This window comes from Moraxella sp. CTOTU47616 (genome assembly GCF_032017465.1).
Lineage (GTDB): Bacteria > Pseudomonadota > Gammaproteobacteria > Pseudomonadales > Moraxellaceae > Faucicola > Faucicola tetraodonis.
The window spans coordinates 1-57,671 of sequence record NZ_DALZPU010000002.1 but is presented as its reverse complement, the minus strand read 5'-3'; the positions used below and the strand labels follow the sequence as shown (position 1 = coordinate 57,671).

The following is a 57,671-nucleotide window of genomic DNA, read 5'->3' as shown; positions in this document are numbered from 1 at the left end:
ATATGCCTTCACGTCAGACAGTGATAAAACGGAGCTTGCCAAAATTGCCCACATAGGCGCTATTCCTACCCATTATAAACTCAGCCGAGGCGGTCTTAATCCTTATAAAGATTTATCTAACACGATAAGTCTTTATCAAAAAATCAAAAAAATCCAGCCCGATATTGTCCTTAGTTATTTTATCAAACCTGTTATCTATGGCACACTCGCTGCCAAACTTGCTAGAGTATCCAAAAAAATTGCCATGATAGAAGGCTTGGGTTTTGCCTTTACCGAGCAGCCAGAAGGCTACTCAAAAAAAGCCAAAATCGTACAACGAGTGCAAGTCGCTCTATTTAAACTGGCATTGCCATTGGCAGATAAAGTAATCTTTCTTAACCCAGATGACCCGATTGATTTATTAAAATCACACCACATTGGTGTTAAAAAAATTGAAGTTTTGGGTGGCATTGGCTTGAATCTAAAAGACTATCCATATCAGCCGATTAGTTTGGAATCTCAAACAAGATTTTTATTTATTGCTCGATTGATACGAGAAAAAGGAATTTTTGATTTTGTCGAAGCTGCTAAACTTGTGAAAAAAATCTATCCAAATGTGATTTTCACAGTGTTAGGTGGTATTGATGAGCACGCACACGGGGCAATGACAAAATTTCAATTAGATGAATTAGTCCAATCGAATATTATAGAATATCCGGGGCAGGTGAATAATGTGTCTGAATGGATAGCTAATAGCCATGTTTTTGTATTGCCGTCATACTACCGCGAAGGTGTGCCACGCAGTACCCAAGAGGCCATGGCAGTCGGACGTGCCATCATCACCACAGATGTGCCCGGTTGTCGTGAAACTGTGATAGATGGCAAAAATGGCTTTATTGTACCCAAGTGGAATCCGCAGGCTTTAGCCGAGAAAATGATTTATTTCATCGAAAATCCAGAACAAATTCAAGTAATGGGTGAAGAAAGTTATAAAATAGCCCAAGAAAAATTTGATGCTCGAAAAGTCAATGAGCGACTACTAAAAATTTTAGGAGTATAAATGCTAAAACGTGCCTTTGATATTGCCGCTTCTGCGTCTGCCCTTGTGGTGATATCGCCTGTACTTGCGATTACTGCTCATAAAGTTAAAAAGGAACTAGGTTCACCTGTGCTATTTCGTCAGGTACGCCCAGGTTTACATGGTAGGCCATTTGAGATGATTAAATTTCGCACCATGAAAGATGCGACGGATAAAGCGGGTAATGCGCTGCCAGATAGTGAACGCTTGACAGAATTTGGTAAAAAACTGCGTGCCAGTAGCCTTGATGAGTTGCCCGAACTTTGGAATGTGCTCAAAGGGGATATGAGTTTGGTTGGTCCTAGGCCTTTACTTATGGAGTATTTACCTTTATATAACGCCGAACAAGCCAAACGTCATAACGTGCGTCCAGGGGTAACAGGTTACGCACAAGTCAATGGTCGCAATAGCTTGAGTTGGGAAGATAAGTTCAAGCTTGATACATGGTATGTTGAGCATCAATCATTTTGGTTAGATATGAAAATCTTGCTAAAAACCGTCAAAAAAGTCATTATTAAAGACGGTATCAGTGCCGATGGTGAAGCAACGATGACAAAGTTTACAGGGACAAAATTTACAGGAACTGTGCATGAATAAAATCTATGCCGTGTATGGTGCATCAGGTTGTGGCAGAAGCTTGATGCCAGTTGCTAGAGATTGTGTGCCAGATGACCAAACGATTTACTTTATCGATGACGAGGTGACCACTGAGCAGCAAATCAATGGTCATACAACCATTAACTATGAGATGTTCAAGGCGATGAAGGCGCAAGAAAAGTATGTGTTGATTGCCATTGCTAATAGCAATATCCGCCAAAAATTGGCCGAAAAACTCACCAAAGATGGCATCAACATTTGGACTGTCAAATCCCAATCAGCTGTTATAATGGATAATGTCATAATTGGCAATGGGGCGGCATTGAGTCCATTTGTTACTATTGGTGCCAATGTCAAAATCGGTAAGTGTTTTCATGCTAACTTATATAGCTATGTTGAACATGACTGTGTGATTGGTGATTTTGTTACTTTTGCGCCACGGGTTAGTTGCAATGGCAATGTGCATATCGAAGACCATGCTTATATTGGAACAGGCGCGGTGCTACGACAAGGTACACCAGATAAGCCATTAATAATTGGTAAAGGCGCTATCGTTGGCATGGGGGCAGTCGTCACTAAAGATGTACCCGCTGGCGTAACTGTTGTCGGCAACCCTGCAAGACCTTTGATCAAAAACTAAAAAAATCGTTAACTTCATTTTCAAAAATATGAGAATATAAAACATGTTAAACACCCAATTTTCCCCTTGGCCTAGCTTTACCCAAGAAGAAGCCGATGCCGTGTCACAGGTGCTATTGTCCAATAAAGTCAACTACTGGACGGGCACAGAATGTCGAGAGTTTGAAAAAGAATTTGCCGCATGGGCAGGGACAGACTATGCAGTGGCACTGGCAAATGGCACATTGGCACTCGATGTTGCGTTACAAGCCATGGGTATTGGTGAGGGTGATGAAGTGATTGTCACGCCACGTAGTTTTATCGCCAGTGTTTCAACCGTCGTCAATGCTGGCGCAATACCGGTGTTCGCAGATGTAGATAACAATACGGGTAATATTTCTGCGACCACAATTGCACCAAAAATTACGGATAAAACCAAAGCCATCATTTGCGTGCATCTAGCTGGCTGGCCTTGCGATATGGATGAGATTATGGCACTTGCCAAGCAGCATAACCTATGGGTTATCGAAGACTGTGCCCAAGCGCATGGCGCCAAGTATAAAGGTAAACCAGTGGGTAGTATTGGTCACGTTGGTGCTTGGAGTTTTTGTCAAGATAAAATCATGACCACAGGCGGCGAAGGTGGTATGGTCACCACCAATGACAGAGCATTATGGCAAAAAATGTGGGAGTATAAAGACCACGGTAAAAACTACGATAGTATTTATCATAAACAACACCCACCGGGTTTTCGCTGGTTACATGACAGCTTTGGCACCAATTGGCGTATGATGGAAATGCAAGCGGTGATTGGTCGTATTCAGCTTAAAAAAATGGCAGAGTGGACCAAGATTCGTACACAAAATGCCAAGATTTTGCGTGATGCTCTAACACAGTTTGCAGGTGAGCAACAATTTTTACGCATACCAGATATAGAATTTCACCAAGTCATGGGTGGCGATTCTGTCCATGCGTATTATAAATACTATGTGTATGTGAGACCTGAAAACTTGCCAGAAAATATCAATCGAGATAGTATTTTAAATGCGCTTAATGAGAAAAAAATTCCTTGTTTCTCTGGCTCTTGTTCGGAAATTTATTTAGAAAAAGCATTTGACAATCATCCATCGCGTCCCAAAGCGCGATTGACAGTTGCTAAAGAATTAGGGGAAACAAGCTTGATGTTTTTAATCCACCCGACATTGACAACAAATGAAATGCAAACGATTGCTACTACCACTGTTGATGTGCTAACCACTCTATTCACTGCCAATACATAAATTGTGAGCCTCGTATGACAAATAAAACGGTTAAATATCTCTCATTGGGTGTACTACTTGGACTCTCACAATTTAGTCAGGCAGGTCAATTAGTTCAAATTGATAGTGATCTACGTCAAACACTTGAGATTTTAAAAATCAACGGCGTTGTAAATGTTGATATATCAACTTGGCCGATTAGTTCAGATGCTATAGAGACAGCTTTGAGTCAAGCGCAGCCCAAATCAGACAATGATAAACTGTTAATTAGTCAAGTTAAGCAAAAGCTTGAAGCCAACGATGTATCCAAGCTACAAATAGTGAGCAACGTGAATGGTGACGAGCGCGCTGTGTTTAGCGGATTTAATACAGAAGGCAATACGGTGACGCCTTTGGGTGTTAGTATTTCTCATAGTCATGCAGGTGAGAACATTGATTATAAAATTCAAGGAACCTTAAATGTCGATGATGATGAGCCTAGCAAGTCGTCTAATCTTGATGGCAGCTACATCGGTACCAAATTAGGCAATCATCGCATTGCCTTTGGTAGTATTCCGGTATGGTGGGGCAACGGGGTTGATGGCAGTTTAATTCGCAGTGATGCGGCTAGACCTGTCACGGGCTTTTTAATGCAGCGCGCCAATAATACCCCCATTAATTTTCCTATATTATCAAAACTGGGTAATTTTAATTACCAAATTACTGCCGGCCAATTACAAGACTATAAGGCAGAGCCTCACACTAAATTGATTGGCATGCGAGCGAGTTTTCAACCGCATGAAGCCTTTCAAATCGGCGCATCGCGTTCCTTAATGTGGGGTGGCGATAATAAGTCTGAAAGCCTAAAGTCTTTAGGTAAGGCTTTAATCGGTAAATATGATAATGGCGGCGAAGATGAAGATCCTTCAAATCAAATCGCAGGAATTGATGCACAGCTGAATTTAAAATCCTTGATGAATTTGCCGGTGAGTGTGTATGGTGAATTTATTGGGGAAGATGAAGCAGGTGGTTTGCCTAGTAAAAAGGCGTATTTGGCAGGGTTAAAAGGTGCTATTCCACTGTTTCAACAGCCTTGGTTATGGCATGCAGAATGGGCGAATACTTATTATGATTTAGACAAAACTAATATTATTTATGGTCACTCAATATATACAGATGGTTATTATCAAAAGGGCTTGCCGCTAGGTCATCCGATTGGTGGGGATGGTGAAATCATTAGTGTGGGGTTATCAGGTAATATTAACGCTAATAATCAGCTTGGGTTAAAATACGCCAATGCCAAAGTCAATCAATCTAATCAAGTGATTAATTCAGCCTTTGCCACCAAGCAAGATTTGGATATTGTCGAAGCCGATTGGAAACATAGATACAATGACAAAACCTCGGTTAAACTGGGTATTTGGGGTAAAAAAGACAGCATCAGCGATGATAAAGATGCGGGTGGTAATTTGGTGTTAGAGTATAGCTACTAATTTTGAGTTATAAAAAAAGAGCCGTAAGGCTCTTTTTATGATTTTACTGTTTAACTTTTACTGTTCGACAAAGGCGCGTTCAACCACATAATCACCCGTGCCACCCATACGAGGTGATGGTTTAAGACCAAATTCATCGAGTAGTGACGCCACGTCTTTATTCATAGATGGGCTACCGCAAATCATCGCGCGGTCATCGCTTGGATTGATGGGTGGTAATCCGATGTCTTGGAATAACTTGCCAGACTTCATTAAATCGGTCATACGCCCTTCATTGCGAAACGGCTCACGCGTGACCGTGGGATAATAGATAAGTTTATCTTTAACGTATTCACCCAGTAACTCATCTTCAAACAAGGCTTTTTCAAACATCTCACGGTAGCCTAGCTCACTCACATAGCGTACGCCATGCACCACGATAACTTTCTCAAAACGCTCATACACTTCTGGGTCACGGGCAAGTGACAAAAATGGTGCCAAGCCTGTACCCGTTGCTAACATATACAAATGCTTGCCAGGGTTTAGGTCATCAAGCACGAGGGTGCCAGTGGGTTTTTTGCTCACCAATAATTTATCACCCACTTTGATATGCTGTAAAATCGACGTCAAAGGACCATCTTGGACTTTGATAGAATAAAATTCGAGCTCTTCATCATAGTTGGTGCTGGCAATTGAATAGGCACGCATCAAAGGTTTTCCATTGACTTCCAGACCAATCATGGCAAATTCACCATTCCTAAAACGTAAACCTGCATTACGGGTAGTTTTTAGGGTAAATAATGTGTCATTCCAATGATGCACATAGGTAACGGTTTCTTCATAAAATTTTGACATAGCGCCCAACCTTGTATTGGTCATAGAGAAAAATAAAAGTGAATAAAGGATAAAAAAAGCGGGTTAATATTGACATTCTGGGGCGATATGATAGCAAATTTTTGATGATTTAGTCGAATTTGGGCGTAAAAAAATGGCATAATAATAGTTTAAAATATCATATTTTAATGACCCATTATGTTACCACAACAAATTACCCTGCCGATTATCGGCATTGTGAACTCTCCACTTAAACAAAAGTTTGGCACGCCTCGCCAGCCCAATCTTGTCGATATCAACGCTACTATCAGCATGTTGCCGCCCTACAATGTGCTCAGTGCTTTTGAAGGCATTGGGCAATTTAGTCATCTTTGGATTATATGGCAGTTTCATCAAAATCGAATCAATGCAAATCAGTCAAATTTTCAGCCAACAGTCCGTCCACCGAGACTTGGTGGCAATCAAAAGATTGGGGTCTTTGCCAGTCGAAGTATGTATCGACCGGCAAATATTGGATTGTCAGTGGTCAAATTTTCACATATTAAAAACAGCGAGGCGGGTTTGAGGCTGCATATCATCGGCGGTGATATGATAGATGGCACACCAGTTATTGATATCAAACCGTATTTGCCTTATAGCGATAGTATCGATGATGCGATTGCTGGGTATGCCAGCCAAAAACCCATCATTAAGTCGGTGCATTGGCATCCCGATTTATTGCAGGATTTATCCAATATTGCAATAAAAAGTCAGCTGAATCAAACAGATTGGCAAACCATCGAGCAACTCATTGCCCAAGACCCCAGACCTGCGTATCGACAGCAAGCGCTTAATACCCCATTTGTCATGCGTTATCAAAATGTCGATGTTCATTTTAGCCAGATAGCAGAGAGTGTTTTGCAAATTCAAGCGATTGAACTATTAAACTAAGCCGTGAGATGGATGGTATAAAAGTTTTTACCTAGCGGTATATTGCTAAACTGTTTCAAAAAAATTTACTCGTTCACAAAATACTGACTATATAGCGTGATTATTCGCTATATTTTTTTTGATTATTTAGTATGATATGGGCTGTATTTTACTTAGATAACGTTAGGACACCGTATGATTAAACTGGGCAAAATCAGTCAAGCTATGATAGGCATGCTGTTAATGGGCGTCACCGTGAGTGGTATCGCTGAAGATAAAAATAACGATACTATCGCAATCGATATGTCAGAATTGTCGACCACCAAAGAAGAAGTGGCGGTATTACAAGTGTTATCAGAAATCTGCCCACCAATGCTGAATAAATCGCAACAAACAGCGTTTAACACTGCTTATAATGTCGAGCTAAAAAAATTAATGCCGACCATCAGCGATCCTCGTTTAGCGGTGCAGTACTTATCCTCTCAGCAAGATTACAAGCAAATTTTGAATGAAACCCGCCAATGGACACTCAGTTATCCAAAAGCGGAGAATCTTGAACTATGCAAAGACCTTGCCAACAGTAAATAATAATTATAAGTCAACCTATCCTATACACCCCCTAACTGATTTAGGGGGTTTTATCCTCTGTTGCCGTAAAACCACCGACTTCAGGCGGTGGATATAAGGCAACTCCGCAATCATGCTTACACACAGATGGTATTTAGTGCGGTGTATTTTGCTGTTCAATGTACTGGCGTATAATTTCAATTGGAGCACCGCCACAACTACCTGCAAAATAACTAGGCGACCACAACGCTTCTCCCCATAACTGCTCTTTAATAGAAGGATATTCTTTTTTACGCAATAACCGACTAGACACGCCTTTCAAGCTATTCACCAAACTAGAAATAGCCACTTTGGGCGGATAAACCACCAGTAAATGCACATGGTCACTTTCACCGTCAAACTCTACTAGTTGCGCCTCAAACTTTGAACAAACTTTCTCAAAGATAACCTGCATGTCTTCTAAAATCTCTTTAGTGAATACTTTTTTGCGGTATTTAGCCACAAAGACCAAATGCACATGAAGATTGTAAACAACGTGCCTACCAATTCTTAAATCGTTTGACATATATTTAGACCAACTATAGAATATAAAAATCTAATTATACTTAAACCTATGAAAACACTCAAGCTACGCATACGAGATAAACACGCAGACCAATTAAACCGCCTAAGCGGTTCGGTCAATTTCGTGTGGAATTATGTCAATGATTTGAGTTACAGACACCTACAAAAAACTGGCAAATTCTTTAGTGCTTATGACCTAAACGACTACACCAAAGGTAGCGGTGAGTTACTTGGTTTACATTCTCAAACTATTCAAGCCATCAATGAAACCCACACCAAATCGCGTCGCCAATCCAAAAAAGCTAAATTGTCATGGCGAACCAACAACCCAAAATCAAAGCGTAAAAACTTAGGTTGGCTACCATTCAAACAATCCGCCATTAAGCACATTGCCACACACCAAACTGGTAAAAAGGGCTTAAAATCTACCTTACAACTATCTTTAGCCAAAGGGCAAAAGCTAGTCATTGATCTATGGGACAGCTACAACCTTAGCCTATATCAAATCAACACGCTGGAAATTGTCCAAGACAGCCGTAACCGTTGGTATGCCTGTATTACCGTCAAACAATACCCTAAAACTACTTGCGGAATGGGTAGCGTTGGGATTGATTTAGGCTTAAAAGACAGTGCCACCGCCTCAAATGGCGATAAACTACAAATCAAGCAAACGCTCAAATATGCCAAAGCGTTAGCCATTGCTCAAAGAGCCAAAAACAAACAGCGTGTCAAGGCTATCCATGCCAAAATCAAACATACACGGCAAGACCTAATCCACAAATTCACCACCCAATTAGTTAAAGACAATGCCCTAATCGTGGTGGGTGATGTTAAAACCACCCAATTTAACAGCAAAAAAGGCAAACTAGCCAAATCGGTTTACGATGCAGGTTGGTTTGAACTCAAGCGACAACTGACCTATAAATGCGAGAACGCAGGTTGCCGTTTTGAAATCGTAAATGAGAAATACACTACCCAAACTTGCTCGTGCTGTGGCGATATGTCCAGTAGTCCGAAAGGTAGAGCAGGTTTGCGAATAAGAGAATGGACTTGTGCAACGTGTGGCACACGGCATGATAGAGATATTAACGCCAGTAAGAACATTCTTGCGGTTGGGCTTAACCGTCTTGTAGAAGGAATCCCCTCACTTTAGGGAGAGGAGGAAGTCAATTATGATAAATCGTTGATTTTTAGACCGAATACAGTGTTGAATTACGATTTTTTTTGCTAATATAGGCAATTTGTTTTACCAAGCGGCCAAGCAAACAGGTCGCATTTGATTTGAGCTAAGAGTGAGTGAGATGAAAGCAATCGCAATACCGCAATATACCCAACGTCTGATGGTCGGCACTTTTGTCGCCGCCAGTTTTTTTGCCACAACTGTACAGGCAAATGCCGCCATACAACAGCCTGAACTAGACAATTCTGCTTTTATCTTAATTGACTATGATACGGGTACGGTATTGGCTCAAAAAAATGCCGCTCAGCCATTCCCACCTGCGTCATTGACCAAAATGATGACCAGTTACATCATTGAGCAGCGGCTGCTATCAGGGGCATTAAAAGAAAATGAACCCATCCTCATGACCCCAGAGGCTTGGTGTAAAGGCTCAAGTAAAGAGTCTTGTATGTATGTCCCTGTCAATACAACCGCCCCTGTGATTGATATGTTAAAAGGTATTATTATCCAATCGGGTAATGATGCATCAAAAGCGATGGCACAGCACATTGGCGGTAGCGAAACCACGTTTGCCGATTTGATGAATGAAGAAGCCAAAAAAATTGGCATGACCCATACGCATTTTATGAATGCGACCGGTATGCCACAAGAAGGCCATCAAGCGTCTGCCGAAGATTTGGCGAAACTTGCCCAAGCCATTATTAAGAACAGCAAAAAGTATTATCCCATCTATAGCCAAAAACAATTTACTTATAACGGCATCACCCAAGGCAACCGCAATGCGTTATTGTTCACCGATCCAACGGTAGACGGTCTAAAGACAGGGCATACCGACGAAGCAGGTTACTGTCTAGTAGCGTCGAGTAAACGCGGTGATATGCGCCTGATTTCAGTGATTATGGGTACTAAAAGCGTGCAAGAGCGCGCAGACCAATCGCGTAACTTACTCAACTGGGGGTTTAGTAATTTTGCCACTAAAATTGCCGCCCCGGCACAAAAAAACTACGGCAGCGTGCCAGTCAACTTCGGTGCTGTCGATAAAGTCAACGTCGTCAGCAAAGGCAATTTACAAGTCCTAGTGCCAAAGCTAGATCAAGAAAAAATCAGTACCGTGGTCAATTTGCCAGCCGATGTCAAAGCGCCGTTAGCGCAGGGGCAAGAAGTGGGTAAGCTGGTTGCTATGCTCAATGGTAAACCTGTGGCGTCTGTCCCACTGGTCGCTGAGACCCAAGTTCAAGAAGCAGGAATTTTTAAACGTATGTGGCAACATATCGTGGTGTTTTTTAAAGGTTTATTTTAATTTACAAAAAAAATTACAAAGAAAAAACCCTTCACATGAAACGAAGGGTTTTTTTTAACTCAAATTTTAACTCAAAATATGGGACAGCTCTTTAATATATTGATCGGGTGTATCGTCTATTACTTCTTTTTTGACAAAATAATCAACCCCCGCTATTTTTAGCAGTTCGATGGTATGCGGATTTAACGCTTTGGTGTCATAAACACAAATAATGGTGACCCTGCCGTTTTGTTCAAGCTCACGAAATTTGCTGACGAAGTCTAACATCGCTTGATAATCGATATTTCGCGAGATAAATAACGCATCCACCGTATGAAATAACAAATAATCTTCAAGAAGTTCGCTACTGGTAAACGTCTCAACTTTAGCACCCGCATTTTCCATGCGTTTGGCTTTTTCGAATAAATCTTCATAGTGATACCAAACAACAATATGTTTATTTATCAATAAATTGCGCTCATAATTGTGTTTCCAATCTTTTAGCAGTAACGATACCTGAAAATTGGTACCCACATCAGGTTCGCTGGTAACTGTGATGCTGCCTTTCATCAGTTCTAGTAGTTTTTTCACTAGAAATAATCCCGCAGAATTATTTGAGGAGGTATGCTTTATTTCAGGATTAATTTGGAAAAAAGGTTCAAAAATCTGCTCTAAATGTTCCTTGGCAATGCCTATACCGGTATCTTCAATCTGCAACATCCACCGTACTTGCGTTTGTAAATGTTGCAACTGCGAGGTGATGGTTATGCTGCCTTTATCAGTAAATTTAATCGCATTTTCTACCAATGAGCTAATAATCAAAGTGATTTTTTGAATATCGCCTTCTAGGACATAATCGGCGTGATAGGGCTTTGCCTTTAACGTGATATTTTTCTCGGCAGCCAAAGGCTGATAGTCATTGACAATTTGGGTGATTAACGCCGTTGGACTAAATTGGTAGGCGCTGACGCCTGTTTGACCTTTATCGATACGGTTAATTTGGATGATTTGATCCAGCTTAGCATTTAAATCATCTTTACCCAAAGTAATAATTTCAACGGCATCTTTTTGCTCAGCGCTGATATATTGATTATGTAATAGCTGTAAACCCGATTCGATACGACTCACCGAGGATTTGAACTCATGAATCAAAATATTTTCAAATTTTGAGCTATGCTCAAGCTGCTTAAATTGGCTGTCTTCAAGGGCATTTTTTTCTTGGCGAAGGGTGTTGATTTGGTCAATTTGCGCCTTGCGCTTGTTGAGCAAATACACCAAGGCTTTTTCAAATACCCAAGCCTCATTACTTTTTGGCAGCTTATACGCCTCTGCCTGTGAAAACTCATCTTGCAAAATTTGATGGCTTAAATTTTCAAGTTTCGGCAAACGATTGGTTAAATTTTGCACCTTCTGCACCACAAACCACAAATTTAGCAGCGCAATAAATGATAGCACAAGCATTAACGGTAAATGTTGCCAAAACCATTGCTGGCGAATGGTTTGTAGGTCAAGGGTAAGATTACTATAGCCAATTAGCTGGTCTACTTTAGTATTTTTTTGATTGGGCGTTAATTTTAACAAATTGATTTTAACAGGTTCGCTCAATCCGTAATAGCGCTCAAAAAGCACTTCAGTAACTTTAATTGGACGGGTGGTCGGATGCTGCTGCTGATCAAATGGAAAAAACACAATGCTTTCGTACTGCGGCATTTCGCTTAACAGTTTGTCAATGCTAGCGGTTGTCACACTGTTAGGACTGCTGGCAATAGACTGGGCAAGTAGATAATTTATCTTACTCGCCTGTTTGATTTCAGATTGCACGGTTTGGGTCAAGTCGACTAAGGTATAAATCGCAAGGCAAATAAATAAAACCAATAAAAAGGGTATTGCAACGATACGCTTTACCCCAATTTGATAACCTAAAGTCTTCTGTACCATTCACTCATCCCTTAAAACGCCAACTAACATCGCCTTAACGTTTTTTGCCGCGCTTTTTGAATTTTTGTACCTCTCGACGTTTACGTTCTTTTTGCGCATCCGTCATGGTATTAGTGCGACCTGCGTAAGGGTTGGCGTTTTGTTTAAACTCAACCCGAATCGGGGTACCTTCAAGCTTGAATACCTTGCGAAATTCGTTTTCTAGATAGCGACGATAACTGTTTGGCACTTGGCTGGTCTGATTGCCATGAATCACAATAATCGGTGGATTATGACCGCCCAAATGCGCAAAGCGAAGTTTAATACGTCGCCCGCCTACCATAGGGGGCTGGTGTGCAGTAACCGCATCTTGCAGAATTTGGGTTAATCGACTGGTGGAAATATCAAACATCGCAGCATCATAGGCACGGTGAATCGATGGGTAAAGATTGCCAACGCCCGTCCCATGAAGCGCCGAGATTAAATGAACCTTTACATAAGGGATAAAGTTAAAACGTCGATCCATTTCAATTTTGACAAAATTCTTTTGGTCTTGGTCAAGCCCATCCCATTTATTAATGGCAAGTACCATCGCGCGACCTGCTTCTAAGGCGTAGCCCAACAAGTTCAAATCCTGATCGGTAATGCCTTCTTGCGCATCAATGACCACGATGACCACATGGGCATCTTTGATGGCTTGCAAGGTTTTTACCACAGAAAATTTTTCAACTTTTTCGTCAATACGTCCACGGCGACGCACGCCCGCGGTATCAATCAACACATAATGTCTGTTGTCACGCTCGTAAGGAATATAGATACTATCGCGCGTGGTACCTGGCATATCAAAAACCACCACACGTTCTTCACCAAGCAAGCGATTGACAAGCGTTGATTTGCCCACATTGGGTCTACCAATGATGGCGATACGTAAACCATCAGGTGCTTGTTCTTCTTGGTCATCGGTGGGCATATTAGCAGTGACGGCTTCTAATAAATTACCGACCCCACGTCCGTGACTGGCTGCCATGGAAAATGGCTCGCCAAAACCTAACGCATAAAATTCATGAATCGCCGCTTCATGGACACCATCCATTTTATTGGCGGCTAAAAACACCGGCTTGCCAAGGGTGTGAAGTTGTTTGGCAATGACTTCATCGGCGCCTGTGATACCTGCGCGGCTATCAACCACAAACACAATGATATCTGCTTCATGGATAGCGGTATGCGATTGGTGCGACATATAGTCATCAATGGTGCCGTCACCTTCATCCACTTCACCAATACCACCGGTATCGATGACGATAAAGGATTTTTCTTCAAAGGTTGCATCGCCATATTGACGGTCGCGGGTAAGACCTGCCAAATCAGCAACCAAGGCTTGACGACTGCGGGTCAACTGATTAAATAGGGTGGACTTGCCAACGTTCGGACGGCCAATCAAGGCAACAACTGGTTTCATAAATTTAATTTCCAAAATTTTCAAAAAGCAAGATTTTCAACAAGCAAGATTTTCAACAAGCTTGAAAAATTCATTATTTCTATAACTTAACAAACCCAACATCGCGCTGCAATGCTGGGTTGTCATTTAAACTCACACTTTTATCAGTCTGGGCTGCTCATCCACTCGCCAAAACTGCCAAATGCGTGAACAGTTTAACAATTAACGATTTACTTGCCAAACACTAAGTGCGCCATTTGCGCTTTGGGCAATCAAACGGTTATTGATAAACTGTAATACCGCCACGTCGGATTTGGCTTGTTTTCTGTCAACCAGTGCCCCTGAGGTGCGGTCATACACATGCAAATAACCCATAGCATCACCAACCACCACGTAGTTGCCGATACTCACCGCGTTACTCAAACCACGATAAGACAAATTATCGGTTTGCCAATTAACCGTGCCTGTCATTTTATCCATCGCTACCAATTCGCCATCAAGCGAAGTGGCGTAAACTTGACTAGCATCTGTGCCGACTGATTTTAGGCTCGCCAACTCTTTGACAAAACTTAGCTGCTGTGAAGCCATATCGGCAGCGACTAACTGACCGCTATAAGACACAACGTACAGCATATTGCCATCTAGTACGGGGGTGGCATCCACATCAGAAATTTTTTCGATATCGCTACTGCCTTTGCTGATACCAAAACGTTTTGACCAAATAGGTACGCCATTATCGATGTTTAAAGCATGGATACGACCATCGGCTGTCGAAACCAGCACTGTATTGCGATTGAATAAAATCGGCGTGGCACTACCGCGAATGCTTAAATTTGGATTTTGGGTGTTAAAAGTCCAAATAGGCGCGCCAGACTCTAGCGACAGCGCACTAATTTTACCATCATTGCCAAGGGTAATGACACGGTTTTGGCTGATTAAGGCAGGGGATAGGGTTACGGTGTCTAAAGGCGTTTGCCAAATAACTTTGCCAGTCATTCTGTCTAACGCAATGATGACCCCTTTGCTGTCACTAACCACGGCTACGCGAGATTGTTCATCTAGCGCCACCCCTGACATTAGGCCTTGTTTGAGCTTGATACTCCACAGCACTTTGCCTTGCCCATCAAACGCTTGCACGCTACCGTCTGCTAACGCATTCACATAGCCATTGTTGTCATATGCCACGCGAAAGGCGGTAGGTTGTTGGCTGATGGTGGTTTTATTGCGCAAATTGCCAAAGCGTTGGCTAACTTTTGCATTGCTGCCTTGACTAAACAGCGGAGAAATCACATTTTGACTGCTAGCGAGTTTCACAAGTGCGGCAGGTTTATGGATATTGTCAGATTTTTTAAATTTGTCACAACCTGTCAGGGTCATCGCTACCACCAAGGCGGTTACAAATACGGCAGGTTTCATTAAGTTTGTCGATAAGGGTGTCGATTTTATTGTTGTTATGGTAGTAGTCATTGTTTATCTCGCAACGTATGGTGAAGTCTAAATGTTGTCAGTTAAAAGTTTTGTCAGATTAAGATTTTGCACCTATTTTATGCTTGAGGCAATAGCAGGCGCAGAGGCGATTGCTGCAGCAGGGGCAGTATTTTCAGCTTGGGTAGGGGCTTGGATAGGTTTAGCGAGTACCCCGCCTGTTAAATCAGGTTGTTTGACGCTTAAGCCTAGGCTTTCCATTTTGATACGCAGCAAGGCACGGTCTTGTGGGTTTGGGTTGTTTTGATTACGTTGTTCAATCAATTGCCAAGCCTTTTGGTAATGAGTAGCCGCCGCTTTTTTATCACCTTGTTGGTTGGCAATGTCCCCCAAAATCTCAAGTTTACTGGCTTCAAAGGCAGCAGGTAAGGGGCTTTGTAAGCGTTTTTGTGCCGCATCCGCTTGATTGTCTGACAATAGCACTTGTGCTTGGCGCAAAATGGCAATGGCTTTTAGCCCCTCATCCTTCAGCGTTAACTGAGATGCTTTTTGTAGCGTTGCCGCCGCCGCTTTTAGATCATTTTTATCGGTTTGCTGTTTGGCTTGCAGCATCAAGGCTTGCCATGTATAAACCGAATTATCATGTTTAGCCACAAATTCATCCAAGTCTTTGTCCAAATTGGTTTGCGCCGTAGTCAGTTGCGCTTGTGCTTTGGTATCGCTGGCAGCTTGGGTGGTTAGGGTCTCAATGTTGTTTTGGTCGCTTTGAATTTTGGCAAAATCGTTCGCCGCTGCGGTATCTATATTGCCGCCATGCTTTTGCCAGTAACTCCAGCCAAAATAGCCCGCTAATACCAACATAATGGCGGACAAAATATAGCCACCATATTGTTTAAGCGCGCCTAAGGATTGCTGTTCATCATTCACTAGCTTAGGTTGTACGTCTTTAACCATTACATAAAGCCTTTCAAAAAATTACTGATATAAGTTAACCATCAAATTTGGCTCAATCAGATAGATTAGATAAAATCTGGATTTTCGCTAAAGAGTGTGTCACTCGCGACCGTAATTTGGTCACCGGTTGCCATTTTTTTGATGGTAATTTGCTGGTTAGCGACTTCATCTTGCGCGATAATCACTGACAAGTGCGCACCTGATTTGTCGGCTTTTTTCATTTGCGCTTTTAAACTCGTGGCACTTGCCATTTTCACGCGAAGATTTGAGCGTCGTGTACGTAGCTCATGGGCAAATTTGATGGCATCGGTGTAAACATCAGGATGGGCGACCACAAATACATCACAGGCAGGTGTTGCCTCAAACGGATGCACCTTTTGCATGAGTAACAACAAACGCTCAAGCCCCATGGCAAAACCTACTGCCGGCTCGGAAGCGGCTGGTTTATCACTGCCAATGGCTTTGATTTGTCCAATAAGCCCATCATAACGCCCCCCAGCACATACCGTGGCTTGGCTACCTAGCTGGTCAGTCGTCCATTCAAATACGGTTTTATTGTAATAATCTAAACCGCGTACCAGTTTTGGATTAATCACAAAATTGATGCCGACTGCTTTAAGATAATGTTGCAAGGCTTCAAAATGCTGCTGGCTTGCTGCCCCCAAAAAGTCAGCAAGCTTTGGGGCGTTCTCTAAAATTTGTTGGGTATTTTTATCTTTACTATCTAAAATGCGTAGTGGGTTGGTGGTTAAGCGGCGCTGACTATCTTCATCCAATTGAGATTTTTTATCGGTTAAAAAGTCCACCAAGGCTTGGCGATACGCCAGTCGTTCGTCTATCTCACCCAAGCTATTAATCTCAAGTTGAACCACATCTAAAATACCCAATTTTTGCCACATTTGGTAGGTCATGATAATGAGCTCGGCATCAGCATCCGCTAATTCACTGCCAAAACTCTCAACCCCTAATTGGTGAAACTGACGATAACGACCTTTTTGCGGTTGTTCATAGCGAAACATAGGCCCGATGTACCAAAGTTTTGGATTGTCACCCCGCAATAAGTTATGCTCCACCACGGCACGTACCGCGCCTGCCGTGCCTTCAGGGCGTAGCGTCAATGCCGTGGGTGGGTTGGATTTGTCATAAAAACTATACATTTCCTTTTCGACAATGTCAGTGGCATCGCCAATCGCACGGGCAAATAGCTGGGTTTCTTCAACGATTGGGAGGCGAATTTGCTCAAAGCCAAATTGATTGAGCACATCGATAAGGCTGCTTTCAAGTTGGCGCCACTCACTCGATGGGCGCGTAGATTCTGTCTCAATATGTAAGATATCATTAAAACCTTTAATGGATTTTAACATGGTCAATTTCCCAAAAATGCAAACTAAAAAATAAACGATACAAAAATTATTTAACCCGTAAAATCTCATTGGCGCGCTGCGCTTCACGTTCAGCCACTTTCTGACGGACCATGGCTTCAATCTCGTCAGCAAGCTTGGTGGTATCAATCAAATGTGATTTTTCCCCATTTTTATATACTAGGCTATTTGGACTAGCACCCACCACGCCGATATCCGATTCTTTGGCTTCCCCTGGACCATTGACTTTACAGCCAATCACCGATACATCCATTGGCTCACGGATATCTTCTAGGCGTTTTTCTAAGTCCATCATCACCCGAATCACATCAAACTCTTGGCGTGAGCAGCTGGGGCAGGCGATAAAATTCACCCCATTACTACGGATACTGAGTGATTTTAAGATATCAAAACCGATTTTAATTTCTTCTTCTGGCTCAGCGGCTAGCGAAATACGCATGGTATCGCCAATACCTTCTAGCAGTAGTCCGCCTAACGCAATCGCAGACTTAACGGTACCTGTGCGATATACCCCCGCTTCTGTCACACCTAGATGCAAGGGATTATCAACTTGTGCAGAAATCAGCCGATACGCATCCATGGTCAAAAACACATTACTGGCTTTGACTGAGATTTTAAATTGGTCAAAGTTATTACGATCTAAAATATCAATATGGCGCATCGCCGACTCAAGCATCGCTTCACCCGTGGGTTCACCATATTTTTTTTGGATGTCTTTTTCTAGTGACCCCGCGTTTACGCCAATACGCATACTGATGCCATGATGTTTGGCAGCGGCAATCACTTCACGCACTTTTTGTTCATTACCGATATTACCTGGGTTGATACGTAAGCAGTCTGCACCTGCATCAGCCACCGCCAGCGCAATTTTATAATCAAAATGAACGTCTGCCACCAGGGGTACAGAAACTTGTTTTTTGATTTCGGCAAAGGCTTTTACGCTTTCCATCGTTGGCGTAGAGACGCGCATAAAATCCGCACCAGCATCCACACAGCGATTGATTTGCGCAACCGTCGCTGCCACATCACAAGTATCTGTATTGGTCATACTTTGCACACTAATCGGCGCATCTGCGCCTATTGCGACATTACCGACGTAGATTTTTTTGGTGAGTTTACGTTTGATGGGGTTATGCGCTGACATAGGCGTTCCTATTATTATAACGAATGATTTAGCGTATTTTTAAAGTTATAAGCGGTTAAGGTTTTAACGTAAAATTGGCTTTATCGTTTTGGGCATAATTGCTTAATTTAATCGGTTGTTTGTTCAAATCCAAGCTCACATTGCTGGCTTTATCGATATTGACTTGAAACGGCGCTTGACCTGTCAATTGGTAACTACCGCGTGCTTGATCTCCATCTAAAATCGTATTGCCTGTCGCATCGACAATGGTGATTTTGGTGGTATCTTTCACAAAAATGTCAATCGAAGCTTTGGCGCCAGCTTGTCCTGTCGCTGCTGTACCACTGGCATTATCAGCACTCACCGCGACACCAGTAATGGCAGATCCGGTTGCGGGTAACCCACTGGCAGTCACCGTGTTTGTCACAATCGCTGAGCCTGCATTGTTAAGCGACGCACCGCTGACTTGGTCTTGGGTTGGCATACTGGCAACAGCACTAGCGGGCGCTTGTTCAACTGAGTCATTATGTGCTTTGCTAACTTTATTAAAAATAAAAATCGCAAGCCCCAATACCAATAAAATCCCACCAATGACAAAAGGGTTAATACGCACACTAGGACGCGCTTCACGATTAAGCGTGCCCATCGGCTGCATCGGGGCATTGATGACCGTGGCATATTTTTGTTTGAGGGTGGCGGGGTATTGGGCATCAAAACTTTGCGCAACCAGATTTTTATCCAAACCCAAAAAACGCCCATAGGTAGTGGCAAAACCGCGCGCAAAGGTAGGCTGTGGTAAGGCGTCAAAATCATTGGCTTCAAGCGCCCGAAGATGGCTTTTTAAAATGAAAGTTTTGGCAGCCACATCGTCAATCGATAAGCCTTTTTTCTCACGGGCTTGTTTAAAACGCTGACCCAAAAGCTGGGTTGTGTCATGAACAGGGGTAGAGTTTTGTTGATTGTCGGTGTTATTGCTGTTTTCCATCTTATTTCCAAGTTGACGTTGGGGTTAAAAGTCCAGAACGAATCTGCTTTGCTTCATCGCTAAGTGGATAGCGATCCAAAAGCTGCTGCGCTAATTTTTGCACTTCTATGGGATTGTTCGCAAGTTTGGCAAGCCTAATCCCTTGCGATAAAGTGCGCGGGTCAAGGTTGGATTGACCAATAATTTTAACCAAATCATTATACAGCGCCTGCGCCTCCAAAAATTTGCCATCAGCCAATAAAATATCAATAAGCTCTGTACGTGCGACGATGCTTTGGCGATTGGCATCGAGCGCTTTGATAAATGACTGTACCGCCAGCGGTTTGTTTTTTACCTTTAATGCCGTACGCCCTAAATTCTCTAACGCACTGGCACGACCGTCATACCCTAACGCAGAACCCGCAATTTGAAACTGCGCAATCGCTTCTTGGTTACGACTGAGTTGGGCGAGATAGACGCCATAATTGTTGTTTGCTTGACTAAAGTCAGGATTGAGTGCAATGGCATTTTTAAAATAAGCTTCGGCTTTTTGCATATTGCGCGGGCTGCCTTCTTGCTGCAGCAACACACCCATCATATCATTGGCTTCTGCTGACTTTGGATAAGACTTTAATGCACTTTCTAACTGCCGTTTGGCATCGTCTAATTTTCCACCACGAATATACTCAGCGGCAATCGCGGTGCGAATCCTAGCGATTTCTTCTGGGTTTTTTTCCCAACGACTTGGGTCACTGGCAGTAACTGTCTGCGTGGTGACTTGTCGGGTAGTGGTACAACCGGTTAGGCAAAGGCTGAAGCTTGAAAGGCCAATCATGCCTGCGGCAAAAACCTTCGATAAAAAATTTGATTTGCCCGGCATTTTATCGTCGTCTATATGGTTGTCGTGTAATTGACACAAAATAGCAGGTTGGCTGTGGTATAAATGAGTTTGACGTGAGTGACATGGTGGCATAACAAACTTACTCATAATCAAATGAACTAAATTAAATAATTAAAAATTTTGACAGTAGATAACGATTTTTAATTGTCGATAAAACCCAATAGCAAAACAACCCTATTACTAAAAATGGCTATTACTATAGCAAAAAAACCTTGATAACACCAACCGATAAGGCTAACTTGTGCCTTTACCACGCCAAACTATTATAATGATAAAAGATTTAATGAGACGCTTTAGATTGTAATGTTTTAGACACTTTTTCTTGCCATTGTTTTGCACGGCGGGTCTTATCGGTGACTTGTCCGACCAGTTGTCCACATGCCGCATCAATGTCATCGCCACGGGTTTGGCGAATGGTACAGACAAAGCCTGCTTGGTTCAAGATATTGCTAAACGCATGAATACGATTGTTACTAGAGCGTCCGTAAGGCGCATGCGGGAACGGATTAAACGGAATCAAATTAATTTTGCAAGGCAAATCTTTGAGCAGATTGACCAGCTGGCGGGCGTGTTCATCAGTATCATTGACGTCTTTTAACATCACATATTCAATGGTGACGTGCTTTTTATGACGGGGGTTTTCGTCATATACATAAGATTTAGCGGCGGCTATCAGCTCTTTGAGTGGATATTTTTTATTGATGGGTACCAGTTCGTTACGCAGTTCGTCATTGGGTGCATGTAGGCTGATGGCAAGTGCCACATCAATGTCTTTGGCGAGCTCATACATCTTTGGCACGATGCCCGATGTTGATAGGGTGACGCGGCGTTTGGATAATCCAAAACCAAAATCATCGAGCATCAATGACATACTGGCTACCACAGGCTCATAATTTAACAGCGGTTCACCCATGCCCATCATCACCACATTGGTAACCCGATTTTCACGTTCAGTGACAGGCACATTTTCCATATAAGACTGGTTGGCCACCCACAGCTGTCCGATAATTTCGCTAGGGGATAAGTCCCGCTCAAAGCCTTGTTTACCGGTGCTACAAAACGAGCAGTCAAGCGCACAGCCGACTTGTGAGGAAATACACAAGGTTTTACGTCCAAACTGTTTGTTATCGTCAGCAGGGATGAGTACAGTTTCCACCAGCGAGCCACCTGCTACTTCAAACACCCATTTGCGGGTGCCATCTTCGCTAAATTGTTTAAACTTTACCGTTGGGGGCGAAACAGTTGCCACTTCATCCAATGTTTCTTGTAGTTTTTTGGACAAATTCGTCATTTGATAAAAATCGGTCACGCCAAACTGATAAATCCACTTCATGACTTGGGTGGCGCGAAACGGTTTTTCGCCGAGCTTGGCAAAAAATTGTCCAAGTTCAGCCTTACTCATGCCAAGTAAATTGGTTTTTGCGGTAAGGTCTTGGGGATTGACCATTTCTGGGTTTTGAATGACAGGAATTTGGGTCATAGCGGTCGTATAAGCGTGTCAAATAAACAAGATAGTATACTAAAATCTCAACTATTTGTCATGGTAAAACATAGTGAACCTTTTTAGCGGCTTTATATACAATATCTTTACCTCACATATGTTGCCCAAATTGGCATGGCGAAATGGGTAAAATATCGACAAATCAAATAGCGGCGAATCAAATAGCGATAATAAGAATTATCATGATTAGGCATAAAAATGCCAATAACCACTTCCATTCAAGCGAAACAAAATCAACCATACGGCGAGCCACCCTAGCAGACCAATGGGGCATCTGATAAATCACTTCGCCATTGACATGCTTACCGCCTCGATACCAAAGTTTAAGCTGTTTTAACATATGTTTATGCTCATATCTATGTCTAAATCTATGTCTAGCAAATTGATGAGTATGACACTATTAAACTTCTATTGGGTTAAGTCTATATGACAAATAGATAAAAAATCGTAAAAAATTGATATAAAAACTCACCCAATTGCTTAAAAGAGGGGGAAATGCAGATTTGCACTAAATACGTGATATTTTTAGCCAAAGCACGAGTGATAAAAGTTATAATGTTCCCCCATTTTTGAGCCCATTATTCTTTTTTATTTATGTCCAACCATCCATTACTTACCCCTCTCAATATCGGCGACGAGACCATCGCCAACCGCATCATCGTTGCGCCGATGGCAGGCGTTACTGATAAGCCTTTTCGCATGCTGGCTAAGTCCTTTGGTGCAGGGCATGCGGTGTCAGAGATGATGACGTCTGATGCCACGTTATTTGCTCATCACAAAACGCTGTATCGTGCCAATTTTGAGGGTGAAATCGCACCTATTTCTGCGCAAATCGCGGGCTCAGACCCAGAAAAAATCGCCGAAGCGGCTCGCTATCAAGTTGCCAATGGGGCGCAAATTGTCGATATCAATATGGGTTGCCCAGCAAAAAAAGTTTGCAAAAAGCTTGCCGGTTCAGCGCTACTCAAAGATGAAGACTTGGTCAAGCGACTATTGGATGCCACGGTCAATGCAGTGGATGTGCCAGTCACGCTAAAAACCCGTCTAGGCTATGCCAATGGTGAAGAAAATATTTTGCGTGTCGCACAAATGGCAGAAGAGGCAGGTATCGCCATGATTGTGATACATGGACGCACCCGCGAAGATAAATATCTGGGCAGCGCTCGCTATGAGTTAATTAAAGAGGTCAAAAATCTTCTCACCATTCCTGTTATCGTCAATGGGGATATCGACAGCCCGCAAAAAGCCAAACAAGTATATGAGCAAACAGGCGCTGATGGTATTATGATTGGGCGAGCAGGGCAAGGGCAGCCTTGGATTTTTCGCGACATTGCGCATTACCTTAAGACTGGTGAAATCCTGCCTAGTCCAACGATGGAGGCGCTAAAAGAGATTGTATTAAGCCATTTGCAAGAGATTTATGCGTTTTATGGTGAATACTCGGGGTGTCGTATCGCTCGTAAACATATTGCTTGGTATACCTCAGGCATTGCCAATTCCAATGCGTTTCGCCAAGCGATGTATGAAGAAGATACCACCGCTGGGCAGTTTAACGTGGTCGCGCGGTTTTTAAAGACGGCGGAATTTGATTAAAACCTTTACTATAAAACAGCCTATCGTAGAGTGCTTATGCCTTTTTAGAAACAAAGATTTGCAAAAAGTCATGATTAATGAATTTAGAATCTGTTAAAATTTTGCTGAGTCTGTGTAAAAGACCGATATCAAACAATAACCACATATTATTAATCAAATCAGATCAAATCAAATCATAAGGAGTCAGCGATGGCACAATTACGAATTGGCGACACGGCACCAAATTTTGACGCACAAACCACCGAAGGCAACATCAATTTTTACGATTGGCAAGGTGATAACTGGGTGGTTTTATTCTCACATCCGGCAGACTTTACCCCAGTTTGCACCACGGAGTTAGGACGCACGGCATCATTGGGTGACGAATTCAAAAAACGCCATGTCAAACCGATCGCATTATCAGTCGATAGCGTCGAAGATCACAAAGCTTGGGCAGGCGATATCTCAGAAACCCAAGGCTGCGCGGTGAATTTCCCTATCATTGCAGACGCCGATAAAAAAGTATCGGAAGCTTACGACATGATTCACCCAAATGCGTCAACCACGCACACGGTTCGCAGCGTATTTATTATCGATCCACAGCATAAACTGCGGCTAACTTTCACTTACCCAGCCGCCGTAGGTCGTAACTTCAATGAAATTTTACGGGTGATTGATGCCTTGCAATTGTCAGATAATTATGGCATTGCAACGCCAGTTGAGTGGCAAGACGGAGACGATGTGATTATCCCACCAAGCGTCAAAAATGAAGAAATCGCCGCGAAATTCCCAAAAGGTCATAAAGAAATCAAGCCTTATCTGCGCACCACGCCACAACCGAATAAATAACTGTTTATGTTAAGACTGTTTATGTTAAGTTTAAAATCAAAAACCTAGTCGCTTGACTGGGTTTTTTTATGCCAACTCTCCCATTAAAGATACTCAACTAAACTTAAAGGTACTGAACTAAATTTACAGAACGGATGCTGAGTAACCATAAATATTTGGCTAAACTTCGATTAATGGTCTAATAATGGATATAAAGAATGATAAACAATCAAGTTAAAGGCGGCTTTAAAACCAGCGCATTGCTCATGCTTGCCCTGACTGGTTGCCAAACGGTGCATACTAACCCATCAGCACCTATTGAAAGAGTGCCATACGTGCAGCTGCCCATCTTTATCGGCTCTACCCCAACCACTAATTCTTTACAGAGTTATGATTGGCAGCTTAACAATATCAATAGCACAGATCCGATTACGTGGAATGGTTCATACTTGCAAACACAGAATGGCAAAATTACGCTAAACTTTAACCAAAATCACATAACCTATAATGTAGGCTGTAACCAACTATCAAATCAATATAGCCTAAGCAAAAATACCATGCAACCCATTGGGACAGGTATTAGTACTTTAATGGGCTGTGGTGAATTGCAAGCACGGGAACAATGGCTTGCTAAACAGATGCAAAGCCCAAGTGAGCTACAAATAATGGAAACTCAAGTAGATGCAGTATTGTCGCAAACCACGGCTGATGGTAGCTGGCTTCAGTGGGTAGGTAAATTAAAGCCTGAAGTAAAATACGGCAAAGGGGAAACCGTATTTTTGGAAGTCAAACCCAAATGGCAGTATTGTGACAACGTGACCGATAGAAAATGCCTAGAAGTGCGTGATATCCATTATGATACTCAGGGACTAAAAACAGCGGTGGGTCAATGGTATCTTCTCGATGCGCCTATCATCAATTATCGTCATGATGAAAGCGCACAGCGGGTTTTACGCTTGACTCGCTATCGCACACCGCCCACCGATACCAAAGGCTATGGCAACCTGTATAAGCTTGATAGCGTGATTGAAACCAAGACTATGGCAAAATAACCAACTCATCAAAAAAAGCGATGGCTAACACGAGTCATCGCTTTTTTATTGGCAAATTATTTGTGGCGAATCGCCCACGACTGGTGAATAGGGCGTTTACTATCAAAATCAAAGCCGATGGTTTGGTTGGTCATTTCTTCAACGTGGTAACGGTTGTTGATTTCGTCGTCTAGCATAAATTTGGTAAAGTTATTGGAAAAATACAACACGCCTTCAGAGGATAAGCGATTCATGGCACGGTTGATGAGTGGTACGTGGTCGCGCTGCACATCAAAAGTACCTTGAAATTTCTTGGAGTTAGAAAAAGTCGGCGGATCGATAAAAATCACATCGTACTGCTCAGTGTTGCTTTTAATCCATTCAAAAATATCTTGGGCAATAAATTGGTAGCTTGGCAAATCTGGCAAGCCGTTTAGGGCAAAATTTTTGCGTCCCCAATCCAGATAGTTTTGTGATAAATCCACCGATGTCACCGCTTTTGCCCCGCCCAATGCCGCATGAACGCTGGCAGTACAAGTATAAGCAAACAGATTAAGCACCGTTTTACCGCGTGAGTTTTCTGCAATAATTTTTCGGATGCTGCGATGGTCAAGGAATAACCCTGTATCCAAATAATCGCTAAAGTTCACCAAAAAATACGCCCGTTGGTTGTTGGCGGTTGGCTCGCTGACCACATGGAATTTACCCGAATTGGCTTTTTTCTCATACTGCTCATTGCCGGATTGGCGGGCGCGGGTTTTGATAAACACTTGCTCACGGTTTACTTGCAAGGCTTCACGCACGCCATGCAGCGCTAGATTAAAGCGTTTTTTGGCGGTCTCTAACGGGATTGATTTAGGGGCGGCATATTCTTGCACATGCACAAATTCGCCATATACATCCACTGCTACTTTAAAATCAGGTAAGTCGGCATCATACACCCGCAGATTGGTTACAGCTTGTTTGTGAGCAAGCTTACGCAGATTGGCAAGATTTTTTTGTAGTCGATTGATAAAATCTTGACCTTCTTCTACGGCGATTTCACGTTTTTCAAAGCGCGTAATTAACGGTGTGTCTTTACTCTTTAACAGCTCACCATAACGAAAATAAACGGTGATAGCACCGTTATGACAGCGTAGGGTTTTTGGCTCGGCAAGGGGTAGTACGTCGGCTTGTTCAACTTTGGCAGCGAGGACACCCAAAGTCACTTTGGCAGGGCTGTCTGCAAACAGGGCTTGTAATTTTTTACCCAAACCTTGATACAAGGGTTTAATCAATTCTTCTTCACCCAGACGCTCACCATAGGGTGGGTTGGTAATAAACAGGGGATTGACCCAGCCATTGACTTGTTTTTCTAATGCCAAATTAAGGGTCGCCAGTGAGCGCTGCTGCAAGGTAATACGGTTGATGATAGGCGTCAAACCTGCGGCGATTAAATTTTTATGCGTGGCTCGAACCGCGCCTGAGTCCATATCAAAAGCAAATACCGCGGGCATCTCGCCATTTGCCATGGCATTTAAGCGATGATGAAAACGGGTTTGCGCGTCTTGCACCATAGCCTCCCAAAGGGCAGTATCATGATGTTGCCATGCATAAAACCCAAATTGGCTATCGGCTTTATCCAGTCCCACGGCATAATCTGCGCTCATCAGTAAGGCTTCAATAATCAGCGTGCCTGAGCCGCACATCGGGTCGACGATACTGTCAAATTGGGTGGTGTGAAAATTCACGCTATAGAGCAGGGCGGCCGCTAAGTTCTCTTTGAGTGGCGCTTCAGTCATCGCAGCACGATAACCACGGCGGTGCAAACTGGTCCCTGATAAGTCTAGATACAATTCAGCTTGTTTGTCACCCACCGTAGCGACAATGCCAAAATCGGGGTTTTTATCGACATTGGGGCGACGACCGAACTGCTCGTTAAATTGGTCGGCAATCGCATCTTTGACACGCAGCATGGTGAATTGCTGGTTGGCTTGTACGCGCTTATCTAGGGTTAAACGAATTGCAAAGGTTTGTTCCAAATCAAATAATTGGGTCCATTTGACCGTTTTGGCAAAGGTATAGAGCTGTTCTGCAATATCGTACTCGGGATTGATGTTCTTTTTGCCCAGTGGTAACAACACCCGTGATGCCACACGAGACCATAGGCAAACTTGATAAATCTGCGCCAACGTCAATGTCGCCATCAGCCGACCCGTGCGCTCAATTTGTGTATCTATACCAAAGCTTGCCAGCTCAGTTTGCAAGGGAATCTCTAGCCCATCCGCACAAGTGATTACAATGTGAAAAGTTTGCCCGACGGGCGTTGTATTGCTGTCTGTCATAAACACTGCCAAAAAAAGTCAAAGTTGATTAATGGCGTATTTTAGCATGATTAGCAAAGGACAAATGACAGAATGTCTGAAATTATGGGGAAGTTTTTACCGATGGGGCTGCTTCACCTCTTGGCATTGCGCTTGGCATTAAAAGCTGCATATGCGGGTAAGGTATGGCAATGCCGGCATCATCGAGTGCTACTTTGATTTGTTCGCGTAGATTTTCTTTGATAAATGGCATTCGAGACACGTGAGGCGGATTGACCCAAAACCGCACGATAAAAAACACCCCAAAATCGCCAATTTTATCCACTGTCGCTGTGGGCGCAGGACGCTCTAATACCTCTTTGGTGTTGGCTAAAATATCAAGAATGATAGCGCGAGCGCTTTCGATATCCGCTTCCAACGCGATACGCACTTCAATATCAAAACGAATCAGATTTTTGGCAGTTAGATTAATGACTTCGGCTGAAGCAACGGTTGAATTGGGGAAAATCACGGTGATATTGTCACGGGTCAAAATTTGGGTAGTGCGCAGGGCGATTTGCACCACTTTACCTTCTTTTTCATTGATGCTGACCCAATCACCGACTTGAAACGACTGCTCAATCAAAATGGTGATACCGGCAATAAAGTTGGCGAGTGTGGCTTGCGCCGCAAAACCCACTGCGATACCCGCAATCCCAAGACCTGCGACCACAGACACAATATCAAAACCAAACTGCGACATCACCGAGGCAATCCACAATACGATGATAAGCATAGACAACAAATTATGCAGTAGTTGTTCAATCGACGCGTTTAGCCCATAATTTTTGAGCATTTTTTGCATCAAATAACCGAGGTTGTACCACGCCATATAAAAAATCACTGACCAAATACCGGCTTTGGCAGTGGCTTTGACTGTTTCAGGTTCAAAATTAAGCTGACTCATCACCGCAAGCAAACTTGAAAACAACCACATCAACCGTGCGATGAGCCTTAACGATTGGCTGTATTTACTGTCTTTGGCGATAAAACGGGCAGAATTGATGAGCAATAAACTTAACCGATAGACCACACCCAAAATTGCCAACAGCACCATAATTTTGATGCCTGTGCTGGCAAGTTTGGAGAGATACAGCGGCCAATTAACCGCTTCGTCTTCGAGCGAACCACCGACTGCTTTATAGACGTCATAATACAAGTCGTGATAGATATTTTTAAAAAATTGGTTCACGGACATACAATGAGTGATCTCGAGTCAAAAAATCAAAATAAAATAAGGCGTTTGGGTTAATTTAGGTTAGTTTGGGTTAAAGGGTGGGCAATATCGCAAGTAATTTATCAATATGCCCCTTGGCGCGGACATTGCGCATCTCATGAACCAGCTTGCCTGAGGGGTCGAAAATTAACGTTGAACGTACCACGCCAAGGCTGACTTTGCCGTATAGTTTTTTCTCGGCAATGATGCCAAAATATTGGCAAAGTTGTTCATCGGTATCACTCACCAGCGCAAAATTAATTTGTTGGTTGGCGATAAATTTTTCATGGCTTTTAACACTATCTCTTGATACGCCAATGACTTGGTAGCCAAGCTGCTGCAATTGGGTCAAATGCTGGCTAAAATCTTGCGCTTGTACAGTACAGCCTGAGGTGTTGTCTTTTGGATAAAAGTACAGAATCAAGCCTTTCTCTGACTGCTTGGCATACGCTAGTAGGTTGATTTGACGCTGGATAAATTGCGGCTGCGCTGTAGCATGACGGCTGGTATCCGCTTCAACCGTGGTGACTAAAAAATTGGGTAGTTGAGTCATGGACATTTCCCAAGCAAAAATTGAACTAACAATATCAGAAAGCCAGATTGAGTACAAACTTCTTCATGCGACAAAATAAAAAAAGACCAGTAAACAACTGGTCTGGTGGTGCGGCGCTATCGATTATGGTATTGAGTGTAACCAATTAGGGACGGGCTTTATTAAATTTAACGCCGTTACCGCACGCTTTCATACGAGCACTGATGGTTTGGAAAGTTTTGTTTTGGCGAACATCTTTGCCACTTTTTACCCAGGTATCGAGCTCATTTTTTTGCGCTTGGGTGATTTTTGATTGTTCATCTACCACACAAGTACATACTTTTTTTGCAGAAGCGGCATCAGTGATGTGTTTTTCGGTCATTTGTGTAGCGCAAGCATTGACATATTGTGGGTTGGCGGCATGCGCGGCAAACGGCAAAACCATGCTAGCAAATAGGGTCACGATGGCTGAATGTTTCATAGTTTATCCTCATAAGAGACAGCAGTATAGAACAGCAGGTGTTCAATCGTACAATGGCTAGCTTTACCGTTGACGCAATAAAGCTGGCAGGATTTGATGATGATAGATTACTGATAAATAGTCGGGTCATCTATTTCAGCTTGTAAAAAACCTTGCTGACGTAGATAACAGCTATCGCAGTGCCCGCAGGCGCGTCCTTCGCTATCTGCGCGGTAGCATGACACGGTCAACGCATAATCAACCCCCAAAGATACCCCAAGCTTAATGATTTCTGCTTTACTTAAATGCAACAATGGCGTTGCAATGTGGAGATGATTGCCCATCACACCGGCTTTGGTAGCGAGATTTGCCATCTTTTCAAAGGCTGCAATATATTCAGGACGACAGTCAGGATAGCCTGAATAATCGACTGCATTGACGCCAATCACAATGGCATTGGACTGTGTCACCTCTGCCAATGCCAGCGCATACGACAAAAAGATGGTATTACGCGCAGGCACATAGGTAATTGGAATGCTGTCATTATGCTGATTATCGCTAAAATCTGTTTGTTTGGCATCGGGTACCACCAGCGAAGCATCGGTCAACGCTGAGCCACCTAATTGTGCCAAATCAATATCGATAATACGGTGGTTGACTTGGGCAGTCGCGGCGATTTTTTTGGCGGCATTAAGTTCGCTATTGTGGCGCTGACCATAGTTAAAGCTTACCGCTGTGACGTTGGTATAATTGGCTTTTGCCCAGTAAAGGCAAGTCACGGAATCTAGCCCGCCCGAGAGTAAGACGACGGCGTTTTGTGATGTGGTTGATGTACTCATAGAGGATTTACTAACGACAAAAAGCGTATTTTATCAGAACTTAAGCAATTGTTGATGGGAAAATATGGGGATAAAAATAGTCAAAACAATATTAGCCAAAAATATGTCAAAAAACTGCTGTCACTACCAGTAAATATTTGCGTATTCCACTAAAAAACCTTATAAAATAACCAAGAAGTTTTAAACCAAGCTTTAAACTACGTTATCCGACACTTTAGCCCCAACCATACCATTGTCGTCATTGCATCATTTTTCATTTTTTCTTTTTTTTAAGGTCACTCATGATAGTTCAAACCCATTTTGTTAGCCATACTGCCATCTTATCAGCCATAAGCGTTGGCTTGCTGTATTTGACAGGTTGTAGTGTTACGCCCTCAACCGCCAAGCCCGATAGCAATACTGTTACTATCCCTACTACTATTCCTGCCACCCAAGCGAACACAGATACCCAAACACTCACCACGCGCCCGCTAGACAAGGCGTTACAAAAATGCGCCAGCGAGTTTTTGGAGAAAACCCAGCCGATAATGACCGCCAAGCTGTCGCAAAAAACCTACCCACTGTGCTTTAATGGCTTTGCGGTGATGTATTCGGGTGTCACCAAAACCCCTATTTGGGTCGCTGAGCATTTGACGCGACAACGAATAACGGCTGCCAAAACCTTGGTCAGAGAGGATAACTTTCATGAAGAAACTCGCCTGCCAGCCGAGATGCGTAGTCTATTGAGCGATTATACCCGTACCGGATTTGATAGAGGGCATTTAGCGCCCAATGCTGATATGGCAAACACGGACTCACAATTTGATAGCTTTAGTTTGGCCAATATTGCTCCACAAACACCTGACAACAACCGTAAAACTTGGGTAAAAATTGAAACACAAACTCGCAACCTGACCAACCAATACGGCTCAGCTTATGTAGTGACAGGGGTGGCGTTCTTAACGCCCGAAGTCAAACGTTTAAAAAATCGCGTGTTGGTGCCATCGCATTTTTTTAAAGCGGTATATTTGCCATCACAACATCAAGCGATAGCATTTTTGAGCCCGAATGATGATAGCGGAACCGTTGAAAAAATTAGCCTAAGCGCACTTAAAAAACGCACCGGGGTCAATGCGTTTCCCAGTTTACCGAGCAATGTATCGACTATTGCACCATAACCAAAATCAGTAATTAGCAAGTCAAAAACTAGCAAATCAGTAACTAAACAGGGGGAAAAGATGAGTGCTTTTAAACCATTTCAAAATGATAGCCAAAGCGTCGGATTGGGCGAATTTACCCTTGAGAATCAAGGAGAGCAAGTCAATCTCTATGGCAGTGCAACGTTTACGTTGGATAAACAAAGTCTAGCCACGGCAAAACAATTACAAGATGTGCTGAGTCAAATCATTGCATATTTAGAAGCCCATCAAGCCCAAACGGTGGAAAAATCTACCACGCAACAGCAGCAAGCTTCGCATGTGGACGAAGTGAATAACCCTTTCTTATAAATAAAAAAAGCGCAAATCAAACAATTTGCGCTTTTTATGGGCAAGCTATTTATGGGCAGGCTAGGCATCAAACTAGGCATTAAAACTGATAGTTAAAGCCAATTTTAGTTTTGCTATCGACACGGTTATCAACCAGTGGGCTGTCTTTTTGCTCATCGCTCAAATACTCTAAATGCTGACTGATAAACGCACTCCAGCGTGGTGAAATTGCATAACTGGCACTGACATTGACATAGGGGGTAACGCTACTATCAGCGTTATAAGCTTTTATCCCGGTGCGTAGCGATTCTTGCTCAGAAACACCAAAGTAGTAATTGTTGTACTTGTCATTGTACCACTGCAGTCCTAACTCAGGATAAATGGTGATTTTATCATCCATTGCCTTAAATCTGCTTAAGTGCGCCACTTTTGCGCTAGTACCATCACTGCGACCCAATGCATCAGTTTCCACTTGCGCTTTAAAGCCACCATACGGGGTGATGCGCATATAGCTGGTGCCCACCATAGCAGACCATTTACGCTCATCGAGTCCTTTTAACGCCGCTGTGCTCGCATCATCTGGATCAAATAAACGGCTATCGTAGCTTGCGGTCAATCGCCATTCGTTTTGTGCATCTTTGTAGGGATAATAACCTGCTTCACTGCCTTCAATGTAGAGTCGATTGTTGTCATAAAATGCCTGTGGCATGACCGTAACATCATTGTCCTTGTCGTACGCATAATGGTTGATAGACGCGTTTAACCCTAGTTTAAAGCGGGCATTGGTATCCACTGGCATGGAGGCTGCGTGGGCAAGTGTTGTGCCCAACATACTGGCAAGTACCAGACAAGGCGCGAAAAATTGTTTCATAAAAACATCCTGTGAGAGTGGGTCATACAAAAAAGTGCTGACAGGCGTAAAGCATAGAAAATGACAACCGATTCGCCTGTGAACCATACAGCAAGGTGATAAATTTATTATGGCATAAAAAGGTCAGCGCAAATAGTTGAATTTAAAGCTGCGATAGATGAAATCCAAGCCAGCATAAATCCTTGAGCTACCTTGAGAACACCATTAAAATGTTATAATATAACATTTTTAATATTCTCAATACTTGATTTGGCGACCCAGCATGATAAACGCATTGATTAACAAATATGCTTTTTTTAGCCGACCTTTTTTGCTACTAAGGCTACTAAAAACCCCGGCGATTGCAGGGGTAACATTGACGCTGAGCCTATTGGGGGGATTAACAGGCTGCCAAAAGCAGACTGACAATCAATCCACTTCAAATCAATCAGCCTCAAATCAATCCGCATCAAATAGCTCAGCTACAACAGTCTCATCAAACACCGTTATTGATACCCAATTACCCACCGTGTATGCCACCACCAATGTGTGGGGTTCGGTGGCCAAAGCGGTCGGGGGGGATAAAGTCAATGTGATTGTGGGGGTCGATGATTTATCACAAGATCCGCATGATTATCAAGCCACAGCGACCGACAAGCTTAATATCACTAAGTCCGCTATCATGCTGGTCAACGGTGGCGGGTATGATAATTGGGGTATGAGCTTAGCTGAGTCGGTGAGTCATAAACCTGTAGTGATTAATGCCGTAGCACTTTCACGACTGTCGCCTAACATAGACAATGCGGCAGATGAGCCTGCCAGTGAACAACACCAACACGAAATAAAGACCGCTGATCCGCAACCATCAGATCATCCTCACTTGCCCAGTGAAGGGCATAGCGAAGTACATAGTCACTCGCACGGTGACTTCAATGAGCACGTGTTTTTCTCCCTTGATACAGCAAAAAAAGTGGCTGAAGCGGTCAACAAGCAATTGGCTGCAACATCACCTGCCAATCAAGCAATTTATGCAAAAAATACCCAACACTTTATCCAGCAAATTGATGCGCTCAAAGTCAAAGCCCAACAAATCGGACAGCAAAAAGTCATCACTGCCTTTGCTACTGAGCCTGTCATCGGGTATTTGCTAGCTGATATGGGCATCAAGGATGTAACGCCAAAAGCGTATGTCGTGCAATCAGAGACGGATGCAGGGGTATCGGTCAAAGTGCTCAATGACAGCAAAAGCCTGCTAAGCAATAAACAAGTGGGTTTGTTGGTGGTCAATGCCCAGACCGAAGATGCCACCTCAAAGCAACTAATCACATTGGCGAAGGCATTAGCAGTCCCAGTTGTGGCGGTCTATGAAACCTTTCCCGATGGCGTGACAAGCTATACGCAATTTATTGAAAAAACCCTAGATGATTTTGCGGCAGCGACGCGCTAATTTAACTAGCCTAAAAATTTTAGATTACCCATTAACGCATTTGGGGAAAAATTTGCGTTAATTGGTATAGTATTGGCTGGTTATCGCTTATAATGCTTAATTTTTTATCCCAGATTTTTTGCAATGTGATATTGCCAATCAACCATCCTTGTCGTTAATCTTGCAGTTAGGATGAAGAAGTAGCTACCATGCCCATGTCAACCACCAAAATAGCCAATAGCGAGCGGCAGTTTGCGCAGGCCATTCATTGCCAATCGTTTGTCAAACTGCCCCATTCACAGCAAGTCGTTTTGCAAGTCAAAGATGGCAGTATGCACTTTGGACAACGTCTGCTATGGCAGGATGTCAATTTTTCGATTTTATCGGGTGAATTTGTGGCATTACTCGGCGCCAACGGTACAGGCAAGACAACATTGCTGCGAAGTTTACTCAAGCTTGTGCCACTATCCAGTGGTTCAATCACGCTTGGCAAAGATATTCGGGTGGGCTATGTGCCTCAGCTCAAAGACTTTGCGCCAAAACTACCGATTCGGGGTAGGGACTTGGTGCAGCTAGGGCTGGATGGGGAAAATTATTTGTTTGGTCTGTTTAGCCCCAAAAAAACCTTGGGTGGTTTTTGGCAGACGGCAAAACAAAAAAAATATTTGGTGGATAAAGCCATTGCGGAAGTCGGCGGTGAGTCATTTTGTGATGCGCCGCTTACCATGCTCTCGGGTGGTGAGCAGCAGCGCATGCGTATTGCCCAAGCCTTGGTCGCTGAGCCTGATGTTTTGTTGATGGATGAGCCGCTGCTGAGTCTTGATGTGGCAAGCCAGTATGTGGTCAGTGATATTTTAGCCCATCGCAAACAGGCGCATCATACTGCGATTTTGATGATTAGCCATGAACTCGAACCGATTATACCTTTGGTAGATAAAGTGCTGCGCCTTGAAAATGCGACTGCCAACCTCGATGGTGTCGACTTAATCAATCGATTTCGCTAATTTATTTGCTTCAATCAAATACAAGCCATCACGTTCGATGGTTTTTTAACTTTTGGAATTTACATGCTGCTCACGACTTGGCTACATACCATCATCAATTTTGATAACTTTGCTGAGCTGTTGCCCTTGGTATCAACGTCCATCGTGGCCGCGGTATTGTTGGGTGTGATGGCGGGATTCATTGGACCAATGGTACAGGCACGCGATATGGCGTTTGCCGTGCATGGGACAGCAGAGCTGTCCTTTGCTGGGGCGGCTTGTGCCTTATGGTTAGGGTCTTCAGTCACTCTAGGCGCCATCATTGGGGCGGTGATGGCTGGCATGGTGTTGGGGGTCATGGGTATTGATGGCAAAAACCGCAACTCAGTGGTGGGTATTTTGTTGCCATTCGGGCTTGGGCTGGGGGTGTTGTTTTTATCCTTGTATCAAGGGCGCTCCTCCAATAAATTTGGCTTATTAACCGGGCAAATTGTTGCAATCACGCCCGCTGAATTGCAGTCGATGTTAGTGGTTGCGGTGATTGTGCTATCAATCATTGCCATATTTGGTCAGCGCATGTTATTTGCCGCAGTCGACCCGCAAGTTGCCCAAGCACAGCATTTGAATTTAACATTTTTATCCTTGCTGTTTATGTTTGCACTGAGTCTTGTGGTGGCGGTGAGTGTGCAGTTTGTCGGTGCATTGCTGTTATTATCGTTACTCATCACGCCTGCGGCGGCGGCGAGTCAAGTGACGGCTAGACCCATCTATGTTTATTTGTTGTCCATGCTGTTTGCCATCACCGCTGGGGTCGGCGGGATATTACTATCGTTAGGACCTGGACTGCCGATTTCACCTTATATTACTACCATTTCATTTGTGATTTATTTAAGCTGCTGGGGAATTGGGTACTTACGAAAAAAAGCGGGGTGGAACAAACGCTTAGCCGCAAACTTTTCTTAATCAACAGGGTATAAAAAAGCGCAAATGGTATCAATTTGCGCTGTTTGTGTCTTGATGTGTATTAAACTTCAGCTAAGCTAGTAGGGGCATCGATGGTTTGAATCACGCCACCGCCTAAACAGATGTCATCTTGATAAAACACACAAGACTGACCGGGCGTCACCGCACGCTGTGGCTCGTCAAACACCACTTTTATAGTGTCCCCCGTTTCATCAAGGGCAAAAACTGTACAGGCTTGATCGGGCTGACGATAGCGCGTCTTGGCGGTACAGCGATAACCTTGGGCAGTAAATAGTTGGGTGGGCGCATCAACCACCCAGTCAAGTTTATAGGCAGTCAATTTGGTGGATTGTAGCATCGGATGGTCATGCCCTTGACCGACAATCAGGCGATTATTATCCAAGTCTTTGTGTAACACAAACCAAGGCGCCTCATCTCTATCTTTGACCCCACCAATACCAATACCCCCACGTTGACCAAGCGTGTAATACATTAAGCCATCGTGGGTGCCGATTTTTTTGCCATCATCGGTATAGATATCGCCTTTTTGAGCGGGCAAATACTGCTGTAAAAAGTCTTTAAAGCGTCGCTCGCCGATAAAACAAATGCCGGTAGAGTCTTTTTTCTTCGCTGTCGCTAAATCATATTGCTCGGCAATACGGCGTACTTCAGGTTTTTCTAACGCACCCACAGGGAACAAGGTTTTGGCGATTTTATCGCCTGCCACCGCGTGCAGAAAGTAGCTTTGGTCTTTATTGTTATCAAGTCCGCGCAGTAGTGGCGCTTTGCCAGTTTCATCGCTAAAACCGCGGCGCGCATAGTGACCGGTGGCAATATAGTCCGCCCCCAAGGTTAGCGCATAATCCAAAAAGGCTTTAAACTTGACTTCTTTGTTGCATAAAATATCAGGATTTGGGGTGCGACCAGCGCTATATTCCGCCAAAAAATGCTCAAATACGCGATCCCAATATTCCATGGCAAAGTTGGCAGTATGCAGTTTAATGCCGATTTTATCAGCGACCGCTTGCGCATCAGCAAGGTCAGTCATGGCGGTACAATATTCGGTACCGTCATCTTCTTCCCAGTTTTTCATAAACAAGCCTTCAACATCAAAGCCCGCTTCTTTGAGCAAAACGGCGGTGACAGAAGAATCAACGCCCCCTGACATCCCCACAATGACGCGGGTTTGGGCAGGGCTCGCAATATCAGATAAATTAACAGCAGTTGAATAAGTCATAATTTTTAAAAGTGCCAAAAGGGTTATTATAGCAAATTTATTGCTTGTTAAAAATCAATAAACCTGCCACAATACCGCTATCGGATGAGCCGATATCGAAAAAACCCAACTTATTCTCGTAAGTTGGGTTTTTTAATGCCTAAATTACCAACTTACAAAACTATGAATTGATTTTTTCAAATTCACTGATTGGCTTTAATAGATAAAGCGACATTGTAAATTCACAAACATTCTTTATATAACCTTTACTTATGATAAAAAATTTGGGGCTAGTATGCGTTGGATATTTCTGACCGTCATTGTATTGTTGTTTGAATTGTTTACTTATGGGGCGGGGCGGGGGCTGCAGTGGTGGGCAGGGTCTTGGCTATCCGATCGGTCTTCTCGCTATTTGATGATTAGTCTATTTGTGATGAGTAATGCGTTATTGGTATTTGGCATCGCACGCTTGACGAGCTTTGGGCTCAAGCTGTCTATGACTTGGCTGACTATTTTGTGGTTTGTCATCATGTCGATGGTGGTGGTGGGTATTATTAATCTGGTGTTGATGAAAGTTGCCCCGCAATTTTTTAATTCCGTGAGTTATCAAACTTACGGGGAACGCATTTTGTTGCCGCTCATGTTTTTTGGCATGGTATTGATGGGTATTTATAATGCTTATACACCCACTATTCGTCATATCAGCTTGACTGCTAATCAGCCACTTGCTAAACCTATTCGGATTGGGATGGTTTCAGACTTGCATTTGGGTCTAATGGTCGGTGAGCGGCAAATTAACCGATTAACCGATATGGTAAAAGCACAGAACGTGCAACTGCTGTTGATGCCTGGCGATATCATGGATGATAATGTTGACTATTATACCTCGCAAAATATGCAGCCCGCGCTGCAGCAACTAGCAAGTGCAGTGCCAATGGGCGCGTATGCCACGCTAGGTAATCATGATATGTATGGGCATGAAGGCGAGATTCGCGATGCGATCCAAAAAGCCGATATCACCTTATTGGCAGATGATAAAGTGTTGGTTGATAACCAGCTTTGGTTGGTAGGACGACTGGATAATCATGCCACTTATCGTAAAGCGACCAAGGATTTAATGCCGTCAAACACGGATAAGCCGATAATTTTACTTGACCATGAGCCCAATGAGATTGAACAAAACGTACAATTACCGATTGATTTGCAAGTGTCGGGACATACCCATAATGGGCAGATATTTCCTGCCAATTTTATTGTCAAATTCTTAAATCGTTTGGGTTACGGCTATGAGCGTATCAACAATACCGATGTGATTGTAAGCTCGGGGTATGGTTTTTGGGGTGTGCCGTTTCGGCTAGGCTCGCAAGCGGAGCTTTGGGTGATTGATTTAGTCGGTAAAAAATCCTAAATCTAGTTTTAGCGCTCTGTCACTAGACTCTAATGATGACATTGGGGTTATGGCAGATTATGGCGATGACAGATTATTGCCAAAACAGACTACTGTATAGACACTGTCTGCATCATCAGTTGTATATTGCTACGAATATCCTCGAGTGACATTTGGTGGTCCTGCTGCAGGCAGTAACTTAAATTGTTTAATATAATCCCTGCATACGTATGCCCTTGAAATTCCAAGTCGCCTGGGCGTCCATGGCGCTTGGCATGCTCAATATAATTTTGTTTGATTAACGCATACATGTCATCATATAAATGAATATTGGGGGTTTTGATTTGCCAAAAAGCCAGTATGCGTTGTTTTTGCGTGTGGATAAACGCCCAAAACTGTTCCAAACACACCAGTAAATTCTCTTGACTAGCGACACTAAAGCGTTCGGTTAAAAACTTCTCATACACTTGCCGAAAGTTACTCACCATTTTCTCTGCCAGCGCCTCTTTACTGGCGTAATGACGATAAAAGGTTGAGCGATTAATCGCTGCCGTATCTAAAATATCTTGGACCGTGATGGCGCGGTAAGGTTTCTGCTGCAGTAATGCCAGAAAAGCTTGCTCGATATGTTGTTCAGTCTTAATGACCCGTAAATCATTTTCGTTCATCGCTTTTTGGTATCCTTACGCTCTTCATCTTACGCTTTATGTCTTACCCTTTAAATTTTAGCAATCGCATGAATTGCGCAAAATTTTTATAATAAACAACATTATCTACCTAACTGTATTCTTATGCAACATTTATGTTTTATTTGATGCTTGATGGCTGTTTAGGATAGTTTTATATTGCCACCCATTAAACATATCAAATTACATAATCGAGCTATTTTCTAGCATAAATCCGTCTGCCAACCGTCGGATTTTTTAGATTTTGCCACTCAAGTTTAGCGATAAGGACGAAAAAATGGCTGAAACCATGCCGACTGGGGTTGATGATAGCCCCGAACCCGCACCGACACCCGCATCTACGCATAGCACAACCCAAATCCCTGCCAAATCCAAACGTAAAAAAAACCTATTGGTATTTACCTTGATTGTTTTAGCCATTGCTGCAGTGACGTTATGGCTATACGTTACTCAATGGCGCTATCAAGTCAGTACCGAAGACGCCTATGTGAGCGGCAACCAAGTACAAATCAACGCGCAAATATCGGGAACGGTGACAGCAATTGGGGTCAATGACACAGATATGGTCAAAGCTGGGCAAACTTTGGTGGCGTTAGACCAAGCGGATAATGGCTTAGCCCTTGAAACCGCCAAGGCACAATTGCGCACCGCAATCAGACAGTACAAAACCCAAACCGCAACCATTCAACAAGCTGATGTCAATATCTCGCAAGCGCAAACTGCGATGAATGAAGTACAATCGCAAATTGAATCTGCCAAAATTGCGCTGCTTGCGGCACAATCTGACTATCAACGCCGCGCCGCTTTGATGGCAAGTCAAGCGGTATCGCAAGAAGAAGTCCAGCATGCTGCCGACACTATCAAAAAAGCCCAAGCCCAGCTCGACGCGGCAGTTGCCAAGCAAGCCACCGCTCGCTCTGCGGTCGTGACTGCCCAAGCGCAGCGCAATGTGACAGTGGCCAATTTGGGTAAAAATGATGTGCTATCACAACCTGCGGTACAAACCGCGATGGCGAATATCCAAACCGCTTGGCTCAATCTCAACCGTACCCAAATCGTAGCACCGATCGATGGGCAAATTGCCAAACGCGGTGTGCAATTAGGTCAAAAAATCAGCGCAGGCACCCCTTTGATGGTGATTGTACCGCTACATGATTTGTGGGTCGATGCCAATTTTAAAGAAAGCCAAATTAAAGACATTCACCTAGGTCAAGCGGTGAATTTAACATCAGATATCTATGGTAAAGAGGTTATTTATCATGGCAAAGTGATTGGCTTGTCAGCAGGGACGGGCAGTGCGTTCTCGGTTTTGCCTGCCCAAAACGCCACCGGTAACTGGATTAAAGTCACCCAGCGTCTGCCTGTACGAATTGCCCTCGATAGCAAAGAATTACAACAGCATCCGCTACGCGTGGGGCTAAGTATGCATGCTGAGCTGGATAGCCGAGACCAACAAGGCAAACCGCAGGTGGCTACCGCAACCGCTAGCAACAAACCGGTTGCCCAGTTGCAGCCGCAAGTCGATATGTCAGGCGCGACCAAAATCATCCAACAAATCATCCAGCAAAACCAATCATGAGGTGAAAAATGGCGGAAGCAATTTCACCCACTATGGATACCGAGCAGCTAGCGGCTGATAGTCAAGCCCGTAGTCAGCTAAATCAGCCCGCGCCTTTATCAGGGATGCCGCTTGCGATTGTGACATTTGCGCTATCGATGGCGGTGTTTATGATGGTGCTTGATTCGACCATTGCCAATGTGGCATTACCGACCATTGCAGGGGATTTGGGTGCGGCGACCTCGCAAGGTACATGGGTGATTACCATGTTTGCCGTGTCCAACGCGATATCTATTCCCCTCACAGGGTGGTTGGCTCGTCAGTATGGCTCGGTCAAAGTGTTTTTGGTGTCGGCAAGTTTATTTGTATTTTGTTCATGGCTATGCGGGGTGTCCCATAGTTTGACGATGCTGATTATTGCCAGGGTGGCGCAAGGTGCAGTAGCAGGTCCGATGATTCCACTGGCACAAAGCCTATTATTACAGTCTTTTGCGCTTGAAAAACGGGCAATGGCGCTTGGATTATTTGCTATGGTGGTCGTCACCGCGCCGATATTAGGTCCGATTTTGGGCGGTTATATCTGCGACAATTATCACTGGGGCTGGATATTTTTTATCAATATTCCGATTGGTATTGTCGCCATCATTTTGGCATGGCAACAACTTAAAGACCGCGAAACGCCTGTCATCAAGACCGATATTGATAAAGTAGGCCTTGTTTTGATGATTGTTGGGGTGGGTGCACTGCAGTTTTTCTTGGATCGTGGGCGTGAGCTCGATTGGTTTGCTTCCCCTGAAATCATTGCTTTAGCCGTCATTAGCGTTTTATGTTTGAGTTATTTGATAATTTGGGAGCGCGGTGAGGAACATCCGATTATTGATTTGTCGATTTTTCAAGACCGCAATTTTACCATTGGCACATTGGTGATTAGCTTGGCATTTTTGCTATATATGGGCGCCATTGTGCTATTGCCCGTCATGCTGCAGCAGACCATGGGCTATACCGCGGTTTGGGCAGGGTTGGCAGCCGCACCGATTGGTATTTTCCCGGTGTTGTTGACGCCCTTAATCGGTAAATACGCGCGAAACATTGATATGCGCATCTTGGTGACGTTAAGTTTTTTAATTTATTGTGCCACCTTTGTATGGCGCAGTGATTTTAATCCGCAAATGACGTTTTGGGATGTGTTTTGGCCGCAGTTTATCCAAGGACTGGGTACCGCCATGTTTTTTATGCCACTAACCACCATTGCACTCTCCAATATTTCGCATCATAAAATGGCGGCAGCGACAGGGATTTTTACCTTTGTGAGAACCTTGGCGGGCGGGATTGGCGCTTCAATGGTGATGACTGTGTGGGAAAGACGCAGCAATCATGCGCATACTTATTTGACCGAAAGTATCACCCAAAATTCCAATTTTGATGCGTGGTCAAAAAGCCTGCAAGCGTCTGGCATGAGTTATGAGCAAACGCTGGCGCTCATCAACCAAAATATTAACCAACAGGCGCTGATTATTGGCTCAAATGAGGTCTTTTATGTGTTTGGCTTGGTGTTCTTATTATTGATTGGTATGATTTGGCTTGCCAAACCGCCATTTCACCATTAAAAATAAGGGTTTAGGTTGCTTATCTCAAATTGACGCTAATAAAATGTTACTATCGTCAAGTACATAGATAACTTTGGTTACAAAATATAATTTAACCGCAATTTTATAATTCGACTTATAATAATCCATCTTATCAAATTGCGTCGTTAATTTATGAGTAAAGCACATGCTAAAACCTCGGTTCCTGCACTGACATTAGGGGCAATCGGGGTCGTTTATGGCGATATCGGTACCAGTGTACTGTATTCAGTAAAAGAAGTTTTTAATTCTGGTCATGTCGCCTTTAACGTTGCCAATATCTATGGGGTGCTGTCGTTATTTGTATGGACTATCACCATCATCGTCAGTCTCAAGTACATCTCGCTGGTGCTACGTGCCGACAATAAAGGGGAAGGCGGTCTGATTGCGATGCTCGCCTTGGCATCAAGCGCGGTGAAACATCGCCCAAAATTGCACGCAATCATTATGACCATGGGGATATTTGGTACTTGCTTGTTTTATGGCGATGGGGTGATTACCCCATCCATCTCGGTGCTATCGGCAGTAGAGGGTTTGACGGTGGTATCGCCACGCCTGCATAGTGTGGTGATACCTGCCACACTGACCATTTTGTTCCTGTTATTTTTTGTGCAAAAATTTGGTACCAAAGGTATTGGTAAGCTGTTTGGACCTGTGATGGTGCTATGGTTTTTGTTGATTGCTGGCATTGGGGTTTATCATATCCAGCACAATGTCGAAATCTTGCAAGCCATCAATCCCATCTATGCTTATCAGTTTGTGGTGACCAATCCGACACTCGCCTTTATCATCTTGGGGGCAGTTGTCCTGTGTGTGACAGGCGGTGAAGCTTTGTATGCCGATATGGGGCATTTTGGCAAAAAACCGATTCGTATCGCTTGGTTTTCCATTGTCATGCCCGCCTTGTTGCTCAATTATTTCGGGCAAGGCGCATTTTTACTCGCCAACCCTGATGGCAAATCCAATCCCTTCTTTTTGATGATTCCAGATGCCATGCGTATTCCGATGGTGGTAATGGCAACATTAGCGACAGTGATTGCGTCACAAGCGCTGATTTCTGGAGCGTTTAGTATCACCAAACAAGCGGTGCAACTGGGCTTTTTACCGCGTATGCGTATTGTGTATACCAATGTCAAAGAAGTGGGTCAGGTGTATATTCCAGCGATTAACTGGGGCTTATTTATCGCCATTGCGTTTGCTGTGGTGATGTTTAAATCGTCGGGTGCGTTAGCGGCCGCTTATGGTATTGCGGTTTGTACGGATATGCTGATTACCACGATATTGACCTTCTTTGTGATTCGCTATGCGTGGAAATACCCTTTGCTACTGTGTATTGCTGCGACCTCATTGTTCTTTGTGGTGGATTTCTTGTTTTGGGCGTCAAATCTGCTGAAGCTGCTCAAAGGCGGCTGGTTCCCATTGTTGTTAGGGGGCGTCATGTTTGTGCTCATGATGACTTGGCGAGATGGGCGTAACTTGGTGAGAATTGCCCATACCACAAGACAAATTAACTTAAAAAATTTCTTGGATGACTTGTTTGGTAGTTTTACCAATAAACGCTTACAAATAGCTTTGGAGTCGACGCAAGGCAAATTAGAAAAGCTGACCCAAGATATTGAAAACGCGCCACTTGAGAATATCCAAGAGCTGCAAAATCAGCAAGCGGTACTGCAAGAGAAAATCTTAATCAACCAGCGCTGCCAAGTGCTGTTTGAAAATATCAAAAAAATCAAAGGCATTGCTGTATTTATGGTCTCTGAAGTCGATATCGTACCCGTGGCGTTGAAACAAAACTTAAAGCACAATAAATGCTTGCATGAGTACAATATCTTTGTCACCGTTAATACCTTAGAAACCCCTTGGGTGGGTCTTAGCAAACGTAGTGAAGTGACCTATTTGGGACACAATTGCTGGAAGGTGGTGCTCAATTTTGGCTTTAAAAATGACCCTGATGTGCCAGACTCACTCAAACACATTCAGCAATTTAACTTTGATTTCGATCCTGCCAAGGTGAGTTATTTCTTATCCCATGAGGCGGTGGTGGCATCTGAGAGTATTAAAGGTATGGCGTTATGGCGTGAAAAATTGTTTGCCCATATGCACCGTAATGCCGGCACCGCGGCTGAGTTTCTAAAACTTCCTAGCAACAATGTGGTAGAAATGGGTGCCAAAGTAGAAATTTAAATGCCCAACTAAAAAGCCATTATCCTTCGATAGTGGCTTTTTTTTCTGCTTTTCTGCTTGATTGAAACTTAGTCTGTTTCAAATGCTTGATTAAGCGAGGCTTCAACGGCATCAATCCGCGCTTGGCATACTTTATAGGCGTCAATGGACTGCGCTACAATAGTCATCAGCGCGTCAATATTGGGCTCTTGACTGTTTTGCAAGAGCTGTGCATTTGTTTTTAACACCTCATAGGCGCTTTTAAAATCGGTTGGCTCGGTCATGGTTATTCCTTGATGGATAGGTCAGTTTTTTGATTGTTTGGCATTGACAGTGGCTTGTAGATAGCCATCTTGTAATTCAATGGTTATGGTTGTATTGGGTTCAACTTGGGCAATCGAAGTCATCACCGTATTTGATGTAGGATGCGAGGTTCGGATAATCGCATAGCCACGGGTTAATACGGTCGACGGATGCTGTAACAATGTCATCTCACGCAGTTGGTTGGTCGATTGACGAGCCGTGGTGATTTGCTGATAAGCAAGTTGGCGAATCTGTACAAATTGGTTGTCCATGGCAAGTTTAGCGGCAGATAATTGTCGCTGCGCTGCCGATTGTATCTTGGTAAGTTGTTGTTCGCTATCACGGCGTGCCTGCATGATGCTGGACTTAGCAATTTGCTCGATAGTCAAAAAATGTTGTTTGGCAGCTTGGGTAATAGTGAGCAGATGATTGCGAATGCCTGCGATAACCTTGGATGGGGTATCAAAACTTTGATGTGCCACTTCATCTAGCATGACGCGGTCGCGCTCATGACCAATGCCGACCCATACCGGTATCGGCTGCTCCGCCACCAGCGCGGCAAGTTCGTAATCATTGAGATAGGCCAAATCGCCCACCGCGCCACCACCCCGGATAATCACTATCAAATCTGTGGTAATATGCTGCTTGCTCAGATTTTTCATGCCTTTAATGAGGGCTTGGCGGATATCTTCAGGGGCGTGATTGCCTTGAAAGGTGGCGTGCTCATAATGAAAAATACACGCTCCTGTGCTGGCGAGCCTATCGGCATCCGCGCGAAAATCGCCTAGCCCTGCAGCTTTTTCAGGGGCGATGACGAGCACATGCTCAATATCAAACGGCATGGGGAGCGATTGATTGAGATCGAGCAGCCCTTCTTCATGCAGCCTGGTTAAAATCATTTGGTATTGCTTTGCCAAATCGCCCAGTGTGTAAGTGGGGTCGATATCGACGATGTTTAGCGAAAAGCCATATTGGGCATGGAACGTGGCTGAGACTTTGAGCAATACATTCAAGCCTCGCTCAAGGCTCATGCCAGTGTTTTTTTCAAACTTTGACAGTACTTTGGCTGCTTGACCACGCCATAGCGTGCCGCGGCAGCTGGCGGTGACTTTGCCATCCATATCTTTATCCGCCAATTCAAAATAGTAGTGACCGCCTTTGGCTGACAGACTACGGATTTCAGCTTTTACCCAAACGGTATGGGCAAACGTTTCACTAATCACCAACTGCACAGCGGATAGATAATCGCTCAGTGATAATACAGTATCGCTTAACGCCTGTTGCAGTTGGCTATCGCGATCTTGAATGGCTAATTGTTCGCTAAAGTCATAATCGTTTAAGTTATCAACGCTTAAGTTATCAACACTGCCACGCTTTGCAGTTGCTTTATTGTCATCCTCACTATCGTCAAGCAGCGCCAAAAATACGTCATCAGCCTGATTTAATGGAGTGGTTTGCAAATCCAGTCGTGCGAGCTGATCTTCAATTGATTTGATAACGGTTTTGGAAGCTTTTGCCATGGAGAATTCTTGATAACTAAAAATAAAATTGTAGGCGAAAATGATAACGCTGGCAACGTGACATTTGTGATTCAGGTGCGATTCAGGTGTAATACAGGTTGCTAAATTTTTAATTTTAAATATTACATTATATTTTATGATGTAATATTCAGAAGTGGAATATGAATAAAGAATAATATTGTTTTTTTTGTCGACGCTTTTTTTGTAAAATAGTATGAATAAATTTAGCATTTAACATTATATATTGATTTTTATACATTGAGATGAGGGGTGACCATGATGACTGTTAATTTTCAAAAAAAAACTAAGGTTCAACACAAAACCGTAGCCGTGCTATCAAGTCTAGCGTTATTAGGCGTGAGCCTAGCGGGCTGTTCACGTGCGCCCACCCAGCAAGACCAACAACCCGCTTCAGGTCAAGCCGCTACGCAATCAAATGCAGGCGCGAGCGATAAAGGCGGTATTAAACTGCTCAATGTCTCCTATGACGTTGCGCGTGACTTTTATAAAAGCTACAATCCCCTGTTTATCAAAGACTATGAAACCAAAAATAGCGGCAAAACCATCGATATTCAGCAATCGCATGGCGGCTCTAGCAAACAAGCGCTCGCAGTTGCCAATGGTCTGCAAGCGGACGTAGTGAGTATGAACCAAGGCTCAGATGTGGAGCTATTGGTGAAAAAAGGCTTGGTAGCGCAAGATTGGCAAAGCCAATTCCCAAACAAAGCAGTACCCTATACCAGTGCCATCGTGTTTTTGGTGCGTAAAGACAATCCAAAACAAATCAAAGACTGGTCTGATTTGGCAAAACCAGGGGTACAAATCGTACTTGCCAACCCAAAAACCACGGGTAATGGGCGTTATGCCTTCTTAGGCGCGTATGGCTACGGCTTACATAGTTTTAATAAAGATGAAAGCAAAACCAAAAACTTTGTCAAAGCGTTGCTCAAAAATGTACCGGTGTATGAAAATGGTGGGCGTGCGGCGACTACCACGTTCTTACAACGTCAAATTGGCGATGTGTTAGTCACCTTTGAAAATGAAGCCAACCTCGCGGTTAAACAGTTTGGTAAAGGCGATGTGCAAATTGTCTATCCAAGCTACACCATATCAGCAGAAAACCCCGTGGCGATTGTTAAATCAGTAACCGATAAAAAAGGCACCAACGACGCAGCGAAAGCGTATCTTGATTATTTATGGAGCGAGCCTGCCCAGCAATTGGCAGCAGATTTATACCTGCGCCCAAGCGATGCTGCGGTACTGGCTAAAAATCAAGATAAATTACCCGCGCTTACCACCTTTAGTCCCAATGCCGAATTTGGTAGCTGGACGGATATCATGACCAAATACTTCAAAGATGGGGGTGTCTTTGATCAACTAGCCAGCCCAACGAGCACCATAGCATCGGCACCTGCGGCAAAATAATTTGCTGTTTTTATCTAACAAAACCAGAGTTCGGCTCTGGTTTTTTATTCTAGCTAAGAATATTTAAAGCGCATAAATATAGTTTGGAAATTCAAAGTGAGATGGTACTATAGCCGTGCTTAAGATTTTGGGTACAGAATTGTTTATTTCGTATCTTTATTTTTGTACGTTTATTAGTTTAAATTCTGACGTCGCCTACCGATTATTAGTAAAGGAAGCCCTGCATGGCAAGCATCAATGCTAACCATCAAGCCGATTTAACCTCAAACAATCAGCCTAAAACACCCTTAAAACGCAATAAAAAGCGCCATATCATGCCGTTTTTTAATTTGAGTTTGGGCATTAGTGTGTTGGCATTGTCGATTATCGTGCTGTTGCCATTTGTGGCGATGGTAATGACAGCCGCCGATATTGGCGTGGCAGGCTTTATCAAAACCATTGCCGAGCCGCGCGTCAAGGCAGCGATTGAACTGTCGCTAAAAATGTCATTGCTAGCGACATTGACCAATTTGGTGTTTGGTACGCTGATTGCATGGGTGTTGGTGCGCTACGAGTTTTGGGGAAAGTCGATTTTAAATGCGCTCGTCGATTTGCCCTTTGCCTTACCAACGGCGGTAATGGGTATTTCGCTAGCAACCTTATACGCGCCCAATGGTTTAATCGGGCAGTTTTTTGCGCCATTCGGCATTAAAATTGCTTTTACCCCGATTGGTATTTGGTTGGCGCTGATTGTGGTGAGTTTGCCGTTTATTGTGCGTGCGGTGCAACCTGTGCTTGCGGAGCTGTCGCCAGAATATGAAGAGGCGGCGTCGGTGCTGGGCGCTGGTAGATTGACAACTTTTAGGCGGGTCATCTTGCCGGAGTTGTATCCTGCCTTGCTGATGGGCTCAGGCATGATGTTTGCGCGGGCGACAGGGGAGTATGGCTCGGTGATTTTTATTGCGGGTAATTTACCGATGAAATCTGAGATTTTGCCGTTAATCATTATTGGTAAGCTTGAAAGTTTTGATGTACAGGGGGCTGCCGCGGTTGCTTTGTTTATGTTGATGATTTCGTTTGTGATTTTATTTGCCATTAATGCCTTGCAGTGGCTATTAACCAAACGTATGGGCGGGGCAAGTGTATGATAGATAGCAGCCAATATCCTTACCAAACCCAAGCCGCAACCCGTGAGCCGAAATGGCTACGTTATACCTTAATTGGTATTGCGGTGGCGTTTATGACGCTCATGCTAGTGATTCCGCTGATATCGGTGTTTTATGAAGCATTAAAATCTGGCTGGCAGTTGTATGTGGCTGCCCTGACCGATCACGAGGCATTATCGGCTATCAAGCTTACCTTGATTACGGCGCTGATTGTGGTGCCGATTAATACGGTGATTGGGATTGCATTAGCCTGGCTATTGACCCGATTTGATTTTAAAGGTAAACAATTCCTCACCACGCTGCTAGATTTGCCATTTTCGGTGTCACCTGTGGTCGCAGGCTTGATGTTTGTGGCACTACTGGGCGCCAATACTTGGCTTGGCGGCTGGCTAGAATACTTTGGTTTTCAAGTGATTTTTGCCATTCCCGGTATCGTGCTTGCCACCATGTTTGTGACTTTTCCATTCGTGGCGCGTGAAGTGATTCCGCTGATGCAGTCGCAGGGCAGCAGTGAAGAGCAAGCGGCATTAACACTCGGTGCCTCAGGCTGGCAAATGTTTTGGCGGGTGACGCTGCCCAATATCAAATGGGCATTGCTATACGGTATTATTTTGACCAATGCCCGGGCGATGGGTGAGTTTGGCGCGGTGAGTGTGGTCTCAGGTCATATTCGCGGTGAAACCAATACCATGCCGCTATTGGTTGAGATTGCCTACAATGAATACAACATGACGGCGGCGTTTGCGTTGTCGAGTTTGTTGGCGTTGTTGGCACTCGTTACCTTAATCGTGCAGCAGGCGTTGACTAAACGTCAGTCTGCCAATGATGAATAACATTGATGCAATTTAAAAAGTAAAAAAAGTTAAGAGAATACCATGAGTATCGAAATCCGTGATATCACCAAACAGTTTGGTCGCTTTACTGCACTACAACCGATTAATTTAACCGTACCGACGGGCAAATTAACCTCGCTCTTGGGACCTTCAGGCTGCGGTAAGACAACCTTACTGCGCATCATTGCAGGGCTTGAGCTTGCCGATACGGGGCGTATTTTGTTTGATGGTGAAGATGTGACCGATGTGCCTGTCCAGCAGCGTCATATCGGCTTTATGTTCCAGCATTACGCGTTATTTCGCCATATGACCGTGTTTGATAACGTGGCGTTTGGCTTGACCGTCATGCCAAAAAACAAACGCCTAAGCAACGCGGAAATCAGCAAAAAGGTCAATCATCTGCTGGAGCTGGTGCAACTATCCCAAACCGCAAAAAAATACCCGCATCAACTCTCAGGCGGTCAGCGTCAGCGTATCGCATTGGCGCGTGCATTGGCGGTAGAGCCAAAGCTGTTGTTACTCGATGAGCCATTTGGCGCCCTCGATGCCAAGGTGCGTAAAGAATTACGCGCTTGGCTGCGCTCAATTCATCATGAGCTCGGTGTCACCAGTATTTTAGTGACCCATGACCAAGAAGAAGCGGCAGAATTATCCGATGAAATTGTGGTGATGAACCAAGGTCAAATCGTGCAAATTGGAGATTATGAGACGCTAGTCAATCATCCTTCGAATCATTTTGTTGCCAATTTTCTGCAAGATTCGCACGTCGAATATGTGATTTAGCTTAGTTAAATTTAGCCTTAATTAAATTTAGCTCAGTTAAGCAATGTTAAGCAATAAAAAAAGAAGCCCCGTGCTTCTTTTTCATTGCTAATTTTTTTGCTAAAGGTTAGATAAAAAAAAGGGTATTATCACATACCCTTTTTATCGATTGATAAGCGTTAAACCTCGCAATAATTATTTTGCAGAGTGACCTGTCAGCTCAACTTTATGTTTTTGATGATCTTCTAAGCCTTCATAGTAGTTACGAAGTACCGCTAACACTTCTGGACGGCTGAAGTTATCAGGCACGTCTTCCCCTTCAGATAGGGCTTTACGCAATTTGGTACCTGAGACTTTGACATGATGACTGGCATCGTGTGGACAAGTTTTGGTCGATGCCATCGAGTCACAAGCGTCACACCAGAATGTCCAGTCAATTTTTAACGGTTGGGTGATTAAATCATTCGGTTTGAGCGTATCAAAAATATGCTGCGCATCAAACGCGCCATAGTAATCACCCACGCCTGCATGGTCACGCCCGACAATCAAATGGCTACAACCATAGTTTTGACGAAATAAGGCATGTAATAATGCTTCACGTGGACCGGCATAGCGCATATCCAGTGGATAGCCTGCTTGGATGACCGTGTCTTTACGGAAGTAATGGTCGATTAATGTACCAATGGCTTCTTGGCGTACGTCTGCAGGAATATCCCCAGGTTTTAATGCGCCAAGCAATGAATGAATGAGTACGCCATCACAGATTTCAATGGCGATTTTGGCAAGGTATTCATGTGAGCGGTGCATCGGGTTACGGGTTTGGAAAGCAGCGACGGTTTTCCAGCCATTTTGAGTAAAGATGTCACGGGTTTGTGCCGGAGTGAGGTAGATATCACCATATTTGCTCGGGAATTCGCCTTCGCTTAACACCACCACATCGCCAGCTAGATTGACATCACCTTGTGCCATTACCATGGCAACGCCGGGATGCTCAAGCTCTGTGGTGCCAAAGACGGTTTGGCATTCGTGCGCTTTATCAATGCGGTATTTTTCGCTTAAGGTCAAAATCCCCATGATTTCACCTTGGTATTCCAGCGCAATGTCATCACCTGGGTTTAGCGTATCGGCAGTGGCAGTATCGGTCGATAGGGTAATAGGAATGGGCCAAAATACGCCCGCATTGTCGCCAGTGGTTAAATGCATATTGTCACATACGCTTTGCCAGTCTGCTTGGTTCATAAAACCATCTAGCGGGGTAAAGCCGCCAATACCGAGCATAATCAAATCACCGGCTTCACGGGAGCTGATTTGGATTTTTGGGAGATTTTTGGCTTTTTGCTGGGCAGCGGTTAGCGCATCGCCTTTAAGTAATTTTTCTTTTAATGTGTCACTACCGTGCGGTGGTACTAGTTGGCTTAGAGAATGGAGAGTTGAAGTGGCGCTTTGGCTCATCGGATTTCCTATATTAGCGGGTCAAAATTAACGTGTCAAAAAAACAGACGGTTCAAAAAAATTAAGGTAGCGTATAATAGAATATTACGGTTCGCAATAATAAATGCAGTAACTCGATATATTTATGTAAAAATGGAATTTACTAAAAACCCCTTGGGCATTTATGATAGGCAGGTTAAAATTTCACCCAGTTGAAATGGCTGCAAAAGCTAAAAGTTTTAAATTTAATTTGTAATTAGAATTTGTATTAGTGACATAGGAATCCGCATGTATAAATACAACGCAATTGACCAACAATTGGTAGACGATCGGGTCGAGCAGTTTCGCGACCAAACCCGACGTTTTTTGGCTGGCGAGCTCAGTGAAGAAGCGTACTTGCCATTACGCCTGATGAACGGTCTATATATTCAGCGTCATGCGCCGATGCTTCGCGTGGCGATTCCTTATGGTCTGCTTGCGACGTATCAACTGCGTAAACTTGCCGACATCAGCGAAAAATACGACCGTGGCTATGGTCATATCACCACCCGTACCAATATGCAATTTAACTGGCCAAAATTAGAAGAAGTACCCGATATTTTGGCAGAATTGGCATCGGTACAAATGCATGCGATTCAAACCTCGGGCAACTGTATCCGCAATACCACCACTGACCAGTTTGCCGGTGTGACGGCTGATGAAATCGCCGATCCGCGCCCGTATTGTGAAATCATTCGTCAATGGTCAACGTTTCACCCAGAATTTACCTATTTACCGCGTAAATTTAAAATTGCAGTCATCGGTACTTGCTCAGACCGTGCAGCGACACAGCTGCATGACATTGGCCTGCATGTGGTCAAAAATGACGCAGGTGACATTGGCTTTGAAGTGATTGTGGGCGGTGGTCTAGGGCGCACGCCTGTGATTGGCAAAGTGATTCGTCCGTTTTTACCTGAACGCCATTTACTCTCTTATTTAGATGCCATCTTACGTGTCTACAACCAATACGGTCGCCGTGACAATAAATACAAAGCGCGTATCAAGATTTTAGTTGAAAGTATGGGCGCCGAAGCGTTTTCACGAATCGTGGAAGAAGATTGGGAAAAACACAATAAAGACGGTGCATTAACACTGACAGCTGAACAAATTGAACACGCCAAAACCTTCTTTCCACAGCCGGCGTACCAAACATTCAGCCAACAACAATTACAAGCTAGCCAAGACAAACTGGCTACCCAGTTTGAAGATAGCGAGTTTGTGCGTTGGTTTAACCAAAATACCCGCGAGCATAAAGTCAAAGGCTATCACGTGGTGATTATCTCACTCAAACATTTTATGCAAGATACCGGCGATATCACCGCTACCCAAATGCGCGTGGTGGCTGATTTGGCGGATAAATACAGCTTTGGTGAAGTGCGCGGCACCCATCATCAAAACTTGGTGCTCACGGACGTCAAACTTGAAGATGTATATGACGTCTATCAGGTGCTCAAACAATACCACCTTGCCCGCCCAAATATTGGCTTATTGACGGATATTATCTCATGCCCAGGCTTTGACTATTGTTCATTGGCCAATGCCAGCACCTTAAATATCGTCAACCAAGTCAACCAATATTTCCAAGACGCAGACTTTGTCCATGATATTGGTGAAATTCGCCTAAACATGTCAGGCTGTATGAATGCCTGTGCGCATCACCATGTCGCAGATATCGGTATTTTGGGTGTGGACAAAAAAGGCGAGCATTGGTACCAAATTTCGCTCGGTGGTAGATCGGGTCAAAACGCCAAATTAGGCGATATTTTGGGCAAATCCGTGCCTGTCGATGCGGTTGCGGCGACGGTGGATGATATCCTGCAAGTCTACCTTAAATATCGCCAAGCGGCGGATACCGACTTTGGTAGCGAAACATTTGCCGAAGTTGTTGATCGTATCGGTATTGAGCCATTTAAAGAGTATGTATATCGTGACAAATCAGAACAGCCGGTGGAGGGATAAGCCATGGCACTTATTAACCAAAGCCAAGTGATTGATAATGTAAAGTCAGTCAGCGTGAGTATTCATGAGCAAAAAATCGAGCATATCGACCCATCCCAGTATGCCTCAGATATCACTGAAATTTTGGTAGACTATCGCCCTGTCGAATTTAGCGAGAAAAATCCGCCAAAACCGCAGTTAGAAGCGGATGATTTGGTAGCGCTTTCCCATCGGTTGGGCGATAAAAAACTGGGTATTATTTTATCGGGTGCTAGTGATTATCAGTTTTTGCACCAGGACTTTGTCAAAGTGATGCCGCTACTGTCGGTGATTGTGATTGATTTTCATGGTTTTCGTGATGGACGCGGTTATAGTTTAGCGCAAAAAATCCAGCAACACCCCAGTTATACCCCCGCTATTGTGTTGCGCGCCAGCGGTGATATCTTGCCAGATACGTTGCAGCTGCTCACCGAAGTAGGGTTTAGTGAGTTTGATATTGATGACAGCGATTTTAACCCCAGTTGGTTTGATTATTTTGTCGATATCAAACACCGCTATACAGGTCGCAGTGTGACGCAATTGCCGATTTTTGCCAATTAATTGTTGAATGATGCTAAGATTGAGCGAATCTAAGGGTTCGCTTTTTTAATGTTAGCCAGTTGCTACCTTATCCTTTTTAACTTCTGGTTTCTGCATTTCCAGTCAATTTGTTAATTCTAAATTTTCATAATAATATCATTAAAAATCATTTTTTAAACATCGCATAATTGATTAGCATAGCGTATCCCAATTTTTCACCATAAAACATCAGGAAATCCAATGAGCAATAAATTAAATATCGATCTAGACAAAGCTAACGCAGAATTGAATGGCAAAACCCCAGAGGAAATCATTGCTTGGGCACTGGCACAAGGTAGTAATCCTATCATCACTACCAACTTTCGCCCTTACGAAGTGGTACTGTTAGAGATGGTTGCCAAACAACGTCCTGATATCAAAGTATTGTTCGTGGATTCTGGCTACAACACTGAAGCCACTTACCGCCATGCGCAAGATTTGATTAAACGTCTAAACTTAAACGTGATTACCTACTTGCCACAACAAACCGCAGCTTGGCGTGATGTCGAGTTCAATGGTGTACCTAGCGTCAATAACCCAGCGCACGCAAAATTCACTGAGCAAGTCAAACTTGAGCCATTTGGACGTGCGTTAAAAGAAATTGCCCCTGATGTATGGATTAATGCGATTCGTAAAGACCAAACAGAATTTCGTCAATCGCTTGACGTGTTGTCAGAAAGCAAAGACGGCGTATTAAAAGTAGCGCCATTGTTCCATTGGTCAGAAGATGACCTAGAAGCTTACTTAAAAGAGCATGATTTGCCAAATGAACATGACTACTTTGACCCAACCAAAGTTGAAGAGAACCGTGAATGTGGTCTACACACACAATTATAATTTTTGATCGGCAGTATGTATGATAATGTTAAGCTGAACTTCGGTTCAGCTTAATTGTTCTTGTCACTATCTAATGTTGAGAATGTCTATGAATACCTTACCGCTATTTTTTAAATTAGAAAATCGCCCCGTACTCGTGGTTGGCGGTGGGGAAGTGGCACTGCGTAAAGCAGATTTGCTCGATAAAGCTGGCGCGACAATCACCTTTGTCGCACCCAGCTATGAGCCAAGACTGACCGAACAATTTAGCGATTCTCGTCATCAATTGATTAACGATGTTTATCAGCAAAAATATTTGGATAAACAAACCATTGTCATTGCTTGTACCGATGATGAAACGGTGAATGCACAGATTTTTCATGACTGTGAAGCCCGTTTTATCCCAGTCAATGTTGTCGATAATCCACCGCTATGTACCTTTATCTTTCCTGCCATCGTTGACCGCAATCCGATTACCATTGCGGTATCCAGTGCAGGCAAAGCCCCTGTGCTGGCAAGACTGCTGCGAGCCAAAATCGAAACAGTCGTGCCACCGCAATATGGTGAATTGGCAGGATTGGCAGGTAGATTTCGCGATAAAGTGAAAGCTGCATTGCCCAATGTGACGGCTAGACGTAAATTTTGGGAGCAAGCCTTTGAAGGGCAAGTGGCGGAATCGGTATTTGAGGGTAATTCAAATAGCCTAAGCAAAGCTGAAGACCAACTTGAAACTCTGCTACAACAGCACGCCAACAACCAACCGACAGATAAAGCCCAGCTTGGTAAGGTGTATATTGTGGGTGCAGGGGCAGGCGATCCTGATTTGCTAACCTTTAAAGCGCTACGATTGATGCAACAAGCGGATGTGGTATTTTATGATAATTTGGTTTCAGCGCAGATTCTTGATCTGTGCAGGCGTGATGCCACCAAAATCTACGTCGGCAAAAAAGCCAGTGATCATGCGGTAAGGCAAGAAAAAATCAATGAGCTACTCGTGGAACAGGCGCAGCAAGGAAAACGCGTGTTACGCCTCAAAGGTGGCGACCCGTATGTATTTGGGCGTGGCGGCGAAGAAGCCGAGCAATTGGTTGCAGCTGGGATTAACTTTGAAGTCGTGCCGGGGATTACCGCAGCCACCGCGGCGGCAAGCTGTGCCGGTATTCCATTGACTCACCGTGCGTATGCGCACTCTGTCAAGTTCGTTACCGCCTCTCTTAAGACGGATACCATCAATGAAGACTTTGCCAGCTGGCTTGATGATAACCAAACCGTGGTTTTTTATATGGGATTAAAACAGCTTGATAAATTGACGAGTGGCTTGATTAACGCAGGAAAAAATCCCACGACGCCGATTGCGATTGTGTCCAATGCCAGCTTGCCGCATCAGCAAGTATTGACAGGCACGCTTGAGACCATCGTGGCAAAACAAGCCGAGGCAAACTTGCCCGCCCCAGCGATTTTGATTATGGGCAATGTGGTTAAGCTACATCACAGACTTAATAAACTATCTTAATAAACTATAGCAATCTTTAATTGATGGGGTATGGCAGTTAAAAAAGCTTGCAGATTGTGGTAAATACTTATAACTTAGATATCCGTTAGAAAAATTAACGAATTGGTCAGATAACAAAAATATTTTTGTCACAATTTAATATGACGTTTTTGTGAAAGGATTTATGTATATTGTAGCCATACATATTATTTGTATCTGCTACAACATCAACTAGGTTGTGTTGAACATTTAATATACAAAAGGACATAATGAGGAAATTTTGATA

Annotated in this window: 50 protein-coding genes and 1 pseudogene (1 of these 51 running past the window's edge); 29 read left to right on the top strand and 22 right to left on the bottom strand. The window is 43.7% G+C overall.

Features of this window, described 5'->3' with window-relative positions:
- The 5 genes in view from RTS10_RS02370 to RTS10_RS02350 are tightly spaced (at most 43 nt apart) and all read left to right on the top strand, a layout consistent with a single transcriptional unit that may run on beyond the window.
- On the top strand, positions 1 to 1,039 hold the 3' portion of the coding sequence (locus RTS10_RS02370) for a glycosyltransferase family 4 protein (protein ID WP_312539062.1). Its footprint begins 92 nt before the window's first position; only the last 1,039 of its 1,131 coding nucleotides appear in the window; its start codon lies beyond the left edge, outside the window; the stop codon is at positions 1,037 to 1,039.
- Positions 1,040 to 1,654, top strand: coding sequence for a sugar transferase (locus tag RTS10_RS02365; protein WP_312539061.1), 615 nt, complete (start codon positions 1,040 to 1,042; stop codon positions 1,652 to 1,654).
- Positions 1,647 to 2,294 (top strand): acetyltransferase, encoded by a 648-nt coding sequence (locus tag RTS10_RS02360; RefSeq protein ID WP_312539060.1) that lies wholly within the window; start codon positions 1,647 to 1,649, stop codon positions 2,292 to 2,294. The genes RTS10_RS02365 and RTS10_RS02360 overlap by 8 nt, the downstream gene beginning before the upstream one ends.
- A gap of 43 nt (positions 2,295 to 2,337) precedes the next feature.
- On the top strand, positions 2,338 to 3,552 hold the full coding sequence (locus RTS10_RS02355) for a DegT/DnrJ/EryC1/StrS family aminotransferase (RefSeq protein WP_312539059.1): 1,215 nt from the start codon (positions 2,338 to 2,340) through the stop codon (positions 3,550 to 3,552).
- Between the two features lie 14 nt (positions 3,553 to 3,566).
- Complete coding sequence (locus RTS10_RS02350) at positions 3,567 to 5,003, top strand: capsule assembly Wzi family protein (protein WP_312539058.1); 1,437 nt, start codon at positions 3,567 to 3,569, stop codon at positions 5,001 to 5,003.
- Between the two features lie 57 nt (positions 5,004 to 5,060).
- Here the strand turns inward: RTS10_RS02350 and RTS10_RS02345 are convergent, their stop codons facing one another.
- Positions 5,061 to 5,837 carry a ferredoxin--NADP reductase gene (locus tag RTS10_RS02345; RefSeq protein WP_312539057.1) on the bottom strand — a complete coding sequence of 259 codons (777 nt, stop codon included), beginning with the start codon at positions 5,835 to 5,837 and terminating at the stop codon, positions 5,061 to 5,063.
- A gap of 177 nt (positions 5,838 to 6,014) precedes the next feature.
- Between RTS10_RS02345 and tsaA the strand changes: the two genes are divergently transcribed.
- Together tsaA and RTS10_RS02335 are read left to right on the top strand one after the other, a co-directional pair.
- On the top strand, positions 6,015 to 6,746 hold the full coding sequence (tsaA, locus tag RTS10_RS02340; RefSeq protein WP_312539055.1) for a tRNA (N6-threonylcarbamoyladenosine(37)-N6)-methyltransferase TrmO: 732 nt from the start codon (positions 6,015 to 6,017) through the stop codon (positions 6,744 to 6,746).
- A gap of 174 nt (positions 6,747 to 6,920) precedes the next feature.
- A complete protein-coding gene (locus RTS10_RS02335; protein ID WP_312539053.1) occupies positions 6,921 to 7,313 on the top strand; it encodes an MCR_0457 family protein in 393 nt (130 codons plus the stop codon).
- 133 nt (positions 7,314 to 7,446) lie between these two features.
- Here RTS10_RS02335 and tnpA read toward each other — a convergent pair whose 3' ends face one another.
- Complete coding sequence (gene tnpA, locus RTS10_RS02330) at positions 7,447 to 7,857, bottom strand: IS200/IS605 family transposase (protein ID WP_099834056.1); 411 nt, start codon at positions 7,855 to 7,857, stop codon at positions 7,447 to 7,449.
- 48 nt (positions 7,858 to 7,905) lie between these two features.
- Here tnpA and RTS10_RS02325 point away from each other — a divergent pair, with 48 nt between their 5' ends.
- Positions 7,906 to 9,009 (top strand): RNA-guided endonuclease InsQ/TnpB family protein, encoded by a 1,104-nt coding sequence (locus RTS10_RS02325; protein WP_312539051.1) that lies wholly within the window; start codon positions 7,906 to 7,908, stop codon positions 9,007 to 9,009.
- Positions 9,010 to 9,196: 187 nt separating this feature from the next.
- Entirely contained in the window at positions 9,197 to 10,336 is a 1,140-nt protein-coding gene (locus tag RTS10_RS02320; protein WP_313379382.1) for a D-alanyl-D-alanine carboxypeptidase family protein, read from the top strand.
- A gap of 66 nt (positions 10,337 to 10,402) precedes the next feature.
- Here RTS10_RS02320 and RTS10_RS02315 read toward each other — a convergent pair whose 3' ends face one another.
- The 9 genes from RTS10_RS02315 to rlmN form a co-directional block, all read right to left on the bottom strand.
- Positions 10,403 to 12,253, bottom strand: coding sequence for a sensor histidine kinase (locus tag RTS10_RS02315; protein WP_312539049.1), 1,851 nt, complete (start codon positions 12,251 to 12,253; stop codon positions 10,403 to 10,405).
- Between the two features lie 34 nt (positions 12,254 to 12,287).
- Positions 12,288 to 13,691: a ribosome biogenesis GTPase Der gene (gene der, locus RTS10_RS02310; RefSeq protein ID WP_065252739.1), complete on the bottom strand. Its 1,404-nt coding sequence runs from the start codon at positions 13,689 to 13,691 to the stop codon at positions 12,288 to 12,290.
- Between the two features lie 201 nt (positions 13,692 to 13,892).
- The gene (gene bamB / locus RTS10_RS02305; RefSeq protein WP_312539048.1) at positions 13,893 to 15,086 is read right to left on the bottom strand and encodes an outer membrane protein assembly factor BamB; all 1,194 of its coding nucleotides are present in this window, start codon (positions 15,084 to 15,086) and stop codon (positions 13,893 to 13,895) included.
- A gap of 123 nt (positions 15,087 to 15,209) precedes the next feature.
- Positions 15,210 to 16,049 (bottom strand): YfgM family protein, encoded by an 840-nt coding sequence (locus RTS10_RS02300; protein ID WP_312539047.1) that lies wholly within the window; start codon positions 16,047 to 16,049, stop codon positions 15,210 to 15,212.
- A 65-nt stretch (positions 16,050 to 16,114) separates the two neighbouring features.
- Positions 16,115 to 17,413, bottom strand: a complete 1,299-nt coding sequence (hisS, locus tag RTS10_RS02295; RefSeq protein WP_050325765.1) for a histidine--tRNA ligase — start codon at positions 17,411 to 17,413, stop codon at positions 16,115 to 16,117.
- A gap of 46 nt (positions 17,414 to 17,459) precedes the next feature.
- Positions 17,460 to 18,575 (bottom strand): flavodoxin-dependent (E)-4-hydroxy-3-methylbut-2-enyl-diphosphate synthase, encoded by a 1,116-nt coding sequence (gene ispG / locus RTS10_RS02290; RefSeq protein WP_312539046.1) that lies wholly within the window; start codon positions 18,573 to 18,575, stop codon positions 17,460 to 17,462.
- A gap of 55 nt (positions 18,576 to 18,630) precedes the next feature.
- Positions 18,631 to 19,539, bottom strand: a complete 909-nt coding sequence (locus RTS10_RS02285; RefSeq protein ID WP_099808110.1) for a helix-turn-helix domain-containing protein — start codon at positions 19,537 to 19,539, stop codon at positions 18,631 to 18,633.
- A 1-nt stretch (position 19,540) separates the two neighbouring features.
- Positions 19,541 to 20,353, bottom strand: coding sequence for a type IV pilus biogenesis/stability protein PilW (gene pilW / locus RTS10_RS02280; protein WP_312539044.1), 813 nt, complete (start codon positions 20,351 to 20,353; stop codon positions 19,541 to 19,543).
- A 346-nt stretch (positions 20,354 to 20,699) separates the two neighbouring features.
- Positions 20,700 to 21,899 carry a dual-specificity RNA methyltransferase RlmN gene (gene rlmN / locus RTS10_RS02275; protein WP_312539041.1) on the bottom strand — a complete coding sequence of 400 codons (1,200 nt, stop codon included), beginning with the start codon at positions 21,897 to 21,899 and terminating at the stop codon, positions 20,700 to 20,702.
- 615 nt (positions 21,900 to 22,514) lie between these two features.
- On the opposite strand from rlmN, the gene dusB reads away from it, so the two are divergent.
- The 3 genes from dusB (at position 22,515) to RTS10_RS02260 (ending at position 25,372) form a co-directional block, all read left to right on the top strand.
- Complete coding sequence (gene dusB / locus RTS10_RS02270; protein ID WP_312539040.1) at positions 22,515 to 23,513, top strand: tRNA dihydrouridine synthase DusB; 999 nt, start codon at positions 22,515 to 22,517, stop codon at positions 23,511 to 23,513.
- Between the two features lie 189 nt (positions 23,514 to 23,702).
- Entirely contained in the window at positions 23,703 to 24,341 is a 639-nt protein-coding gene (locus RTS10_RS02265) for a peroxiredoxin (protein ID WP_050325417.1), read from the top strand.
- A 197-nt stretch (positions 24,342 to 24,538) separates the two neighbouring features.
- On the top strand, positions 24,539 to 25,372 hold the full coding sequence (locus tag RTS10_RS02260) for an META domain-containing protein (protein WP_312539039.1): 834 nt from the start codon (positions 24,539 to 24,541) through the stop codon (positions 25,370 to 25,372).
- 56 nt (positions 25,373 to 25,428) lie between these two features.
- Here the strand turns inward: RTS10_RS02260 and rlmKL are convergent, their stop codons facing one another.
- From rlmKL to queC, 5 genes are all read right to left on the bottom strand, one after another.
- Positions 25,429 to 27,675, bottom strand: coding sequence for a bifunctional 23S rRNA (guanine(2069)-N(7))-methyltransferase RlmK/23S rRNA (guanine(2445)-N(2))-methyltransferase RlmL (rlmKL, locus tag RTS10_RS02255; protein ID WP_312539038.1), 2,247 nt, complete (start codon positions 27,673 to 27,675; stop codon positions 25,429 to 25,431).
- 82 nt (positions 27,676 to 27,757) lie between these two features.
- Entirely contained in the window at positions 27,758 to 28,891 is a 1,134-nt protein-coding gene (locus RTS10_RS02250; RefSeq protein WP_312539037.1) for a mechanosensitive ion channel family protein, read from the bottom strand.
- Between the two features lie 70 nt (positions 28,892 to 28,961).
- The gene (locus tag RTS10_RS02245; protein WP_312523218.1) at positions 28,962 to 29,462 is read right to left on the bottom strand and encodes a peroxiredoxin; all 501 of its coding nucleotides are present in this window, start codon (positions 29,460 to 29,462) and stop codon (positions 28,962 to 28,964) included.
- Positions 29,463 to 29,607: 145 nt separating this feature from the next.
- Positions 29,608 to 29,922: a hypothetical protein gene (locus RTS10_RS02240; RefSeq protein WP_065252727.1), complete on the bottom strand. Its 315-nt coding sequence runs from the start codon at positions 29,920 to 29,922 to the stop codon at positions 29,608 to 29,610.
- A gap of 107 nt (positions 29,923 to 30,029) precedes the next feature.
- Entirely contained in the window at positions 30,030 to 30,740 is a 711-nt protein-coding gene (gene queC, locus RTS10_RS02235) for a 7-cyano-7-deazaguanine synthase QueC (protein WP_159374785.1), read from the bottom strand.
- Between the two features lie 281 nt (positions 30,741 to 31,021).
- On the opposite strand from queC, the gene RTS10_RS02230 reads away from it, so the two are divergent.
- Entirely contained in the window at positions 31,022 to 31,897 is an 876-nt protein-coding gene (locus tag RTS10_RS02230; RefSeq protein ID WP_312539036.1) for a DNA/RNA non-specific endonuclease, read from the top strand.
- A gap of 60 nt (positions 31,898 to 31,957) precedes the next feature.
- Positions 31,958 to 32,227, top strand: coding sequence for a hypothetical protein (locus tag RTS10_RS02225; protein ID WP_282849565.1), 270 nt, complete (start codon positions 31,958 to 31,960; stop codon positions 32,225 to 32,227).
- Positions 32,228 to 32,306: 79 nt separating this feature from the next.
- Here the strand turns inward: RTS10_RS02225 and RTS10_RS02220 are convergent, their stop codons facing one another.
- Complete coding sequence (locus RTS10_RS02220) at positions 32,307 to 33,077, bottom strand: MipA/OmpV family protein (protein WP_312539034.1); 771 nt, start codon at positions 33,075 to 33,077, stop codon at positions 32,307 to 32,309.
- 262 nt (positions 33,078 to 33,339) lie between these two features.
- On the opposite strand from RTS10_RS02220, the gene RTS10_RS02215 reads away from it, so the two are divergent.
- The 3 genes from RTS10_RS02215 to RTS10_RS02205 all read left to right on the top strand — a co-directional run bounded on the left by RTS10_RS02215 (position 33,340) and on the right by RTS10_RS02205 (position 36,428).
- Entirely contained in the window at positions 33,340 to 34,503 is a 1,164-nt protein-coding gene (locus RTS10_RS02215) for a metal ABC transporter solute-binding protein, Zn/Mn family (RefSeq protein WP_312539032.1), read from the top strand.
- Between the two features lie 188 nt (positions 34,504 to 34,691).
- The gene (locus RTS10_RS02210; protein WP_312539030.1) at positions 34,692 to 35,486 is read left to right on the top strand and encodes a metal ABC transporter ATP-binding protein; all 795 of its coding nucleotides are present in this window, start codon (positions 34,692 to 34,694) and stop codon (positions 35,484 to 35,486) included.
- A 63-nt stretch (positions 35,487 to 35,549) separates the two neighbouring features.
- Positions 35,550 to 36,428 (top strand): metal ABC transporter permease, encoded by an 879-nt coding sequence (locus tag RTS10_RS02205; RefSeq protein ID WP_312539029.1) that lies wholly within the window; start codon positions 35,550 to 35,552, stop codon positions 36,426 to 36,428.
- 61 nt (positions 36,429 to 36,489) lie between these two features.
- On the opposite strand, the gene mnmA is transcribed toward RTS10_RS02205, so the two are convergent.
- On the bottom strand, positions 36,490 to 37,665 hold the full coding sequence (gene mnmA, locus RTS10_RS02200) for a tRNA 2-thiouridine(34) synthase MnmA (RefSeq protein WP_312539028.1): 1,176 nt from the start codon (positions 37,663 to 37,665) through the stop codon (positions 36,490 to 36,492).
- 274 nt (positions 37,666 to 37,939) lie between these two features.
- Here mnmA and RTS10_RS02195 point away from each other — a divergent pair, with 274 nt between their 5' ends.
- On the top strand, positions 37,940 to 39,052 hold the full coding sequence (locus tag RTS10_RS02195) for a metallophosphoesterase (RefSeq protein WP_312539026.1): 1,113 nt from the start codon (positions 37,940 to 37,942) through the stop codon (positions 39,050 to 39,052).
- Positions 39,053 to 39,141: 89 nt separating this feature from the next.
- Here RTS10_RS02195 and RTS10_RS02190 read toward each other — a convergent pair whose 3' ends face one another.
- Positions 39,142 to 39,699 (bottom strand): TetR/AcrR family transcriptional regulator, encoded by a 558-nt coding sequence (locus RTS10_RS02190; RefSeq protein WP_312539024.1) that lies wholly within the window; start codon positions 39,697 to 39,699, stop codon positions 39,142 to 39,144.
- Between the two features lie 295 nt (positions 39,700 to 39,994).
- Here RTS10_RS02190 and RTS10_RS02185 point away from each other — a divergent pair, with 295 nt between their 5' ends.
- The 3 genes from RTS10_RS02185 to RTS10_RS02175 all read left to right on the top strand — a co-directional run bounded on the left by RTS10_RS02185 (position 39,995) and on the right by RTS10_RS02175 (position 45,084).
- Positions 39,995 to 41,296: an HlyD family efflux transporter periplasmic adaptor subunit gene (locus tag RTS10_RS02185; protein ID WP_312539023.1), complete on the top strand. Its 1,302-nt coding sequence runs from the start codon at positions 39,995 to 39,997 to the stop codon at positions 41,294 to 41,296.
- 8 nt (positions 41,297 to 41,304) lie between these two features.
- On the top strand, positions 41,305 to 42,882 hold the full coding sequence (locus RTS10_RS02180; protein WP_312539022.1) for a DHA2 family efflux MFS transporter permease subunit: 1,578 nt from the start codon (positions 41,305 to 41,307) through the stop codon (positions 42,880 to 42,882).
- Positions 42,883 to 43,035: 153 nt separating this feature from the next.
- Positions 43,036 to 45,084, top strand: coding sequence for a potassium transporter Kup (locus RTS10_RS02175; protein WP_312385400.1), 2,049 nt, complete (start codon positions 43,036 to 43,038; stop codon positions 45,082 to 45,084).
- Positions 45,085 to 45,152: 68 nt separating this feature from the next.
- On the opposite strand, the gene xseB is transcribed toward RTS10_RS02175, so the two are convergent.
- Together xseB and xseA are read right to left on the bottom strand one after the other, a co-directional pair.
- Positions 45,153 to 45,347, bottom strand: a complete 195-nt coding sequence (gene xseB, locus RTS10_RS02170; RefSeq protein WP_036603655.1) for an exodeoxyribonuclease VII small subunit — start codon at positions 45,345 to 45,347, stop codon at positions 45,153 to 45,155.
- 21 nt (positions 45,348 to 45,368) lie between these two features.
- Positions 45,369 to 46,886: an exodeoxyribonuclease VII large subunit gene (gene xseA, locus RTS10_RS02165; protein ID WP_312539021.1), complete on the bottom strand. Its 1,518-nt coding sequence runs from the start codon at positions 46,884 to 46,886 to the stop codon at positions 45,369 to 45,371.
- A gap of 276 nt (positions 46,887 to 47,162) precedes the next feature.
- Between xseA and RTS10_RS02160 the strand changes: the two genes are divergently transcribed.
- From RTS10_RS02160 to RTS10_RS02145, 4 genes and pseudogenes are all read left to right on the top strand, one after another.
- Complete coding sequence (locus tag RTS10_RS02160) at positions 47,163 to 48,311, top strand: sulfate ABC transporter substrate-binding protein (protein ID WP_409455575.1); 1,149 nt, start codon at positions 47,163 to 47,165, stop codon at positions 48,309 to 48,311.
- Positions 48,312 to 48,535: 224 nt separating this feature from the next.
- A complete protein-coding gene (gene cysT / locus RTS10_RS02155; protein ID WP_312539020.1) occupies positions 48,536 to 49,438 on the top strand; it encodes a sulfate ABC transporter permease subunit CysT in 903 nt (300 codons plus the stop codon).
- On the top strand, positions 49,435 to 50,289 hold the full coding sequence (gene cysW / locus RTS10_RS02150; protein ID WP_076776614.1) for a sulfate ABC transporter permease subunit CysW: 855 nt from the start codon (positions 49,435 to 49,437) through the stop codon (positions 50,287 to 50,289). The genes cysT and cysW overlap by 4 nt, the downstream gene beginning before the upstream one ends.
- A 42-nt stretch (positions 50,290 to 50,331) precedes the next feature.
- Positions 50,332 to 51,042, top strand: a pseudogene (locus tag RTS10_RS02145) (sulfate/molybdate ABC transporter ATP-binding protein); the annotation flags it as partial.
- A gap of 204 nt (positions 51,043 to 51,246) precedes the next feature.
- Here RTS10_RS02145 and sat read toward each other — a convergent pair.
- Positions 51,247 to 52,503 carry a sulfate adenylyltransferase gene (gene sat, locus RTS10_RS02140; RefSeq protein WP_312523665.1) on the bottom strand — a complete coding sequence of 419 codons (1,257 nt, stop codon included), beginning with the start codon at positions 52,501 to 52,503 and terminating at the stop codon, positions 51,247 to 51,249.
- Positions 52,504 to 52,770: 267 nt separating this feature from the next.
- On the opposite strand from sat, the gene RTS10_RS02135 reads away from it, so the two are divergent.
- The 4 genes from RTS10_RS02135 (at position 52,771) to cysG (ending at position 57,406) form a co-directional block, all read left to right on the top strand.
- A complete protein-coding gene (locus tag RTS10_RS02135; protein ID WP_312385405.1) occupies positions 52,771 to 54,480 on the top strand; it encodes a nitrite/sulfite reductase in 1,710 nt (569 codons plus the stop codon).
- A gap of 3 nt (positions 54,481 to 54,483) precedes the next feature.
- Positions 54,484 to 55,059: a DUF934 domain-containing protein gene (locus RTS10_RS02130; protein ID WP_099834026.1), complete on the top strand. Its 576-nt coding sequence runs from the start codon at positions 54,484 to 54,486 to the stop codon at positions 55,057 to 55,059.
- Between the two features lie 219 nt (positions 55,060 to 55,278).
- The gene (locus RTS10_RS02125) at positions 55,279 to 55,914 is read left to right on the top strand and encodes a phosphoadenosine phosphosulfate reductase domain-containing protein (RefSeq protein ID WP_219332841.1); all 636 of its coding nucleotides are present in this window, start codon (positions 55,279 to 55,281) and stop codon (positions 55,912 to 55,914) included.
- 88 nt (positions 55,915 to 56,002) lie between these two features.
- On the top strand, positions 56,003 to 57,406 hold the full coding sequence (cysG, locus tag RTS10_RS02120; RefSeq protein ID WP_312539018.1) for a siroheme synthase CysG: 1,404 nt from the start codon (positions 56,003 to 56,005) through the stop codon (positions 57,404 to 57,406).
- The last annotated feature ends 265 nt before the right edge of the window (positions 57,407 to 57,671 follow it).

What these genes read in the sequence shown, in the direction of transcription:
- RTS10_RS02365 (WP_312539061.1), top strand. Translation starts at nt 1,040, where the DNA reads ATGCTAAAACGTGCCTTTGATATTGCCGCTTCTGCGTCTGCCCTTGTG.
- RTS10_RS02360 (WP_312539060.1), top strand. Translation starts at nt 1,647, where the DNA reads ATGAATAAAATCTATGCCGTGTATGGTGCATCAGGTTGTGGCAGAAGC.
- RTS10_RS02355 (WP_312539059.1), top strand. Translation starts at nt 2,338, where the DNA reads ATGTTAAACACCCAATTTTCCCCTTGGCCTAGCTTTACCCAAGAAGAA.
- RTS10_RS02350 (WP_312539058.1), top strand. Translation starts at nt 3,567, where the DNA reads ATGACAAATAAAACGGTTAAATATCTCTCATTGGGTGTACTACTTGGA.
- RTS10_RS02345 (WP_312539057.1), bottom strand. Translation starts at nt 5,837, where the DNA reads ATGTCAAAATTTTATGAAGAAACCGTTACCTATGTGCATCATTGGAAT.
- tsaA (WP_312539055.1), top strand. Translation starts at nt 6,015, where the DNA reads ATGTTACCACAACAAATTACCCTGCCGATTATCGGCATTGTGAACTCT.
- RTS10_RS02335 (WP_312539053.1), top strand. Translation starts at nt 6,921, where the DNA reads ATGATTAAACTGGGCAAAATCAGTCAAGCTATGATAGGCATGCTGTTA.
- tnpA (WP_099834056.1), bottom strand. Translation starts at nt 7,857, where the DNA reads ATGTCAAACGATTTAAGAATTGGTAGGCACGTTGTTTACAATCTTCAT.
- RTS10_RS02325 (WP_312539051.1), top strand. Translation starts at nt 7,906, where the DNA reads ATGAAAACACTCAAGCTACGCATACGAGATAAACACGCAGACCAATTA.
- RTS10_RS02320 (WP_313379382.1), top strand. Translation starts at nt 9,197, where the DNA reads ATGGTCGGCACTTTTGTCGCCGCCAGTTTTTTTGCCACAACTGTACAG.
- RTS10_RS02315 (WP_312539049.1), bottom strand. Translation starts at nt 12,253, where the DNA reads ATGGTACAGAAGACTTTAGGTTATCAAATTGGGGTAAAGCGTATCGTT.
- der (WP_065252739.1), bottom strand. Translation starts at nt 13,691, where the DNA reads ATGAAACCAGTTGTTGCCTTGATTGGCCGTCCGAACGTTGGCAAGTCC.
- bamB (WP_312539048.1), bottom strand. Translation starts at nt 15,086, where the DNA reads ATGAAACCTGCCGTATTTGTAACCGCCTTGGTGGTAGCGATGACCCTG.
- RTS10_RS02300 (WP_312539047.1), bottom strand. Translation starts at nt 16,049, where the DNA reads ATGGTTAAAGACGTACAACCTAAGCTAGTGAATGATGAACAGCAATCC.
- hisS (WP_050325765.1), bottom strand. Translation starts at nt 17,413, where the DNA reads ATGTTAAAATCCATTAAAGGTTTTAATGATATCTTACATATTGAGACA.
- ispG (WP_312539046.1), bottom strand. Translation starts at nt 18,575, where the DNA reads ATGTCAGCGCATAACCCCATCAAACGTAAACTCACCAAAAAAATCTAC.
- RTS10_RS02285 (WP_099808110.1), bottom strand. Translation starts at nt 19,539, where the DNA reads ATGGAAAACAGCAATAACACCGACAATCAACAAAACTCTACCCCTGTT.
- pilW (WP_312539044.1), bottom strand. Translation starts at nt 20,353, where the DNA reads ATGATTGGCCTTTCAAGCTTCAGCCTTTGCCTAACCGGTTGTACCACT.
- rlmN (WP_312539041.1), bottom strand. Translation starts at nt 21,899, where the DNA reads ATGACCCAAATTCCTGTCATTCAAAACCCAGAAATGGTCAATCCCCAA.
- dusB (WP_312539040.1), top strand. Translation starts at nt 22,515, where the DNA reads ATGTCCAACCATCCATTACTTACCCCTCTCAATATCGGCGACGAGACC.
- RTS10_RS02265 (WP_050325417.1), top strand. Translation starts at nt 23,703, where the DNA reads ATGGCACAATTACGAATTGGCGACACGGCACCAAATTTTGACGCACAA.
- RTS10_RS02260 (WP_312539039.1), top strand. Translation starts at nt 24,539, where the DNA reads ATGATAAACAATCAAGTTAAAGGCGGCTTTAAAACCAGCGCATTGCTC.
- rlmKL (WP_312539038.1), bottom strand. Translation starts at nt 27,675, where the DNA reads ATGACAGACAGCAATACAACGCCCGTCGGGCAAACTTTTCACATTGTA.
- RTS10_RS02250 (WP_312539037.1), bottom strand. Translation starts at nt 28,891, where the DNA reads ATGTCCGTGAACCAATTTTTTAAAAATATCTATCACGACTTGTATTAT.
- RTS10_RS02245 (WP_312523218.1), bottom strand. Translation starts at nt 29,462, where the DNA reads ATGACTCAACTACCCAATTTTTTAGTCACCACGGTTGAAGCGGATACC.
- RTS10_RS02240 (WP_065252727.1), bottom strand. Translation starts at nt 29,922, where the DNA reads ATGAAACATTCAGCCATCGTGACCCTATTTGCTAGCATGGTTTTGCCG.
- queC (WP_159374785.1), bottom strand. Translation starts at nt 30,740, where the DNA reads ATGAGTACATCAACCACATCACAAAACGCCGTCGTCTTACTCTCGGGC.
- RTS10_RS02230 (WP_312539036.1), top strand. Translation starts at nt 31,022, where the DNA reads ATGATAGTTCAAACCCATTTTGTTAGCCATACTGCCATCTTATCAGCC.
- RTS10_RS02225 (WP_282849565.1), top strand. Translation starts at nt 31,958, where the DNA reads ATGAGTGCTTTTAAACCATTTCAAAATGATAGCCAAAGCGTCGGATTG.
- RTS10_RS02220 (WP_312539034.1), bottom strand. Translation starts at nt 33,077, where the DNA reads ATGAAACAATTTTTCGCGCCTTGTCTGGTACTTGCCAGTATGTTGGGC.
- RTS10_RS02215 (WP_312539032.1), top strand. Translation starts at nt 33,340, where the DNA reads ATGATAAACGCATTGATTAACAAATATGCTTTTTTTAGCCGACCTTTT.
- RTS10_RS02210 (WP_312539030.1), top strand. Translation starts at nt 34,692, where the DNA reads ATGCCCATGTCAACCACCAAAATAGCCAATAGCGAGCGGCAGTTTGCG.
- RTS10_RS02205 (WP_312539029.1), top strand. Translation starts at nt 35,550, where the DNA reads ATGCTGCTCACGACTTGGCTACATACCATCATCAATTTTGATAACTTT.
- mnmA (WP_312539028.1), bottom strand. Translation starts at nt 37,665, where the DNA reads ATGACTTATTCAACTGCTGTTAATTTATCTGATATTGCGAGCCCTGCC.
- RTS10_RS02195 (WP_312539026.1), top strand. Translation starts at nt 37,940, where the DNA reads ATGCGTTGGATATTTCTGACCGTCATTGTATTGTTGTTTGAATTGTTT.
- RTS10_RS02190 (WP_312539024.1), bottom strand. Translation starts at nt 39,699, where the DNA reads ATGAACGAAAATGATTTACGGGTCATTAAGACTGAACAACATATCGAG.
- RTS10_RS02185 (WP_312539023.1), top strand. Translation starts at nt 39,995, where the DNA reads ATGGCTGAAACCATGCCGACTGGGGTTGATGATAGCCCCGAACCCGCA.
- RTS10_RS02180 (WP_312539022.1), top strand. Translation starts at nt 41,305, where the DNA reads ATGGCGGAAGCAATTTCACCCACTATGGATACCGAGCAGCTAGCGGCT.
- RTS10_RS02175 (WP_312385400.1), top strand. Translation starts at nt 43,036, where the DNA reads ATGAGTAAAGCACATGCTAAAACCTCGGTTCCTGCACTGACATTAGGG.
- xseB (WP_036603655.1), bottom strand. Translation starts at nt 45,347, where the DNA reads ATGACCGAGCCAACCGATTTTAAAAGCGCCTATGAGGTGTTAAAAACA.
- xseA (WP_312539021.1), bottom strand. Translation starts at nt 46,886, where the DNA reads ATGGCAAAAGCTTCCAAAACCGTTATCAAATCAATTGAAGATCAGCTC.
- RTS10_RS02160 (WP_409455575.1), top strand. Translation starts at nt 47,163, where the DNA reads ATGATGACTGTTAATTTTCAAAAAAAAACTAAGGTTCAACACAAAACC.
- cysT (WP_312539020.1), top strand. Translation starts at nt 48,536, where the DNA reads ATGGCAAGCATCAATGCTAACCATCAAGCCGATTTAACCTCAAACAAT.
- cysW (WP_076776614.1), top strand. Translation starts at nt 49,435, where the DNA reads ATGATAGATAGCAGCCAATATCCTTACCAAACCCAAGCCGCAACCCGT.
- sat (WP_312523665.1), bottom strand. Translation starts at nt 52,503, where the DNA reads ATGAGCCAAAGCGCCACTTCAACTCTCCATTCTCTAAGCCAACTAGTA.
- RTS10_RS02135 (WP_312385405.1), top strand. Translation starts at nt 52,771, where the DNA reads ATGTATAAATACAACGCAATTGACCAACAATTGGTAGACGATCGGGTC.
- RTS10_RS02130 (WP_099834026.1), top strand. Translation starts at nt 54,484, where the DNA reads ATGGCACTTATTAACCAAAGCCAAGTGATTGATAATGTAAAGTCAGTC.
- RTS10_RS02125 (WP_219332841.1), top strand. Translation starts at nt 55,279, where the DNA reads ATGAGCAATAAATTAAATATCGATCTAGACAAAGCTAACGCAGAATTG.
- cysG (WP_312539018.1), top strand. Translation starts at nt 56,003, where the DNA reads ATGAATACCTTACCGCTATTTTTTAAATTAGAAAATCGCCCCGTACTC.